A 57671-nucleotide genomic window follows, 5' to 3' on the forward strand; every position below is an offset into this window, starting at 1 on the left:
ACGGAGGCGGCGACGCCGAACAGATTAGATTGATGTGTGTTGTAGGAGCGGCTTCAGCCGCGAACAGATTTAAAAGCACAAGCCTTTTCACAACAGAGCGCTGCGCTGCACAGGGGACACGGAGGCGGCTGCGCCGAACAGATTTAAAAGCCACAAGCTTTTTCACCACAGAGCGCTGCGCTACACAGAGGACACGGAGGCGGCTGCGCCAAACAGATTAGAACAATATTTGTTGTAGGAGCGGCTTTAGCCGAGAACAGACTTAAAATTACAAATATTCTCACAACTGGGCCCCCAACGGAGTTGCCACAACGGAGTTGCCCCAACGGGTTAACCGTGGTCAAGTGGGTTTTATCTTTATCCTGATTTTTGCATATTAATAAGAGGCGAGTATGTCATCACCAATAGTCACATTATTACGCGAGCACTTTGATGACCCTCAACTCCATAAGCAGGCGACATTGCAGCGTTTGTGGAGTGATTATGGTGAAATAGCACGTTATTACAGTCCGAGACTGGCCAAGTCTATAATAGTGAAACACGTTGCTCCACCTGCCAACGTGCATCATCCGCGTGGTTGGCACAGCGATATAGGTCATCAGCGTAAGGTGCAGTCTTATCAAAAGGAGGCGGCTTTCTATCAGTTGTTTGCCGCTCTTTGTGACGCGCAGTGTTACGTGCCCCAATTTATTGCGTTAATAAAAAACAGGGAACATGGCGAACAACAGACCCTTGTCATGGAAGATCTCGGCTCCATTGGTTTTACTCAGGTTTATCAATCAGTCAGTGAGTTACAGATTAAGGCTGTGCTCAATTGGTTGGCTCATTTCCATGCTCGGTTTCTAGCTATTGATACATCAGCTTTGTGGCCCATTGGCAGTTATTGGCACCTCGCGACGCGGCAGGCTGAATATAATATTATGCCCACAGGGGGCTTAAAAAAGAATGCCAAGATCATAGCGGATAGGCTCGAAGGTGCGCATTTTAGAACACTGATACATGGCGATGCTAAGTTGGCTAATTTTTGTTTTAGTACCAACGATGATGTAGCGGCAGTAGATTTTCAATATGTGGGCAGGGGAGTGGGCGTTAAAGATGTGATGTATTTTTTGGGAAGCTGTTTGAGTGATAGGCTGTTGTGGGAAAAACACGACGAGTATGTAGATTATTATTTTGAGGTGCTTAAAAACGTGCTGCTTCTGCCGCCTTTAGTCAGAGGGACCGCTCAGCAGACAATTGAACTGGAGCAAGAATGGCGCGCGTTAATACCCTTTGCTTGGGCAGATTTTAATCGATTTTTACAAGGCTGGAGCGCAGAGCACGTTAAAATTAATAACTTCATGCATGCACAAACGGCGCTGATTTTAACCGCATAGAAAAGTCCGCGGATTTTATAATAATAAACTGCAAGTATACTCGATTCATTCACTTATTCAGCGCTTTGCTATATCGTAAGGTGAATTTTTTCAGGACATTTAATCATTTGTCCTAATTCTATTAAAAGGTTGCCTGATGAGCCAAAACGATGCAAAGAAAATTTGGTTGGCAAAAGCCATAAATATTATTAGTGCTGACTTCAATCGCTCGTCTGATACCCATCTGATTAAAGTAGACTTACCTTGTTTTTCTGGTGTGTCACTTTATTTGAAAGATGAATCCACTCATCCAACGGGTAGTCTTAAACATCGTCTTGCCCGTTCATTGTTTTTGTATGGTTTATGTAATGGCCTAATCAAACAAGATAGTCCTATCATCGAATCCTCTTCAGGCAGTACTGCTATTTCTGAAGCTTATTTTGCGCGCTTATTAGGCTTGCGTTTTATCGCGGTAGTGCCTAAAAGCACCGCGGCAGAAAAAATCAAACAAATTGAGTTTTATGGCGGTGAGTGTTTTAAAGTCGAACCCAGCGAAATTTATGCAAAAGCTCAGCAATTGGCAGATGAGTTAAATGGCCATTATATGGATCAATTTACTTATGCCGAGCGGGCAACCGACTGGCGTGGAAACAATAATATAGCGGAAAGTATTTTTGCTCAGATGCAAATGGAACCTCACAGTATACCGTCATGGATTGTGGTAAGCGCGGGAACCGGCGGCACATCGGCCACTATTGGACGCTATTTACGGTATAACCCCGCTCTCCATTTAAACACCCGACTGGCCGTGGTTGATCCTGATAATTCGGTATTTTTTGACTACTTTCAGCAGCGTGATTGCAAACTCACTAGTAATAAAGGCTCGCGTATTGAGGGCATTGGTCGTCCGAGGGTTGAACCCTCTTTTTTACCTGATGTTGTCGATCATATGATCCAGGTACCTGATGCAGCCTCTATTGCGACTATGCGCTGGCTAGAAGGGATATTAGGACGTAAATGTGGTGGTTCTACTGGTACCAATGTTTATGGTGCACTGACTTTAATTGCACAGATGATTGAGGATAAACAACAAGGCAGTGTGGTCAGCATGATTTGTGATTCTGGCGAGCGCTATCTAAATAGTTACTACAATGATGATTGGCTTAAACAGCATAACCTTGATCTTGCACCTTATACCCATCAGCTTGAAGTATTTATGCAAACAGGTCGTATGGCTCTGCAATAAATCAAAGAGGCTAGAGTCATTAATATTTTTAGCGGTGATTTTAACCCTAGTGGATTGTGATTGTTTAGTCGCTAGAACTCTGCCATCTAGGTTAAATTTCGATTTAAATGACATATAGTGAAGTTAATAGTGTTGCTCGAGGCATTAAGGGTGTAAGCTACGCCTCAATAGTTTCTGGGTGTTCGGATTGGTGAGTTCGACCATCATTAAAATTAAATTTCACCAAATAATACGAGTAAAAATAAATGAGTAAAGGTACAGTTAAGTGGTTCAACGCAGATAAAGGTTTTGGCTTTATTACTCCTGAAGACGGTGGAAAGGATCTTTTCGTTCACCATTCTGAAATTCAAGCAGGCGGCCAGTTCGCATCTTTGAATGACGGCCAAGCGGTAGAATTTGAAGTTGGCCAGGGTCAAAAAGGCCCTTGTGCTAATAAAGTAGTTGCAATCTAATCTGAGTTTCAACGTGCCTTAGGGCTGTTGAAGCAGACAATCTAAACAATAGGCTTAGTTTATTGAATAGATTGTTGAGATAATAAAAGGTGTTGAGACCATCAAGTTACTCACGTTAAGTGAATAGTTTGACAGGTTCAGCGCCTTTTTTGTTTTCCGCCATAAGATAATATTTAAGCGTGATAGAAGACGCTATAATATTAAGCAGTGACTAACATTTTGCTATAAGGGAGATAAGTGGTTTAATCATCTCATGATTGTAAAAATGGAGTTAGCACTCATGCACCCTGATATTCAATCTAAGTTTGCTACTTATCCTGAGCATGTTAGACCTGCAATGCTTTATCTCAGGAGCCTAATGTTTAGTGTGGCTGAAGAGCATCAACTGGGAAAGGTTGTAGAAACCCTTAGTTGGGGTGAACCGAGTTATCGGGTAAAACTAGGCAGTGCAGTGCGAATGGACTGGAAGCCTAAAGATCCCAATCACTATTTTATGTTCTTTCATTGTCAAACTAAGCTAGTGGATACTTTTCGTGAATTATATAGTGATTCATTAGCCTTTCAAGGCAATCGCGCCATTGTATTAGCACTCAATAGAGAGTTGCCGGACGATATTATCCGTCATTGTCTTGAAATGGCATTTACTTATAAGAATCGTAAATATTTACCCTTACTCGGAATGTAGCACTGGCGTGCGTTTCCGATTTAGTTAGATGCAAAAGGTATCAATATCTTTGGGCTACAAAAGCTCACTTCAGCATCAACAGCATTTATACTAATGGTGATGTTTTTCAGTTTACTGTTTCGTGATGGCGCTGATAACTGCATGAAGCCTGATGTGGAAAGTGTGGGATACCCGAATGTGAAGCGATGGACGCTAATACTTTCCCTTCATTAATAAATAGTTTTAGCTCTTTATCAATAATAGATTTTATCTCAATAAGTTCTGGTCGAATGATTAGATGCAAATTAATCACACTAGTTGGTTGTGGACTTTGATAAATTGTAAAATTGCAGTATGAAGATTCTGAAAAAATCGCCGCAGCGTTATAGTTATTCATGACTAAATAGTCACAGCGTTTGTTTGTTAGCATTGTTGCCATTGTAGCTTGGTCGCTGGCATCCACACGCTCCAATTGATGCGCATCAAAATAGCCTTGTAATCCCGAGTATTTATAAGTGTGGTGAGTACAAATTCGTTTATTGATAAGTTTATCTAAAGAAAAATTTGCCTCGAAGGGCATTAAACCATAAAGATAAGTGGCATGTTCAATAATGGGTATGCTGGTTAGTACATTAGACGGCTCATTCAGCCATTTAGGGTTAGCTAAATAAATATCGGCCTTGCCCTCCATTAAAAATTGTTCGCTACGAACTTGATTTGAATCGATAAATGTAGGGATAAACAGGCCTTTTTGCTGTAGTTCCTGAAAAGAATCAACCACTAAACCTGAATATTGTTGAGTCTTAGCATCAAAAAATAAATAGGGTAGAGAGCCTGGTGAGTTGACAGTAATGATAATATTTTTGGCATTAGAGGTCTGTGCATAGCTTATGCAAGAAATCAACGCGCTTAATACCAGCCCAATTTTTAGTAAACGCCTGCTTAACACTCTTCCTGTAACCTATGGTCATTGTATTGTTCTAACATTATATAAGCATAGAGATTAGCTACAATCATTGATTTTCATTTTGCGGTAACATGTCTATATTCTCACTTTTTAAAGTTTGCAAATGAACATTGAATATAGTGTTTTACCCGATCCACAAATAAGCTGTGCAAACTGCGAGGCATGCTGTTGTCGACTCGAAGTGAGATTACTCACTGATACCGGGGTTCCTCATCGATACATTGGTGAAAACGCTCACCAAATTGAAGTCATGAAACGATTAGATGATGGCTGGTGTGCTGCCTTAGATCGTAATACTTTGATGTGTTCAATTTACGCTAATAGACCATTAGTTTGCCGAGAGTTTGAGATGGGCTCATACGAGTGTAAGGTTGAACGTGAAGACATCTTGGGAATTAAAGCATAAAAAAATACTATTATAATCTGTTAACGAGCTGATATTTTATACTTTCAATTTTGCTTTAATTAAAATATTGCGCGGTGTTATGTCTTTTGAACAAAAAGTGTTAACACTAACCTCATAGCCTTTTTCTTCTAATAGCAGAGCACGATCGAGTGCTAGCCACACCTCTAAAGGCCGTCTAAATAAAAAGCGCACTAGATCTAATGCTGAAACTTGTTTAAAGCGTTTGTGCCCTTGTTGTAAATAGTATGGCCAATCAATGTTAGCCGGCAGATTAATATCTTTTAGCTTTGCACAGTGGCGACAAAAATCACTGAAATCAGCTTTAGCCCAACTGGTAGGTAAAGAGGGGATAGCCAAAAAATCTTCTTGCCCCCGTATTTCTCTTTGCAAGCAATCAAAGCCTAAGCGCATTATTTGCAGCTGTTTTCGTTGGCGTTGCAGTGTTGCCCCTGCGGTTACCGTTTCCATTACAGCAGTATGCAACTCAGCTTTATTCAGTTTTAGGTCCAAGCTACGTCCTAGGCTCGATAACGGCTGGTAGTCGTTTTTTTGGCGCTTGTGATAACAACAGGGGGCTAATTGCAATTGTTGAACTTTGACATCGACACTGAGTTGCAACAAACGTTCGTGTAATTCACCACATGCATGTAGGGCAACCACCTGCTGAGAATGCCGTAAATATGGCGGCGCAGCGGGACTCAGTACGTCAATACAGTGTGAATGCAAGGGAATATGGTGTTTTTTAGCCCGTATATTGGCTTGTTCGACTAAGTGATCGTCCCATTCCAAGGCAATTACATTGCTTTGGTGTAGTTGCTGTAGGTAAAAACCCAAATAAGATTTTCCTGCGCACCATTCGAGTATATCAGTGGGTGTAGGAGTGAAGCTGCGTGCAAAAGCGTGAACCTGTTGCCACTTTCTCCCTGGCATACCGGCATAAAAATGAGGGGATACCTCGGGTAATATAGATACTGCAGCATCCTCGAGTTGGCATAGGCCACTGAGTGCCTCAGCCACAGGAAATTCCACGGCTAAAAACTGACTCAATGAATCGGAACATGCGGCGAGCTGGTCTATTTCTTCGAGTGATAATGCATAGAAACGGTCGACTAAAAGGGGATGTTGCTCCATCCACGGTAGCTGTTTTTGATGAAAGGCAACCGGACGCCAATAGTGTTGGCTTTGGTTTAATAGCTCACTGAGTTGGCTAAATAAACGAGCGAGTTGACTTGCCATTGCTTATTGTTCACTCTTGGCTTTTCGCCCACGAAAGGCTGAAAAGAAGCTGGCAAGTACCACACAAAATACCGAAATATAAAGCGATAACGAAATAGTGTGTAATAAAGCCGGATATTGTTGTTCAGTGATATGGGCATCGCCCAGGAAGATATGCACCAATAAGTTAACCAAACTCATACCCACAAGGTTACCAATGGTGCGCGCTAAATTCATGCTAGCAGAGGCTACGCCAAGCTCGCGGCTATTAACCGCCCCCATTATGGCATTGTTGTTAGGCGTCGAGAATAAGCCAAATCCAACACCTATCAGTAGTAATGAAGCTCCAATGTAGCTGGCTGTCGTCTCTATGCCGATTTGACTCAGAATAATAAAGCCCAAGGCGACGATGGCACAGCCTACGGATGCAATAATACGGGGTTGTACTCGATCAGATAAACGCCCTGCCAACGGTGCCATAATTGCCATTGATAAGGCTTGTAAAAGAATGATCTGGCCAGCATGAGCAGGGCTAAAGCCTTTAACATATTGCAGATATAGACTGAGTAAAAAAGTCAGCGGATAGACACTCGCATACATTAATAAAGATGTTGTGAGCGACATTGAAAAAACCCTGCTTTCAAGAAACATTTGCACGCGGATCAAGGGTTCTGTGTGACGACTTTGTTGGAATACAAAGAGGACCATGCTGGCAAGTGCGATGGCGAGTAATACAAAACCCAGCAAACTGGGTAGCAAACTTAAGCCAAATACTAAGGCACTGGTAGAAATGGCAAATATGATCGTGCCTCGCCAATCAAATTTAGAATGGCGTTCTGATTTCCATTCCCCTTTCAGGCCCAGTTTGATCAAGGTGATAAGCGCGATGACTAATGGTATTTGAAATAAAAATACCGCACGCCAGCCCCATATTTCTGTTAACCACCCCCCAATAGCGGGTGCCACCGTCAAACCTACATAAACACAGGTAGCGGCCAAACCCAAGGCAAAGCCTCGTTTATTAGCGGGTGTCACCGAGCTTAAAATAGCCACTCCAGTGCCAAATATCATGGCAGATGCAGCACCTTGTACAAAACGCCAAAACAACACCCACTCTATTACATCGGCCCACGCACACATCAAAGATGAAAGTGCATTTAACATAAGACCATAGGTATAAATGCGTTTACGACCATAGTTATCAGCCAGTTTACCAAAGGGCAACATCAGCGCCACGCTACTCAGCAAAAAAATGGTCGGCAACCACCCCACCAATTTAGCATTAGCTTGCAGATCAGCGGCGAGATTAGGAATGGCAATGTTCACTGAGGCCATACCTAAGGGACCGATAAAAGAACCGATACATACAACGATTAGCGCGATAGTCGTAGCGGGGAGTTTTTTGAATAAAATAACACTGACCTAAGTAACTCGAATCGGACGACTAATGATACCTAAGCTGGCGTGGTGATACACATTTAATATTCATAGATTAAACGCAAGTAGTAAAAGCCACCACTCAGTCCTTGCGGAGAGGTCGCAGGGTATTGAGCGCCTGCAATGTCAGCATAAGGATTGGTATCTGCGCGATTATCAAAAATATTTTTAGCACCGACGGCTAGGCGCAAGTTGTAGTAAAGATAATAACTCACATCAACATCTAAGGTTATTTCGGAACCGGCTACAATGTCATACCCAGCAGCAGCATTGAGATGGTCCTCATAGTAACCCGCGTAATAGTTCAACCTTAAATTACTGCTGAATCGGTTAAATGTTTGTTCAAGACTTAAGTTGGCCCGCTGACTAGGTAGGTTGTCTTCCAACATTCTAATGCGCTGAGGACTTAAATTGCTGGACTGAATTATTTCACCGTTTGCAGCCGTAAAAGGGTAAGTATTAACGTGATCTATTTGGGTATCTGTCCAATTATAAGTAAACACAATACGACTTCGTGTACTGAGTATGCTTGTATCGTAATGCATCACTAGGTCTATGCCTTGGGTCGTACTATCAAAATCGTTGGTAAAAAACTTTGCACTACCGTAATTACTTGCCTCTATTACGCCCTTAGCTAATAAGGTATTAATATCGTCAAGGCTTAAAAATAGAGGTGAAGTGGTACTAATTCTGTCGCTTAAACTGATGTTAAAATAGTCTAGGGTAATGAACAGCTTATCTGTGGGTTGACTGACCAAACCTAAACTCATATTAACCGACTTTTCGGGTTTTAAAGGCAGGGCGCCAAGTTGAATAGAAATGGGGTGAGTAGGTGGCAAAGTAGATTGGTCTTCTAAGCCTCTTGGCGAAAATGCCGTCGTCACATTCACCACGTTACTTTGACCCACAGTAGGCGCCTTAAAGCCGCTACTCAAAGACGCTCTGACTTTTACCTTATCGTGGATGGGCGTGAGTAGTGAGATCTTGCCATCTAAAGTACTACCAAAATCGGTAAAGTCCTCATAACGAATCGCTAAACCTAACAGTGTGTGCTGATATTTAAGTTCAGCGTCGTTATAAATAGCCCAGTTGCTGCGTTGCCAGCTTCCGGCAGATTGAGGATTATATCCGGGGAAGCCGTTAGATCCTGCACTGAACCCCTGAGATAAACCAGAGATAGGATCATAAGCAAACTCACCTATAATATAAGAGGCTTCGTCGCCGGCTTGTTGTCGATATGTTTCCCGTCGCCACTCTATGCCAGAAGCTAAATTCAAGGTGACATCTTGACCAAACTCGAATGGCTTGAACAAATCAATATTGACGGTACGCTCATATTGCGCGGCTAATCCGGGCGAGAAATGCGTAGGCGAATAAATAGCAAGAGAGGGATTAACAGTCTGGCTGATGCGGTAATCAATTTCTGAATAGCCCAATCCCAGACTCATATCGTAGGACCAATTGCCTAATGTTTGGCCCCTAAGACCGGTAACCATGGCTCCATCTCGCACAATGCCGCCGAATTGAGGTGTGAAACCACCAGGATATAGTTCATTGAAAGCAAAACAGTTTTGTCCCAATGATGTTGAGTTATCGGCAATCAGCAAATAATTAGGATCATCCAGAACATTATCGTCCAGCAAATCAACACTGGGACACTGTATACCTTGACCAAGGCCATCTAAGTCGGCGACGAGGAGTTGATGTTTGCCATTGCTATCAGACTCGCCTTCGTATACCCCTCTGCGAGTTTGCGGGTTACGAAAATAAAAACCGCCTTCTATGCTCCGCTGAGATAAGTTTGAAAAGAGATACAGTTCTTTTTCATCTAGTCGATAGCCTAAATTTGCGGCTAACTTTATATCGTAGTGTAGGGTGGGAATACCCCACTGTTGGGCCGGTTCGCTCACTGCACTATTACCAGCATGAATAAGAGTCGCTGCGTCTGCTCTTTGTACACTGTTATCTGTGGCTTCTTGTTGCTTATATTCAGCGCTTACATGGGCAAAGCCTTGTTGATTCAAAGAAAAGCCTGCATCACCTAGTACTTGGAAAAGTTCACCATCACCTTGGCCATAGGAACCAACCCGAGCTTCTACTTTGCCACCTTTATCACTATCGTTTAACTCAAAATTAATCACCCCCGCAATCGCATCTGAACCGTATTGCGCCGCTGCGCCGTCACGCAGAATTTCAACCTGTTTGACTGAAGAGGCTGGAATAGTCGATAAATCGACGCCCTGTGCTCCATCTGATAAGGCGCCGCCTAAAAAGGTGATAGCGGCTGAACGATGCCTGCGTTTACCATTGATAAGCACAAGTGTGTGATCAGAGGCCATACCGCGTAAATTAGAGGGGCGCACTAAGGTTGAAGCATCATTGATAGGTTGGTCATTGACATTAAAAGAAGGAATGAGGGCTGCAAGCATAGAATTAATGTCAGTTGCTCCTTGTCGAGTAAATTTTTCAACACTCAATATATCTAGAGGAACGGGCGAGTCGATAACGGATCGAGGTGATGAGCGACTACCCAAAATAGCAATTTTTTCAATTTCATTTTGCACAACAAAATCGGCTTCTTTACTATCATCGGCTATCTCTTTAACTTGGGCACTAACGAAGCGAATGGGTTTAACACTAAAGCTACCGTCGTCTTCTCTAACTGGATATAGCCCGGTACCTTCGAGTAATTTAACGATACCAAGTGTAATACTATACTGGCCCTGTAGGGCATTGGTGGTTTCTTGTTCTGCTAACTCTATGGGGAACAATAAGGTGGTATCAGTCTGCATTGCAAACAAAGTAAGTGCCTTGTCAGCTGGTTGAGACGCGATATTAAACTGGTATAAGCCTTCTGCAGATACATAAGATGACAATAATAGAAATGTATAAAAAACAAGGCGCATATTCACACAGGAATGAATTTAAGTTCGAAATTTCCAGCAGTTTAGCACGCTTAGGTAAATTTGGAATATCTAACAAGAGCGAGCAACTCGCTCTTGTTATTGCGTTCTGATTGAAGAAATTGTTAGATGGCTGAGAACAATAAAATCGTATTCTCGTCGACCTTTTTGTAGCGGATATTAAAGTTATTACTTAAGGCAGCTAGTAGTCCATCAAGATCACCTGCTTTGAAATAGCCGGCTACCCGTTGCTCTTTTAGTTTTTCATCTTCGAAATCAAAATGTACCGCTACATAGCGACTTATTTCTGTTAAGGCATTTATTAGGGGTTCTCCATCAAACACCACAACACCTTGGCGCCACGCCAGTTCATTTTGTATTTGCTCTATACTTAGGGTAGCCGATTGGGCAGAGTCCTGTGCAACTAAGGCTTTTTGCCCTGCTGTTAATAAGGTTCCACCCTGTTTAGCATCAAGTGGATTTTGTCCGACTGGCTGCTCAATGGTTTGATTTTCCTGCATGTTTTGAAGTAGTACTTTGCCTTCTGTTACTAGCAATTCAAAATGCTCATCATCTATAAGTTGCACATTAAATGCCGTGCCTACCGCGGTTACTGTATTACCCGCTGCGGATACAATAAATGGCCGCTCTTTATCATGGGCTACTTCAAATAAGGCTTCGCCTCGCAGGAGATTAATCTGCCTAGTGCGACTCGAGAAATTAACCCTGAGTTCTGAATTCGTATTTAGATAAACCACTGAACCGTCTTGCAATGTGACAGGCTTTTGTTCTCCTACACTCGTAACGAGTTGGCTTATCATTATATCGTTGTCGTCAACTTGATTGGGGTTGAACATTAACCAACTCATCACTGAAAACAGCATAAAAGCCACACTAGCGGCCAAAGCTAAGTGCACAGAACGTTTATTTTTTTGTGTTACTGTGGCTAATTTATTGAGTGGCATCAGCCCCTTAAGTTCATTTAGGGCACTCATATCATCCCAGGTCTGTGCCAAGTCAAATAATATTTGTCGATGGGACTCACTATTGTTTGCCCACAATGCTAATTGTTGCGTTTCATCTGGGCTTAAACCCCGGTCGATACGGCTGATCCATACACTCGCTTGTTGCTGAATCGATTCTTTGCTGTTAAACACTCTAATATTTGTCATTTATTTGTTCGCTGACCTTGAGGCATCTTTCGTGGTGTTGCTGTGCCGGTTTGTGGTTTGGCTGAGTTATTGAGTGATTGCAAATATTGTGAGCATTGCAGAAGCCCTTTAGCCACGTGTTTTTCAACCGTACTTTCACTAAGTACACAATGTTGGGCGATATCTTTTTGGCTCATGCCGTAGACTTTTTTCATTAAAAATACACGTTTTACCTCGGGCGATAATCTATCAGTTGCACGATAAAAATCCAGAAACCGCTGTTTACTTTCTATCTGTTTTTCGAGACTTTGGCTGGTTAAACTAGGTGGTAATGTTTCAATTTCGTCTAATGATTGATTATGCTTTTCACTAGCTCTAGACACATGGTTAAGTGCCAAATTTCGTGCTGTTTTAAACATATAAGTGCGCTCGAAAGTAATTTCGTGTTGCAGCTCTGCCTCATAACTTTTGATAAACGTTTCTTGCACGATATCTTCAATATCATCACGGTTAACAATACGGCCAATCACTCTCTCAAGCTGACTTCGGCATTTTAAATAAGTTGCCTCAAGGGTGGAGGGTTTTCTATCCATTTATTCCACTCCTTAACGGTGTAGTCGAGGGCAAAAATGCCTGTAAATACCTCTGGTAAGGCGCCCAATCTTTTTTGACGGAAGACAGAATGGGTGATCTTGCTTCTATATTACTTAAGGTAGTGATAGGGCTCTGCACCTGTTTATCGCTGAGGCAAACATTATCCCAGTCAATGCCACAAAAGGCCAGTAAGCTTTGCATTGTTTGCTCAGGGGCCTTGACCAGTTGTTCATAACTAACATCCATCACAAATCCGGGAATAACACTGTGCCAATGGCTCATCAAATCAAGGTAGTAAGTCTGATATTGTTTGAACTCAGCTAAAGAACAAAAATAAGGTTCACTCAACTCAAAATAATTACGAAATATTGAAAAGGCCACTGCGGCTGGCTCACGCTTGAGATGAATGACTTTAGCCTTGGGAAATAACTTATGTATCAGACCAATAGATTGAAAGTTTGCGGGTAATTTATCAGTTACAAAAGGCTTGTTGCGGCCATGAGGGCGCAGCGCGTGTAAATAAATTAGTGCTGCCTGGTCGAGCTGCTCTGTTGTTAAGTTCTGCATCGAATGAGGATAATGATAGCCGGTTTGTGTAAATAGATACTGGTCTACATCACGGCTTAAATAAGGTAACTCGCCACCTGCACTAATATGAGAATGTCTGGCTAACATTTGCTCTAACAAGGTTGAACCTGAGCGCGGTAATCCAAGGATAAAAATAGGTGTGATTTCTTCAGCCACATCTGCTCTTTGCTGGATAAGTAGGGGGCGTGTACTAACCGCCTTGGTCTGCGCATAAAAAGTGTGCATTTGGCTAGTCGCAAAATCACAGTTTTGCCGTTGCAGATCATTGGCCTGACTAAAATGTTGCCAAGCACTCTGATAATCTTGTGAGTCGTGATAAACATTACCCAAGGCATAATGTAATACGGTTTGTTCGGTATTATCTGCAATCCGCTTATCAAGTCGTTGCTGCAGGATTTCGACATCTTGCACGGTATAACGTTTACAGCGCACCAATTCGAATAAGACATGGGACAACATTGGTCCAGAATCTAAGCTGAATATTGCACGCAGGGTTTGCTCTGCTTGGGTAAACTCTCCCAGCATAAGGTGTTGTTGAGCAAGTTGATAATGCACTTGAGCCGATTGTGGAAAAGTAGTCTGTGCATAATTGAGTACCGTCAAGGCATCTTGTTCAGAGCACACTGCATTGAATGCCGTGGCCAATTTTAGTAAGGGGGTAGTCGATTCAGGTAGTAAGTGACAAGCCTGGTTAAGCAGCGAGATGGCTTTATCGAATTGATTCAAAATTAAAGCGATATTGCCCAAACCTAAATAAGCAGCTCCTCTGGTAATATTATTGTTTAACAGCTCCTTATACATAGCTTCGGCCGCGAAAAATTGACCTTGCTGAATGAAGTTATCTGCTTGTTGTAAGGGTGACAACATATCTAACCTGAGAAAAGAGTGTGGTGCGATAAAACAAAATAGCCTTGTCGTAATGACAAGGCTATTGATTATGATTAAGCAGACTTAGAAATTATAAGTGGCTTTAACATAGTAAAATCCGCCATTAAAACCAAAGGGCGAGGTTTCATAATAAACACCACCCCAGTTATTATTGGGGATACCTTGTGATGCAGGAATATTGATGCGAGTTGCCTCTTGATCAAAAATATTCTGCGCACCAGCGGACAGTGTTATGGCGTCATTAACAAAGTAATTGGCCTCAAAGTCCACGGTCACGGCTGAATCAGCAGTAATGGCAGTCGCATCATAATCAACGTGCACACCTTGATATTCGCCGTAATAATTAACTCGGGTAAAAAATGAGAAATCATCATAAGACTGAGCCCAAGTCAACGTTGCACGGTGATTGGGTAAGTCTTCCTCTAAGCGTTTAACTTTAAACTCGCCGGTGATATCAGTGAACTTAGTGACTTCAGTTTCGTTCCAATTATAAGCCAAGCTGAATTTTGAACTACCAGCAAACAAGTCGGTAGAATAGTTAGCGACTACGTCAACACCCTGGGTGGTGGTATCAAAGTCATTAGTGAAGAAACTAACTTGTTGCAAGCTATCAACGTTAGGTACGCCCTCGGCTCGGAGTATATCTTTGTCGTTTTGGGTTAAGTCTTTTTTATCTGACTGACTGATGCGGTCTGATACTTCAATGTGGTAATAATCGATGGTTAAGAAAAAGTCATCATAGGTATAGATACCGCCAAAAGTGTAACTCTTTGATTCTTCAGGTCGCAAGGGTTTCGCTAATAACTGCTTCGCAATAGGGTTAGTTGGCGGTAATAAAGCCGAGTCAACCAACACTCCACTAGATAGGTTAGTTTGCACGTTACTAACATTGGCTTGGCCAACAGTCGGGGCGCGGAAACCGGTGCTTAATGAACTACGTAAGGAAATATCCTCAGTAACATGCCATTGCGCCGATAACTTATAGTTGGTGGTGGAGTCGAAGCTATCATAGTCTTCAAAGCGTAAGGCTGCACCAACCAAGAAATCTTCAGTAACAGGGGCTTCTAAATCGATGTAAGCGGCATAGTTACGACGAGTGTAAACACCGCCATCAGCAGGTTTAAAGCCAGGGAATCCATTAGAGCCAATACCAAAACCTTGAGAGGTTAACGGGCCGGCAGTAAAAGAAGCTTCATCGCCTACAACAACTTCAAAGGACTCTTCATGCCATTCCAAACCGCCTGCAACGTTTAGGGCGTCATACATGCCCATATCAACTGACTTGACTAAGTCAAAGTTAAAGTTTTTCTCTAACTGAATGTATCTGCCCGGCTGAAAATCACGAGGAGTATCCGCTCCTAGTGATGCATTGATGGTACTAAATATCGCAAATGTAGATTCACTGCGGCCCACAGTTCCACTAACATCGTAGAAAACACCATCGGCAAAACCACCTTTAAACTCGCCTTTGGTACCAATAACTAAGGATGTATCGGTGATATTGCCACCAAAATTAGGTGTGAAGCCCTCTGGGATCAGCTCGTTAAAGGCAAAACAATTTGCATTGTTCTGTACACCATCAATATAGTTTTGTTGAGTGGTGACGTTATCAGTAGTAATGGGGATGACTGGGCACGGAATACCATCACCAAGGCCTAATCCATCATTCTGTTGACCTACTGGCCCTGGCGTTAAGTCGCCGACTAGGAGAGTCGCACCGCCATCCAACGAATAAACTGTGCCACGTGTATGGGGGTTTCTGTAATAAAAACCGCCTCTTACATCACGTTCAGAATAGTTACCGAACATATAAAATTCTTTGTCATCGCCTAAATCCAAACCAACATTACCGAAAATAGAGATATCATCGTTGATTTCAGGTGAACCCCAGATTTGAGCTGGGTTAGCAACGTTTAAGCCAGCAGCACCAAAAGCCTCTGCATCAGGGCGTTGCACACTGCGGCTGGTGGCATCAGCATTTTTATACTGAAAACTTAAGTTAGCAAAGCCGTCTTTAGTTAACGGTAGGCCAATATTGCCTGAAATTTCGGTGGTGGCACCATCGCCTTCATAATATTCACCATGGCGAGCCGTTAATGAGCCACCTTCTGCATTATCTTTTAAAACAAAGTTCATTACCCCAGCTATGGCATCAGAGCCATATTGTGCTGCTGCGCCGTCACGTAATACTTCGACCTGTTTTAGTGCAATGCTTGGAATAACTGAAATATCTGGACCTTGAGCACCATCGTTAATACCACCACCTAAAAAGGCAATAACTGATGAGCGATGTCTTCTTTTGCCATTTAATAAAATTAATGTGCTGTCGGCCGATAAACCACGTAAGTTGGCTGGCCGAACTAATGATGCTGCATCACTAATAGGGTTAGCATGTACGTTTAATGAAGGTACAGTGCCTTTAAGAATCTCTAACATATCAGTGTTACCTGACTTAGATAATTCCTCTGCTCCAATAATATCAATGGGCACAGGGGAATCAGCAATAGAGCGAGGGGCTGCTCGTGAACCTACGACTGCTATTTTTTCGACATTAGCTTCGTCTTTTTGGCTTTGTTGCGCATTTACTGAACCAACTACAGTGGCACTGAGCGCGGCAGACGTTGCAATAATAAAGCGAATATTTTTCGCTAATGTGGATATTTTAGTTTTCATATGTGCATCCGGATTTTTTATGTTTTTTTATTCAAACTAGTTGCGAGCAATAAACCAATTTTCAACTGTCGATTTACCGTGCAAATAGGCGATTTTGTGTGTTGCCTGTAACTAAAAATTAATTTAGTATGGCTATGTATACAACTCTAAGTGTATGAAAACAATGGTTTTTATAAAAATAAAAAATATATTTATTTTGATAGAGGATTTGTGTTTTAGACTTGTCTATATAGGGTCGTATTGATTTGATTTTGGCACAATTTAGTTCTGTTTACTGCGTGGTGAAAAGCGTTTTGCTTTAATCAGCAAGCTGTTTTCGCGGAGAATATAACTATTTGCTATGGAGTTAGTATTAGCTCTGATTTAATCAAAGCGTGACTCGCTAAAATTATGCGTTTAAAAAATACACTGAAAATCCCCATACCATTCTAGGCTTATCGCAGGCTTGAATAAGTTAATGCTAATACAAGCTGGGTACTATGGTAGTATCATCAAAAGAAAAGCGATCACCTAGCCGCATTGTTCTTCAAATATTATCAACTCCCAGTCCCAGAGAATAACTATGGCGTTAAAACCAACGATTTATAAATTTAAAATCGCTTTAGCAGATTTGAATCATGATCACTTTGATAATCTTAATTTGACCCTTGCCCAGCATCCTTCTGAAACAATGGAGCGCATGATAGTGCGCTTGCTAGCATTTTGTTTACATGCCCATGATGATCAAGAGCAGCTTATGGCTTTTACCAAGGGCTTGAGTGCGGCAGATGAACCTGATATCTGGTTAAAAGGTCTGGACGACCAATTGCATTGTTGGATTGATGTTGGGGAGCCTGCTTTTGAACGTTTAAAAAAAGCCAGCCGCCTAGCAAAGCGAACCCTAGTTTACAGCTTTAATTCTAAATCAGATGTGTGGTGGAAACAAAGCCAACCCTTATTGCAAAACTTAAAAATGGAAATTAGACGTTTTTATTGGCCAGAAATACAGCAGGTGAGTGCGCAAGTTGCACGTACTGTTGATTGGACGATTACCTTAAGCGGTGAATCTATCTATGTTGCAACACAAGATGCCCAGTTCGAAATTAATTGGCTAATATTGCAGTAGTCTAATTAGGACCTAGTTTTTATACTGCTCTGATTAGTTGAAAATTAAGGTAAAGAATTTGCTGTTGGACTAAATAATCGGCAAAATGCGCAGCTATTTTATGTATGGGATATTTTGAGTTATATGAAAGCTAAATTTGATGCAATCAGACCATTCGATGATACTGATTTGCCTCGAGTCCTTACTCAGTTATGCAATAATGATGAGTTTATTCGTACCCTAGTGGCATTTAAATTTGCGGCTTGGCCAAAGCGTTTAAGGCCTCTACTGGGATATATAACGCGTCGATTTATTCTTTCAAAAAGCAAAAAAATTTCCAGCTTACGGGGTTTTCAACGATTAGTTGAACCCTATGTGCAAAAAATGATTGACACCACAACCAGTGGACTGACTGTGAGTGGTTTAGATCAATTAGATCTCACCCAGACTTGCTTGTTTGTGAGTAACCATCGCGATATCGCTTTAGATCCGGCTTTTGTTAATTGGGTCTTGCATATTAATAAGCAGGATACTGTGCGGATAGCGGTAGGCGACAATCTGCTGAAAAAAGAATGGGTAGCCGATTTAATTCGCTTAAATAAGTGTTTTATTGTGCGTCGTTCTGCCCCCGATAGACGAGAAAAATTAGCGGCGGCTAAATTACTCAGCGAATACATTTATTACACCCTAAATGTTGATCAACAGCATATTTGGATAGCCCAGCGTGAAGGGCGTGCCAAGGATGGTAACGATAGTACCAATCCTGCCATCATCTCAATGTTGACGATTAATAAACCCAAAGACGTTGAATTTTCGGATTATCTGCGCCAACTACGTATCGTACCCGTCTCTATTTCCTATGAATTTGATCCCTGTGATATGAGCAAAGCTAAGGAGTTACATCAACTTGACTTACTTGGCACTTATGACAAACCAGACAATGAGGATATGCGCAGTATTGTAAATGGTATAACAGGGCAAAAGGGGCGCGTACATGTGCACTTTGGCAAGGTACTCGCAGCGGGTTTTGAAAGTCCCAAACAAGTAGCAGAGCATTTAGACAGTGAAATTCTGGCCGGTTATCGGTGTTTTTCTACCGGCCAAGCCGCGTTGTCTCTACTTCAGCAGCAAGGGACAGAAGCTTCTATTTCATCGGTGTCAGCAAACACTGAGTTGGACCAAGCCCTACAATATCTGCAAACACGTTTATCAAGCCTCAATGCTGCAGAGCAAGAGAAAATGTTATTGATGTACGCAAACCCCTTCCAAAAAAAGTTAAGCAAGCCACACTAGACAGGTAATTAATATTGCCCTATGTATAAAGGTGATTAAAAAAAATACAAAAAAGTAGCAATTAATGGTGTAATTTTTTTTTAAAATACTTATATACTTGCACTATTGTGAATTTTTGGGTTGAAAAACATGGACTGCCAACCAAGCCCGCAATTTGAGCGCAAATATCTATTTGCATTGGGGCTAATGTTCACTTTGCTGCTTCCCAATGCCTTTGCAACTTCGTCAACAATACCTCAAGAAATCACCGCATTACTTAATCAACAAAAAACCGAGCAAGCCTTTAGTTTGGCTGCTGAGAATCAAGCCAACCTTGAAGGGGAGCCTGATTTTGACCTTGCTTTTGGTATAGCAGCAAAAGCAACAAATAATTGTAATTTGGCTGTTTATGCCTTGGAGCGGGTAGTGCAAATACTCCCGCAAAAGGTCGTTGCAAGATATGCACTTGCTGGATGTTATTTTGAATTGGGTAACTTTGCTGCTGCCAAGATTGAATTCAATCAGCTGGCACAACAAAATTTGTCAGCTGAAATGCAAAGTATTGTAGAACAACACCTTAACGTTATCGAACGGAGTCAAGAGCGAAATACTGCTGGGTGGCATAATGCAATTGAACTTGTTGTTGGCCAAGATTCAAATCCTAACAATGGTGTTGAAAACGAGTTTATTGATGTGCCCTTATTAGGACAGGTAAAACTATTTGAACAAAGTCAGGCACACAGTAGCAGTTTTTATGATCTCAATGGCCAGTTTAGTTACATCGCTCCGCTTGACCAAAGATCTGCTTGGTTTTCTTCACTAGGAGTTAGTCATAGTGAATATTCCCACGAGTTGGCGCAATCTAGGTCAAATTTGAATGCGGTGCTGGGATATACCACTAAAATGGTGGGTAAGGATATTAGTGCACGTTTGTTTTATCGTCCGCTGTGGTTAGATCAAGAAGCCTTTTTAGATTATTACGGTGTGGTAGCTGAAGTGGGGCAGGGAGTGCTAAACCAGTCAGCAGTGGGAGCTGAATTAACTTTGGCCCGCTTAGATTATAGCGACTTGGATGAACTGAGTAGAAATCAACATTGGTTGAACTTGTGGTTTGAAACCCCAACTTTTTCCGGAGTAAGCCGTCTGTCAATTAAACTAGGCGACGAGCAAAGTCAGGATAAAGCGGTTGATTTTAATTCGAGGCGCTTATTAGGTGCTAGCTACAGTTTTGCTCAGCAACTTGATGTTAGTTGGTATTACAAAATTTCCTTGGATTATCTTAAAGCAGAGCATGAGCAAACTCATCCCCTGTTTTTGCTCACCCGAGAAGATAAATATGTGCAGTTGGTGTTTGATTTACAATATCAATGGCAGGCAAATTGGTTGTTAACTGCCCAAGCGAGTGTGGTAAATAACCACAGTAACTTAAGTTTATACGATTACAAAAGGAGCAATGTATGGCTTGGTGCTCGTTATCAGTTTTAGCTAAGTGCAAAATAACGTTATTTTTCTTTTGCAGTATCTTGTACTTAAGCTTAAGTAGTGCTCTTTTCGCACAAGAGCAAGAAGTTGCGACTGCGGGCAAGGCCATCATGGCGCAAGGCGAGGTCGAAGCCAGCAGTTCTGAACAAGCACGCGTTCTGGTAAGACGTTCGCCGGTATATGCACAAGATTTGGTTTCCACAGGTCAGCAGAGCGCGACTCAATTGCGTATGATCGATGGTGGCCTGCTGTCAATGCAGGCATCTAGTGAGTTGTCCATAAGCGATTATCAGTTCGACACGCAAACTCAGCAGGGCAATATTAATATGTCTCTGTTAAAAGGAGGTTTAAAAACAATTACCGGTGCTCTGCAGCAAAAACCAGATAATTACCAACTGTTGACTCCAGTTGCCAGTATAGGGGTGCGAGGCACCCATTATGAAGCCGAATTAATTGACGGTGATTTATATTTAGCAGGTTGGAAAGGCATTATTGATATTGCGGTTACAGCAGGGACCTTGGGACAACAATTTTCTTTAGGGCCCAACATGGCTTATAAATTTGCCATTGTTAGAGCCGATGGCAGTGTTGAGTTTTTATTGCAAACCCCTCTCGCATTTTCGCAGGGCTACAGTCGTGATTTATACCAGCAGTCGAGTGAACAATTTGCTGATATTGAATATGCATTATTACCCCAGGTCACAGAGAGGGCAATGGACACCATTTATCTGGCTAAATTAAACAGTCAAAAATATATTAACAATGAGCGTGTCAGTGCTTCTTGGTTACCAAGTGAAGTTAGCAGGCAAGGGACTGTTATTTTTGATCAAGTCGACCAACTCTCCGTTGCAAGTAGTCTTGGGGCTATAAGCGATTTTAGCATGTCGATGTCGATTAATTTTGATAGTGCAAGTATACCCACAGGTAACTTGGCTTTTTCTGATCAAGGTGGTGAATGGTTTGCTGCTTTTAACGGCATTATTAATCAGCAAGTATTGGACCTGTCAGTTAATTTCGCCTCTCACAACAATAATTTGGCTACGGGTATAGTTGAGGGTTTGTTAATTGATCAATCCAGAGGCGTGCTAGGTAATATTTCATTACGGGAGCTTGCTGGCAACGGCGTTGAGGCCTCTGGTTCATTTTTATTGCGTCAGGCTAAGCCATAAGGAAGGGATATGAAAACTTTGCTACACAAGTTGGCCTTGAGTATTTTAGCCCTGAATATCCTTGCTTGTGGCGGTGGTGACGAGCAAACAAGCAGCAAGTCTCCTTCCAACTTAGCAAGGTCAACTAGTGACAGTGTTGGTCAATTTTTGCTACCAGTTAATGATGAAGTAATTAGCGGTAACTTACTGCTTAACATTAGCGTAAGCGATCTGGATGGTTTGAAGTCGGTTTACCTTGCTTTTGGTCAGGACGTTGCTCGCCATGTTTTGTGTACTTCCCAAGATAGTTGCTCGGGTACTGCGCATCGAGAGTTATACAGTGGAATATACCCTGGTGCTTATGGGATTAACCCCGGTCCCTTGGTACTTTCTTTGTGGGTTGTCGATCAAACTGATACTGAACAGTTAGTGGATAATGTGACAGTGAACTGGCAACCTCAACAAATAACGGGATTGCAATATACTCGCAGCGCCGATGGTGCCAGCATTGAATTAAATTGGAACAACAATCCGCAATTATTGCGTTACAACCTCTACCTTGCTGCACAAAGTGGGGTTAACCAACAGAATTACACTGAATTGAGCGAGGGACAGGCAAAATTAGCCTTAGCAGCAAACTCTGGATCATTCGATAGCCTGCTGGCTAGTCAAACTTATTATGTTTTGCTCACGGGCATAGATGGCAGTGGTGAAAGTGTTTTTGTGCAAGAGTTGACTATTATTCCTAACAGTAATACCCCCAATAATTCTCCCCAAGCTCAGAATGATTCGGAAACGATGTTAGAAGATACACAAGCGAGTTTTACTCCTCTGGACAATGATTCTGACCCAGATGGAGATACGTTATTTTTGCAGTCTGCTGTTGCTAATTCTGGGCAGGCGACTGTGCAAGGGCAAACAGTTAATTATCAACCGTTGACTGATTTTAATGGTCAAGTTGTTATAGATTACGTGATACGAGATCCTGCTGGTTTGACTGATACTGCACAAATTATTATACAAGTAGAACCAGTAAACGATCCTCCGCTTGTGACGGATGAATTTGAATCTACACTGATGAATACTCCGATTAATATTGATGTATTAGCCAATGATACCGATCCTGACGGAGATAATCTGTTGGTGTCTAGCGCCATTGCACAAAATGGAACAGTGGATATCCAGAACGATCAGAGCTTAACCTACAGCCCAGACAATAATTATGCAGGCCAAGATCAGATTGATTATGAAGTTACGGATAGTAATGGTGGTAATTCTAGTGGCATCGTTATAGTTAATGTTTCTAGCGTTAATTTGGCACCCGAAGCTAATGATGATAGCTATGCCATCTATCAAAATACGCAAAATTTCTTTGACAAAAGCAGTGGTTTATCGATTAACGACAGTGATCCAAATGGTGATGCTATTACCGTTTCAACGCAACCATTTTCAGGACCCAGTAGTGGCACCCTTACACTTAATGCAGACGGCAGTTTTGTGTATACACCATTAAATAACTTTGTTGGGCTAGCAACGTTTACTTATGAAATATCAGATCCCTTTGGTGAAACTTCGACAGCCCTTGTAAGTATTGATGTACAAGCAGTACCCGCTGACCTAATGGGAGATTCACTAAATATAACTGGAGAATTTTTATACATTGGTTTAGGTGAAACTGCACCCGGCAATGGCATTGGCTCTGGTCTATATCGGATTGGCGATTGCTTACAAATAATCGACACACAATGTTCAATGTTTGGAGATTATGTCGAGAGTGGCGCCAGTGGCAATCAACCGGGACAAGGAGGAACTTATACATTTGTTTTGACTTATTCTGGTGTGGGGGATTCACCTGTTGTTGCACGCTCCGTTAGTGCAAACAGTAATTCTCTGACTTTTACCAATGTTGGTGATGCACTGTTTGAATTAAATCTATTTCCAAACAGCGGTGGTGTCATCAATTCCTCTTTCCCAACACCAGGATTTGCAAGCTTAAATAACTTTGGTGCATTTATTACAAATCCTCAGGTCTGTCAGGGTTTAGCAGCAAATCAGACCTGTGATATTGCTAATGTAGGTTTGACTGTAGGTGCGACAGATACCGCACCGCTGGACAGATTAAATTTTACTGTTTCAGGTTTCGCCACTGTCGACCTAAACGGCGAACCAGTTGCTTTAGATGATCAGTATCAAGTGAATAGCGGCCAGACGTTAACCGTAAATGCACCAGGCGTATTGAGTAATGACAATGACTCAGATATCCCCACTGTTGGTGACGTTTTAAATACACGACTACAAGTGGCAACTACTCTGTCTCAACCTATTGCCTTAGCGGTAAATGAGTATCGACAGCTCATTTACGTTTATTCTGGTTTTGATAACAGTATTTCCATACTTAATCGTGCCGCTCAGGTAATAGGCTCGCTCGATTGGCCAGGTGAGGGGGCAAATGACGCTGATATGGACGTGGCTCCTGAAGCATTCACCTTGGCAAATGTGGCAGTGCCCCAAGGCAGTTTATTAGTATTTAATGGCGAAACCGCAGAAACTGAAATCTATGCACTTGACCCTGATACTAATACTGTAATTGCGCAGTTAAATACTCAATTTGGCGTGAGTCATGTGGTTGGAGGAGCGTATAATCCTCGAACTAAGACGATTTTCTTATTGCAGGATAATGTTCCAAGTTTAGGCGAAAGGAATCGAGTGGCTGAGATCGATCCTGACACGGGGCAGATATTGTCGAGTTTTTTGTTAAGTGAAGCAACTGATCAATTTAGCGTTAGTTTTGGCGATTTAGATGTTAATAATGTGACAGGTAACTTGTACTTGGTTAGCAGTATTGCAAATGATATTGCAGAGTTTAAAACCAATGGCCAATTAGTCAGGCGTATTGCGCTGCCTGCAGGTGCGAATAGCACAAGTGGTATGGCTTTAAATAATGATGGTGACCGCCTCTGGTTTGTTAATAATTCCGCTTCATCGCCAGTGCTTGAGGCCGAATTTGTTAATAAAGGACAATTGCCTGGTATGATTGCTAACTTGGTAAGCGATGTGCAACATGGCACACTGACCTTAAATCTAGATGGCAGTTTTGTTTACGTACCAAACAATGGCTATATGGGGCAAGACCAATTTATTTACCAAGTCAGTGATCAAGCAGGAAAAATTGCTCAAGCGACTGTTATTTTAACGGTGCAATAGTCATTATCAGGGGCAGTGCTTGTTGCACAAACGTTTAACAAAAATAGCTAAAAATCCAATACGTTTCAGTCTGCCCCTACTGCTTGTTATGGCTGTGTTGCTATTTCAATTTTTAGCGGTGTCAGTATTTCAACTTCCTCGAGAACGCTTAGATGGCTTGATTTATGATATAAAAATCAAACATCTGCCGCCTTGGTCTGAAAGTGTCACTAATATACAAATCGTCGATATTGACGAATACAGCTTAGCCACCGTCGGCCGCATGCCTTGGCCTCGTGATATTTTTGCTCAATTAACGCAAAAGTTGACAGAGTTGGGTGCGATAGTCATTACTTATGATGTGCTATTTTCAGAACCACAAATCAATCCAGCAATTTCGATCTTGAGCCAGCTAGAACATTTAACTACCCTGAAAAAAGAACAACGTGAAGCCTTGATTACCCAGTTTGACTATGACCAACAATTTGCCAGTATTATGGCGACCAATGAAGTGGTTCTGTCAGTGCTTTTGCACCAAGATAATGACACTCAAACGAAGATGCCTTTGCGAGTAGGAGCCATAACTAACCTTGGTCTTACCCAAAATCAAAGCGGTTTAATAGTCGATATTCCTCAGTACACTGGTTACGCGGGGGTTTTACAACCATTTGCTGACGTGATAGCGGGTCAGGGGTTTTTGAATTCCTTTGAAGACGCTGATGGCTTTGTAAGACGTGTGGCCTTGTTAGCCCAATTGGATGGTCAGCTTTACCCCTCACTGGCCTTGGAAACCTTTAGGGTATACAGTTTAATTGATAAGGTCGATCCAGTTTGGCAAACACATCAAAACAAGGCCTATTTACGTGGCTTAAATATTGGTAATACTTGGGTTGCCACTGACAATGAGGGAAAGATTTTTGTACCTTACCGAGGTAAACCTCGCACGTATTCATATACATCGGCAGCAGATATTATTCGAGGTGAAATACGGGACAAGCGCTTCGAACAAGCGGTTGTGTTTGTGGGGACTTCAGCCACTGGCCTTGCCGACTTAAGAGCTACACCTGTTGCATTAGGATTTCCGGGGGTTGAAATTCAGGCTACCGTGTTTGATGCTCTTATTGCTCCACAGATAATTCCTTATCGACCTGATTGGTGGGCGGAAGCGATGTTGTTGCAACTGCTGCTTGTAGGTTTATTATGTATAGTATTTTTAAGCCAGCGTAGTCCCTTATTAACCGGTTTATTTAGTGTTTTAATTACCACTAGTATTATCAGTATTAATCTTATTTTGTGGTATCAGTTTTATATATATTTACCGCTGTTTAGTGTCTTATTATTGATACTGATGTTGACTGTTTTCTATATTAGTCGTGGTTTTTTCCAAGAGAACAAGAAACGTCGTCAGGTTAAAGCCATTTTTGATCAATATGTACCTCCCGCCCATATTGACCGAATATTACTTGATCCCGCATCTGTTACGCTAGATGGAGAAAAGAAAGAACTCTCTGTCATGTTCAGCGATATAAGAGGTTTCACTTCTATTTCAGAAACAATGACAGCTGGTGAACTTAAACAATGGCTAAATCAATTCTTTTCGCCCATTACCCGCAGTATATTGCAAGCTGATGGCACCATAGATAAATACGTCGGTGATATGGTAATGGCGTTTTGGGGGGCACCTCTAGACGAGCCTCAGCATGCTAATAAGGCGGTGAAAGCAGCTTTTAGTATGTTGCAGCAATTGGATGAATTGAATCGTTTATTCAAACAACAAAATAAACCTGAAGCGCAAATAGGCATAGGTATTAATAGCGGTGAGATGAATGTCGGTGATATGGGTTCAGACTTTCGCCGTAGCTATACTGTAATAGGTGACGCTGTGAATCTGGGGTCACGATTAGAAGGATTAACTAAATTTTATGGGGTAGATATCTTAGTCAGTGAGAGCACGCGATTACAGGCGCAAGATTTTAGCTATTTGTTGATTGATAAGGTTAAGGTGAAAGGTAAAGCGGAACCTGTGACCATATACGCGCCCCTAGCAGCCAGTCTATCAAAGGAAACTCAAAACGCTTGTGAACAATTTAATCGTATTTTAACTTACTATTTTGCCAGACAGTTCAATGAGGCATTGGCTGAGCTAGGTAAACTGAACCCCGCCTTTAATAATCAGCATTTAGTCGAGTTATATAAAAAACGATTCGAGTATTTTTTACAACACCCGCCGTCCGATAATTGGGACGGCAGTTTCATCCACACAAGCAAATAATCCACAAGTTAATTGAGGGTGAATCCGGGTATTTTAGTTAAATCTATTTCATCCATTTGTTCTGGTTTAAGAAATTTTTGTGCGTATTGTTCATATACTTTTTCTTTAATAAACACATCAAATAGATCGGGATCGATATGGTTGTCTTTTTTCATAAACCCCATGATTTTTAAACACTCACTAATTTTTTTAGCGTCTTTATATGGGCGATCTGCAGCCGTCAGCGCTTCAAAAATATCGGCAATAGCCATTATTCGGGCAGGGACTGACATTTCCTCACGTTTTAGTTTTTTGGGATAACCGGTACCGTCCATTTTTTCATGGTGACCACCGGCAAATTCAGGCACACGTTTAAGATGTTTCGGGAATGGCAGGGTATCTAACATTTCAACGGTAATATCCATATGTCGATTGATAATGGTACGTTCTTCTGGATTTAAGGTACCTCGAGCGGTGCGCAAATTGTATATTTCGTTGTCACTTAAAAGTGCTATTTTGTTACCTTGTAAGGTAACCGTATAGGACTGCGCAATCTGGCTTAAATATTCTTGATCTTCAGGCTTCATAAATTCGCCACCAGTATTGGCGTTGACGACAAATTGTAGATCGCTATCTAATCGAGCGAGCTTTGAGTCAAGTTCTGTTTGCAGTGCTTGTTTTAATTCAACATCTTGCTCTGCTAGTAGCTTTTTCATATAAGATAATTCTGTTTCGCGCTTAGCTAATTCAAATCTTGTTTCAACTAAGGAAATTCGGTCAAATACTGTTTCGAGCTTTTTAGACTTATCCATGACATATTCTGGAGTAGCAACCTTGCCACAGTCATGGATCCAGCCAGCTAAATTCAACTCATGACGGTCGGCATCATTCATTTTAAATTCTGCCATCGGACCCTGATCATGGCGATGTACAGCTTCAGCTATCATCATAGTTAACTCTGGCACGCGACGACAATGCCCCCCTGTATAAGGTGACTTTTCATCAATGGCTTTTGCAATTAAACGGGTAAATGCCTGAAATAACTCCTCCATATTATCGATCAATTGTCGGTTAGTTAAGGCGACCGATGCCAGAGATGCCAGCGCTTCAACAGTGCGTGATAAGTCTTTACTAAAGGGAATAATTGCTTTGCTATTATCAGCCCGTGCGTTAACTAGTTGAAGCACACCACTGAGATCTCCCTCATGGTTTTTCATGGGGATCGTTAAAATAGATTGAGTATGATAATTGTATTGTTGGTCAACGGTTTTTGAACGAATTTGATGCAGTTCACTGGCCTTGGACACATCATCAATGTTGATAACCTGACCCGTTGCCGCTGCCTGCGCAACAATGGCGCCCATATTGGTTTCGCCATCAATATAGATAGGGATCGGTTTTAAGCTCGTGATGCTGTTTGATGAGCCGCCCAAATGGAGTTTTAAGGTATCATTAAACAGAGTATCAAAAACCAGCTCATTTTTTTCATTGACCGAATAAATGGTACCTCCATCAGCATTGGCCAACTTTTTAGCTGACAGTAAGATAGATTCCAATAATTTGCTGGTATTCTTCTCACCAGACAACGCGACACTAACGTTAAGAAACTCATTTAAAATATGGCTTACGTGCATCCTACTGTCCTCGCTAATTTATCCTCCTTATTTATCGCTTCTTAACCTCAAAAATTCAATAGTAAAGACAATTTAAAACCATCAAAAACTGAAAAACGCCTCTCAAGGCGCTTTTAACTACTTTTAATTTGCTTAAGACTCGTGCAATGTTTTACATTGAGCAAAGACACTTAGCCACGGTTGATGCTTCAGCATCTCTCGCCATACCTAAGCGACGCGGTCTTTTTTCAATTCGTTAAATTGACGATTAAGATCGTACTTTTCATCGGTGACAATTCTTTCTAGCGTCTCAACCCGTTCCTTTAGAGTGACTAATTGCTGTTGCAACTCAGTATTCTTAAGGTCGTCCTTTTTATTGGTTTTTTTACTACGAGTGCCGTTAACCAACTCTACAATGGCCCAACAAACGATTGCCACTATTGCGATTGCAGTCATATTCATTTCCCTTCCTCTTTTGCTTGTCTCTATGATTAAAAAGTTTATGCTTATGTCTTATTCAAAGCAAATAATTGACCAAAATTTTATTATTGATATATTTCAATAGCTTAACCTTTTATGTTGGTGTTTTCCGAAATTTAATTTGGTCAATATCACCAACTAACTAATCAAATACACCACATTTTAGATTGTAATAAAACGATGACGACAAAAAATGACGAACAAGATGCTTATTGGATGGCTCATGCACTATCGTTAGCCGATAAAGCACAAGCCTTAGGCGAAGTCCCAGTGGGTGCAGTGCTGGTTTTGAACGAGAAAATTATTGCTGAAGGTTGGAACCAATCAATTACCTTACATGATCCCTCGGCTCACGCTGAAATGATGGCTATTCGTCAAGCGGGTCAAATATTAAAAAATTATCGTATGCTTGGAGCGACGCTGTATGTCACCTTGGAACCTTGTCCTATGTGCGCCGGACTATTGGTGCACAGTCGAATTTCGAGATTAGTCTATGGGGCTGCTGATTACAAAACAGGCGCGGCAGGTAGCGTAATGAACTTAGTGCTTAATCCACAGTTAAATCATCAAATTGAGGTGCTAGGCGGGGTGCTTGGGGCAACTTGTGCTGAAAAGATATCGGATTTTTTTAGATTACGCCGGGCACAGAAGAAAGCGATAAAGCTGAATGTTGATTAACAGGCTTCAGCCAGATCGCTGTTGAATTCACAAATTTGAAATTGTTGACGGCGAATCGTTACCTTTTGATGCAAACGTTTCAGTAATTGCCGTCTGCGACTGGTGTTGGTAAGTCGAGTTCTACTCACCATGTTGTGACGTTTTTTCATTTATTCTCCTTATTAGTTTTTTATAACGGTATTTAATTATTTATATATAGACACTTATACTTAAAAAAGTTCAATTACGACTTTACAAGCACAATATTGCTGGAATATGACACTATCTAGAAGATTGAAATAATTCAACTATTTTCCATTTAGTGAGATAGAAAAGGCGGTAAGTGTTCACCAAGGAGATAAATTACAGTGATGTCGGCTTATTTCTAGCGTGTACATAATGCAGTATTAATATGCAGACTGCAGGTCTGTCAATTTCAAATATCTTGTATTGCTTAGTCGCTTAATTGGCTGACTGTTTAAATACAATAAATACCAAGCTCAGCGGGGGATTACTCGATGGAATTTGTTAAGGACGGGTCTTCTTGTTCGTTGCCAGTAGCTAAATTAGCTTCTACTGCTATATCTGGCTGCTGTTCATCTAACCACACTAAACTATCGTAATAACGACGAATATTATCAACATAAATGACCGCTTCATTGCCCCGAGCATAACCATAATTTGTTGTTTTATAATATATTTTCTGTCTAAGTTGCAGTAGGCGAATCTTAACATCTATCCATAAATCTGGATTCGCTCCTTGGCGGTCAGTTAATACTCTTGCATCCTCCAAGTGACCTAATCCTATGTTATAGGCGGCTAAAGCAAACCACAGTCTGTCAGGGTATTCAATGCGATCGGGAATGCGTTGGTTCAAATTAGACAAATATGTCGCACCACCTTTGATGCTTTGTTCAGGATCAAGTCTGGATTCAATTCCTAAGTCTTTTGCAGTATCCAAGGTTAACATCATCATGCCACGAACGCCGGTTACGGATACAGCATCGGGTTGCCAATGACTTTCTTGGTAGCTCATAGCTGCAATAAGTCGCCAATCCAGATCGTTTGCATAAGCTTGAAACCAAGGACGATAGGTCGGTAATGTTTGTTTGGCAGCCTTGATAAATTCTACGGTATCGACGTAATTAAATTGGCGCAAGTGTCCAAAGTATTTATCTTCTAATGTGGCCAAAACACCGTTGCTTTGAATGATACCCTTATATTCTATGAGGGCTGCGAGCAATGAATCATCCTGTTCTTTATTCACTGCCCAAGCAATATCCTGCTCGGGGCTAACCGAAAACCCAATAGAAAGTTCGGGATAACGACGGCGCATCAAAGCCAATATATTAGAATCAGCAATGGTGTAATCCAATTCTTCACTCAGTACCATTTCGAGTAGTTCTTCGACATCTTTATCATCGGTTTCTTGCCACGTTAGTTGTTCATTGAGTTGTTGATAAGCCCTGAGTGATTCGCTGTGACTGCTGCCCGACACCACCAAAAGGTTGCCATTTAAAGTACTAATATCGCGAGGCCAAATTTTACCTTGTTTAAACACCAATTTTTCACTTACCCGCTGATAACCCGGGCCAAATTTAAATTTTCTGGCTCTTTCAGGACTGACACTAATGCCCGCGGCAATAAGGTCTAAGTGTTGGTTTTGCAGCTGTGGAAACAATTCGTTGAGGGTGTAGTAGGGAAAAACTTCTAATTTGACACCGAGATATTGGGCAAAGCCATCGGCTAATTCGTATTCAAAGCCAACCGGGCCGGTTGCTCCATTATAATAAGTGGTTAAACCATAGGTTGTGCCTACCTTTAAAACACCAGAATCAAGTACGTCATTCAGACTATTTGATTGTCTGTCGTCCTTACACGCGCACAACATCAACAGCAGAAACCCAATATTACAAAATCGAACTAGAATAGCCGTTTCTCCGACATCTTTGAAAGAATACCTATTGTGTACAAAATATTGCTTTTCATCCAGCTTTAGTTTTTATCGGATTTTTAGCCGAGAAAAGACTGCTTTATAGTCATCAAGCGCTTATCAATTGATGCGAATTACCCTATAATCCGCGCCTTAAAAAATTCCTTCTCACCTGATTGAACAATCTTATTGATTGTCAATCTTGCTAAATGGTAATGACCTTATGTTAGTGCTTCGTGGAACACCTGCTCTGTCTGATTTTCGTATTGATAAACTTGTAAGCCAATTTGCTTCTGCCCGTTTACCAATAAAGCAGCTCTACGCTGAATTTGTTCATTTTGTGCATCTTGAAGCAGGCAGCGATGCTTTAACCGAACAAGAACACAATGTACTTGAACAACTTTTGACTTATGGGCCTAAAATTCAACAACATGAACCCCAAGGCAGCTTATATTTGGTGACTCCCCGCCCAGGTACAATATCTCCTTGGTCTTCCAAAGCTAGTGATATTGCTCATAATTGTGGCTTAACAAAGGTTAATCGTATTGAACGAGGACTTGCTTATTATGTGGACGCTGAAGGTCTTAACGTTACGCAAGTAGCAGAGCTCAAGTCATTTATCCATGACCGTATGACAGAGTCAGTATTTAGTGAAATTGCACAAGCTAGCGTGTTATTTAAGCAGGAACAACCGCAAGTCTTATCATCGGTGGATATACTGATTGGTGGTAAACAAGCCTTAGTTGAGGCAAACAGTAACTTGGGGTTGGCCTTAGCTGACGACGAGATTGATTATCTTGTTGAAAATTTTGTGGCCTTAGGTCGTAACCCTAATGACATCGAATTATATATGTTTGCCCAAGCAAACTCTGAGCACTGTCGTCACAAAATATTTAATGCAGACTGGACAATTGATGGTGAAGTGCAGCCTAAATCATTGTTCAAAATGATTAAAAATACTTACGAGCAATGCGGCGCTAACGTTCACTCTGCCTACAAAGACAATGCGGCTGTGATGGAAGGTAATTTTGCAGGGCGCTTTTTCCCAGAAGCTAGCTCAAACGAATATCGTTATCACCATGAAGATATCGATATTCTGATGAAGGTTGAAACTCATAATCACCCTACGGCTATTTCACCTTTTTCAGGTGCTGCGACTGGCTCTGGTGGTGAAATTCGTGATGAAGGAGCAACGGGCCGCGGCTCTAAACCAAAAGCGGGTTTAATTGGTTTTTCCGTGTCTAACCTTAATATTCCGGGTTTTGCTCAACCTTGGGAGACCCATTATGGCAAACCCGAACGTATCGTCAGTGCTTTTGACATCATGATGGATGGCCCCTTAGGTGGTGCCGCTTTCAATAATGAGTTTGGTCGTCCAAGTATTTTGGGATATTTCCGAACATACGAACAAAAAGTGACTAGCTTTAATGGTGAAGAGGTCCGAGGTTATCATAAACCCATTATGTTGGCTGGTGGTTTAGGCAATATTCGTAAACAGCATATTCAAAAAGGTGAAATCACCGTCGGTGCTAAATTGATTGCACTGGGCGGACCGGCTATGAACATCGGTTTAGGTGGTGGAGCCGCTTCTTCAATGGCTTCCGGTCAGTCCACTGAAGATCTTGATTTTGCTTCTGTACAGCGCGGCAATCCTGAAATGGAACGTCGTTGTCAGGAAGTTATCGACAAATGTTGGCAGTTAGGAGAAAACAACCCCATTCAATTTATTCATGATGTTGGGGCTGGCGGATTGTCGAACGCCTTTCCTGAATTGATCAATGATGGGGGCCGCGGAGGCATATTCGACTTGCGTAAAGTGCACAATGATGAAGCGGGTATGACACCCATGGAGCTATGGTGTAATGAATCACAAGAGCGTTATGTGATGTCGGTCGCACCAGAAAATTTAGCACTGTTTGCGCAAATATGTGAGCGTGAACGTGCTCCTTTTGCGGTCGTCGGTGAAGCGACTGAGCAAGCACATTTGACCGTAACTGATCCCCATTTTGACAACAATCCTATCGATCTACCGCTAAATGTACTGTTGGGTAAAACCCCCAAGATGCATCGGGACGTAGTCACCACTAAGGCGGAGTCGACAAGCCTTAATACTAAATCTATGGTGCTTGCTGAAGCGGCTGAGCGGATTTTGAATTTACCCACCGTGGCTGAAAAAACCTTTTTAATCAGTATTGGTGATCGCTCGGTCACGGGCATGGTATGTCGAGACCAAATGGTAGGTCCTTGGCAAGTGCCGGTGGCTGATGTAGGTGTGACAGCCAGTGCTTTTGATACCTATCAAGGTGAAGCTATGTCGATGGGCGAACGCACACCCATTGCCTTACTTAATCCTGCCGCGTCTGCAAGAATGGCTGTGGGTGAGGCTTTAACCAATATTGCTGCCGCTGACATCGGTGATTTTAAACGTATTAATTTATCTGCAAATTGGATGGCAGCAGCAGGCCACCCCGGTGAAGATGCGGGGCTATATGCAGCGGTTAAGGCTATTGGTGAAGAGTTATGTCCCGCCTTGGACTTAACTATTCCTGTGGGCAAAGACTCCATGTCAATGAAGACCACATGGCAAGACAAGGGCGAAGCAAAAGCTGTTACATCACCCTTGTCTTTAGTGATCACCGCCTTTGGTGCCGTGCAAGATGTGCGTAAAACCCTGACTCCGCAATTAAATACCCAAGTTGACGATTCCGAGTTATTGCTAATCGATTTAGGCCAAGGTCAAAATCGTTTAGGGGCCTCTTGTTTGGCCCAAGTTTACCAACAACTAGGTGATGTTGCCCCTGATGTTGATTCAGCCGCATTACTGAAAGGTTTTTTCTTAGGTATTCAGCAACTGGTACATGAGAAAAAATTACTAGCCTACCATGACCGCTCAGATGGCGGATTGTTTGCCACTTTAGTGGAAATGGCCTTTGCGGGTCGGACCGGGATCGATATCGAATTAGACAGTTTGGTAGGTGAGCCATTGGCCAGTTTATTCAATGAAGAATTAGGCGCAGTTATTCAAGTAAGCCCAGCAGACAAGGCTCGTGTTATGAGTGTATTGGCAGAGCAGGGACTTGGCTCCTTAGTGCATAGCGTTGGTCGTTTAAATAGCACTGACCAAATTGTTATTCGTCACAATAGTCAGGTGATTTTAGCCAATAGCCGGGTGCATTATCGTCAAATCTGGGCGCAAACGACCTTGCACATGCAGCAATTACGTGACAATCCCCAGTGTGCCCAAGAAGAACATCAAGCAAAAGCGGATGCAAAGGATCCAGGTTTGCATGCCAAATTAAGCTTTAATGTTAACGAAGATGTGGCTGCCCCTTATATTGCTAAGGGTGTTGCGCCGAAAATTGCCATATTGCGTGAACAAGGCGTTAATTCACATGTTGAGATGGCTGCTGCATTTGACCGTGCCGGCTTTAAGGCTGTAGATGTGCATATGAGCGACCTTTTGACCAATCAACAATCCCTAGCTAACTTTCAAGGTTTAGTGGCCTGTGGCGGTTTTTCTTACGGTGACGTATTGGGCGCAGGAGAAGGATGGGCAAAATCTATTTTGTTTAATGAGCAAGTACGAGAGCAATTTGCCGCTTTTTTCTTGCGTCCTGATTCATTCTCTTTAGGGGTATGTAATGGCTGCCAAATGATGTCGAATTTGAAATCACTCATACCCGGCGCAGAATTATGGCCGCATTTTGTGACTAATCAGTCTGAACGTTTTGAAGCGCGAGTGGCAATGGTAGAAATTCAGAAAAATAACTCCATTTTCTTTGATGGCATGCAGGGCTCAAGAATGCCTATCGCCGTGTCACATGGTGAGGGACGAGCTGAGTTCAAGACTAACGCAGATTTATTGGCGGCCCAAAATAACCATGCGATCGCCTTACAGTATGTTGATAATTATGGGCAGGTTACTCAGCGTTACCCAGCCAATCCCAATGGCTCACCCTTTGGGATTGCCGGTTTAACTAGCAGTGACGGCCGTGCAACGATTATGATGCCGCATCCCGAGCGAGTTTTTAGAACCGTCGCTAACTCTTGGCACCCACAAGATTGGCAAGAAGATGGTGCATGGATGCGTATGTTTAGAAATGCCCGTGTTTATCTGGGCTAGTTAATACTGCAATTTTGCAGTTTAAAACGAATAAACCCCATCTAGATTAATGATATATGGTTTAGATGGGTAATTAAAATGGGCAAGTTGAAACAAAAAAGCATAAAAAAAATTATTTTTTACTTGATTAAATTAAAACCCTTGTAAATCAGTGAAATACCCTCTAATATTTCGGTCGCTATTGACAGGGAATGTGTTATCTGTTTGTTAAATTAATGTAAATGGAAGTTTGTGTCTGACGAGGTATTACATCAGTAGCGTGTAATACAAATATAATAATAAGAGACGGATATGAATCGTTCAAATAAAGGCTTTGGTTTAGCTGGGGTCTTTGCCACTGTAGTAGTTCTCATTGTTGCCGCAATTTTCAGTGCATCTGCTAATTCTGATCAAACCCAAGTTTCGCAAACTCAAGAGCAAAATCGTTAAGTAACTAGCATTTTAGATGGGGTGTGATAATGCAACAATTATCACACAACTAACAAATACTCTTAATTAACGCTTCTTCAAAGAGGACTATCGCTTACGGTATTGTTCTCGATTATCTGCTTTTTGCTCATCATTTTTCTTCAATAAAACATAAGTTGCACCGTTGCCACCGTGATGAGCCATCGCGGTATGAAAGGCAATGACCTGGGGCATCTCTGTTAGCCATTGATTAACATAACTTTTTAACATTGCAGGCAAAGGTTTGTTGTGTAAACCAATGCCATGTTTAATCAACAAGGTTCTGCTACCGCTTTTGTAAGCGTCAATAATGCGCTTAAATATTCCACTACGTGCTTGTTCAAATTTTTGATTCTGTAAATTAATAACCCCTTCAATATTGTATTTGCCCATTCTGAGGTTTTTAAACACGCCTTGCTGTACCCCTGATTTTTTAAAAGACAGATGATCGTAGGGATCAATGGGCTGTAAACATTCAACACTCAAATGATTGTTAGCTAACTGCATACTCAGTTCAATGTCTAGACGTCGTTGTTGCTTAGCTAAATTATCTTTTGCAGGCGGAACAAATTCAACGGTATTTTGGGCCAATGGCACGACATCACTAAATTGTGCATAAAAATCAATGTCATCGTTATCTTCATATTGTGACATGTTAAAAATCTCTTTATCGATTGACTCAGTAATGATTATTGTTTCAGCATCCTTGTATAAGGTTAGCCGAGAAAAATTCAAGCTAATACTGAAATTTGCAATTAGTATGCATTTGTTTGTTTAGATGTTGATACGAATGTGACAGAATTTATGGTTCAGTATTTTTATCAGGAATAACAATGACAACAAAATTGATAGTCAGTACTTTGATTTGCTGCTCTTTTTTAATGGGGTGTTCGCCCAGTGTTAAGAACGAACAAACAGAGCAAGCGAAACCAAGTGAAACGTTAGCGAATGAAATTCAAGTAGGTAAAGACTACCACTCATTTGCTAACCCAGATGAAGTAAAAGTGACTCATTTGCTTTTAGATTTAAACGTCGATTTCGAGCAAAAGATATTGAGTGGTAGTGTAGAGCTCGATTATAAAAAAATTGATCTCTCAGCCAAAACGTTAGTACTTGATACTCGCGATTTGACCATTTTAAATGTCACGGCAAATGGCAAAGACATTCCCTATGTACTGTCATCACAAGACTCATTTTTAGGAGCTGCACTGACAATTGAACTGCCTCTAGAGGGCAACACAGTAAAGGTTGAGTACCATACTTCACCGCAAGCCTCGGGTGTACAATGGTTAACGCCAGCGCAAACTGCCGGTAAAAAGCAGCCTTTTTTGTTTACGCAATCACAAGCTATTCATGCACGAAGCTTTATTCCACTGCAAGATTCACCTCAAGTACGAGTAACCTATGAGGCCAAGATCCATACCCCTAAAGCACTATTGGCTGTTATGAGTGCCGCAAACGATCCAAATACCCCAAGAGACGGTGAGTATGAGTTCTCCATGCCGCAACCGATTCCTTCCTACTTGATAGCTCTAGCTGTCGGGGATTTGCATTTCAAGGCCATGGGAGAGCGCACAGGAGTCTATTCGGAAGCGTCTATCTTAGATGCCGCAGCAGCGGAATTTGAAGATACAGAGTCTATGTTAATTGCCACTGAAGAAACCTTCGGCCCATATAGTTGGGATCGATATGATCTGCTCATTTTACCGCCGTCTTTTCCCTTCGGAGGTATGGAAAACCCCAGACTTTCGTTTATTACTCCCACGGTTATAGCGGGTGATAAAAGCTTAGTCTCTTTGATTGCCCATGAACTCGCGCATTCTTGGTCAGGCAATACAGTCACTAATGCTACCTGGCGTGATCTTTGGTTAAACGAAGGTTTTACCACCTATTTAACTTATCGCATTATGGAAATGGTCTACGGTGAAAAACGGTTTGCTATGGAAGCGGTATTAGGCAGACAAGATTTGCAAGCAGATATCGATACCCTACCGGCCGATGATCAAATCTTAGCTATCGATTTACGTGGCCGTGATCCTGACGATGTTTTCAGCAATATTCCCTATGAAAAAGGAGCCTTGTTTCTACGTGAGCTAGAGCAAAAAGTCGGTAGAGCCGAGTTTGATAAATTTTTACTTGCATACTTCAAGCACTTCAATTTTCAAAGTATTACCACTGATCAGTTTGTAGACTACTTAGAGCTTAACTTAGTTAAACCACACAGTGATGTGCTGTCTATGGCTAGAATTAATGAGTGGATACACGCGCCCGGGGTACCTGCAGGAGCACCAGAACCGCAATCAGATGCATTTACCGTAGTTGATCAAGCACGCAACGATTGGTTAGAGGGTAAGATTAGCGCCAAAGACATTCTGGTGACTGAATGGGCCACGCATCAATGGTTATATTTCCTGAACAACATGCCAGAAAAACTAACTCAAGAACAACTTACTGAACTTGATGCAGCCTTCTCTTTAACCCAGAGTCACAACAATGAAATCGCCCATAGTTGGTTGTTGATGGGCGTTAAAAACTGGTACGAGCCTGCGTTCCCGCGTTTACATGACTACTTAGTGTCTATTGGCCGTAACAAGTTAGTGAAACCTCTGTATAAGGCCTTATCAGAAACGCCTGAGGGTAAAAAGATGGCACAAAAAGCCTTTGCCGAAGCAAAAGATGCTTACCACCCACTAACGGTGAAAGCCAATGAAGGCTTTGTAGAATAAGTACTCATATTGGATATGTAGATAAGCAAAGCCTGACAGTAATGTCAGGCTTTTTACTTTTTAGACCAGCAAAAAATTATTGTTTAGTCGATGACAATAACGAAATACTAAAAGATTTTAGCCTTTGAGCTAGCGCCTTGCTCCAACCGCAGATTTATACCAAGCCAAGTTCACCTTAACCAATCCTTTAGCCTGTTTTGATTTTGTTAACAGGGATGTTATTAGGCGACAGTAAAGCGAATTATCTTCGAAGCACAATTCGTTTGGTTAGGCAAAAAAGTAAATAAAAATTACCCCTTTGCAAATGGCTCAATATATGGAAATATTGCACAGTTAAATTTTAGGCGGGTTAAATTCAACACTGTTTCATTAGCAATTGAAACAGAGCGTTACTGCATGAAATTAACCAGTCACTTAGGTTAATCAGCTCAATTATTGAGCTAAGGGTTACATTACTTTTGCTGGGTTAATAATGTCAGCAATCAAAAGGACTTCGTTTTATGGCAGTAAATCAGCTGAATTTAACTTTTCGATTTTTCTTGGTATTTTTAATCAATATATTGCTCACATCGCTAGTGTCGGCGACGCCTAAACTTGCTGATTTTACCGACTATGCTCAATTACCCACTATTGCCAATATGACGATTTCTCCCAGTGGAGAAAGGCTTGCTTATCGTAAAACTACCGACGATCAGGACCTGATTGTTATTTATTCTGTTGCACAGCACAAATTAGTGTCAGCGATAACACTGACCGAGACTAACCGACCGAGAAAACTGTATTTTATTAATGAAAATGAGCTGATTTTAGTTGTCTCTAATTTTGAGCGACTGGCTGGTTATGTTAACCAAACGACTGTTAGCAATGCTTATGTATTTAACATTGAGAAAAATCAACTTCGCGCATTGTTAACCAGAGGTGACAGAGTTTTTCCCGGGCAATCTTCTTTAGGCTCTATTATTGGGCTTACGCCAGATAGCAAAAATATTTTAATGAGTGCTTTTGCCGGAAGTGCCTTGAGTATTCACGACAAGGAAAAGCCCAAATATGCCTTATTCAATGTTCGTATTGCGTCACCGAGAATACCGCAATTTTCTGAATTTGGACTAGCTGAAACCATTGACTATTTTATTGATAGTCAGGGCAATGCCTTAGTTGAAGAGCGCTATAACAATACTAATAATGAACATACGATAGTGGCTAAAATAGGCGATGAATGGAAAACCATTTATCAAAAAGAAGTCGCCGTTAGAGACATAAATGTCGTTGGACTCAGTCCTGATTATCAGTTTCTGGTTTTTTTAGATGAAGACCCTCAAACCGGCCGCGTATCCTATTTCAATATGGCCCTAAAGGACGGTTCGATCAGCGTCTCTGAGTTTAATCGTGAGGATGCTGATATTGATGTTGTGATAACGGATATAAATCGAGTGGTGTATGGCGTGCGGTACGCTGGATTTAATCCAAGTTATCAGTTTTTTGACCCGCAAAAAACGGCTAGGGTTAAGGCTATTTTAGCTCGATTTCCTGATAACTCTGTATGGTTAAGCAGTTGGAGTCCTGATTGGAAGTATTTGGTCGTCTATGTTGAGGGCCCAAATGCACCAGGCGATTACTTTTATTTTCCACTTGATGATTCACCCTCTTTTATCGCCAGTGCCAGACCGCAAATTGCCATAGAGAACATTCATGCCATAGCTGAACTATCGATAAAAGCGCGTGATGGTCTGGTTATTCCTACTTTATTAACCATTCCGAATCAGTCTTTGCAGCATATGAAAAATTTACCGGCTGTAATGCTGCCACACGGAGGTCCTGAATCCTATGATCATATTGGCTTTAACTGGTTAGCGCAGGCGATAGCAAACGAAGGATATCTTGTTATACAGCCTCAATTCCGCGGTTCTATTGGTTTTGGCTTAAAACATCGACAAGCAGGATTTGGCGAGTGGGGTAAAAAAATGCAAGACGATCTCAATGACAGTTTGGCGTATTTAGTTGATAAACATATTGTTGACCCGCAAAGGATATGTATTGTAGGCGCCAGTTACGGGGGGTATGCGGCCCTTGCCGCCGGCGCTTTTAGTGGCGATATTTATCAATGTGTGGTGTCAGTAAACGGGGTCGCCGATATTAATCGCATGTTAAGTTCAGGTGCTTACAATTATGGCAGCAAGCATTGGGTCGTTTCATATTGGCAAATGTTAGTGGCAAAAGGGCAGGCGAGCAAAGCGAGTATGTCCGCTATATCGCCTGCAAATCATGCCACTAACTTTATTGCCCCCACCTTACTGATCCATGCTGAGAATGATCAGGTGGTAAAAATCAGTCAGTCTGAGCAGATGTTAGATGCATTACAAAGCGCTAAAAAAGACGTAAAGTTCGTCGAGTTAAAAAATGAAAATCACAACCTGTCGACGGCGACTGGACGTGCAAAAACATTAGAGGAAATTGTCACTTTCTTGCATGCACAGCTTTCTCAGGAAAAAAACTAGCTAGTTAAACTAAAGAGGCGCTTATTAATATCCAATGGTGTCAGCCGGCTTTTAGCGGAATATCATCGAGCCACTGTCGTATTTTAGTTCCAAAACAAGCTGCCCCTTACTGGTAAAAAAATAAGCGTTGACACTGGCTAACATCCCGGCAAAAAGCTGTTCCTGTGAGCCTTCACAGAACATACGTGTCGATGCTATGTTACTAAACTCGATTTGCTTATTTGTCACACTGTAGTCACCCTGCATCGAATTACAGTCAGTGCTCATTGTAACGTTGCCATTTTTTTCGAATTTGAGGCTAAATACCTTGGGTAAAGCAGGCCTGTGACTTGAATCATTATTATATTCAGTTTTTTCCCAATACCAGGTTTTCATGCCTAAGGTCATGATTGATGGGTCGGCCTCTCCTTCAAAATCTTGCTCAACATTAATGAGTTGCTTAGCCTTAGGATCATAAATCAGCAATTTCTCTTTCGGTATGGTGGGCAAGTTTGAGTAAGGCTCACTCAGCAAACGGTCCAAAAACTTCACAGTGATACGGTTATCTTCAATACGAATATCTTGGGGTTGAATACGGTCTCCCAATAAAAAAACTGCAGTGCCCTGATAATTATTGCCTTCACGGATCGCCACGGCCAGATAATAATATGTGCCACTGCCCCCGGTATTTTGAGTCAAGATTAAAACGGCATCTTGTTGACCGTCGGCATTTACATCAGCGATCTCCGCAGAACCCCATACTTGGCTTATAATTTTGCTCTTGGGATCGGACATCGCACTTTGCTCAGCATGGCCATTGATCAGCACGATTTTACGCAGCTCAATGCTAAAACTAGTATTCATTGGGCTCACGCCATGCTCTGAACTTTTGGCTTCATTGTTTACGCCATAATGACAAGATTGCATCAACAAGAGCAAAAGCAGTAAGCCAAGAAAGTTCAGTTGAAAATATCTTGAAGTCAGACAAAAATCTCTTATCTTCATTAGATTAACCCCGTGTCACATGGACTTTTTATTTCATAGTATTTCAAAACTCTGCCACGCTATGGTTCGCAGCTCGCAGCTCGCAGCTCAAATTTTGTGACTCATTTCTATTAAGCGACTAAAAGTACGGCGAAATTCAAATATCAATGCACCGTCTAAATAGAGCTCACTGAGTGGTACCTCTGTACTGATATATACCTTAACACCTTGGTCATATAACTCATCTATCAAGCTGATAAAACGCCGCGCAGCATCGTCGGTAGAGGAATAAATAACGGTTCTCTCGCCAGTGCTGGTAGCGTGGTTATCACCAATTCCATCTTCGGTACCTCGGGCTTTGATCCAGTTGCGCACCTTACCACCAAGGCGCGGAACGTCACTGATCATCACCGTACTAAATCGACTGGCAATTTCAATGTAGTCCAGTTGTGAGCGGGGGCCATCACATAAGGCATAAAAGTCGAACCAAGCTAAGGCATTTGGGGTATCGAGCTGTGCAGCGCGTATTAAGGCCAGAGGGCGGTGACAAATTGTCAATTCAGTGTCACAAAGTATCGAGCTTGCGCCCGCGCTAAGCTCGGCAAATATTTGCTTAAAGTTTAAAACAGTGTTTAAGCCAATATTGGTTGAGGTATTGAGTTGAGCTAGGTTGTCACTCAAACCATGCAAGCGATGATCCTGTTCACCGTCTAAATGCAGCACTTGAGTATGGGTTTGCAGTAAAGCAATGCAGGGTAAAAATTTATGTCGCGCTAAGCCGTTTTCATATAATCGTTGAATCGGAATATTGGAGGTAGCGACTAACACCACCCCGTTTTTAAATAGTGCATCGAACAAACCCGCTAAGATCATGGCATCCGCAATATCAGCGACAAAAAACTCATCGAAACAAATAATATAAGATTCACTGGCGAGTTTATTAGCGATGGTGATTAAGGGATCTTGTTGGCCTTGATAATGTTTGAGTTCTTGATGAACACGAGCCATAAAGCGATGGAAATGTAATCTAAGCTTTCCCTTGGTGGGTAAACAGCCATAAAACAAATCCATCAAGTAGGTTTTACCGCGGCCCACATCACCCCATAAATATAAACCTTGAGTCGTGCTGCGGGGCTGTATCTGAGAAGATAAGACCAGCTGATGATAAAGCTTATCAAGGGCTTCAATCGCTTGTTGCTGTGCCTTATCAGGCACTAATGTTTGACCTACTTTGGCTAGATAAGTCGACAGTGGGGAAGTATTACTTAATGCGGGGTAGGGGCTTGATACATGGCTTGAAGAGTCCGGCATTATTTTTAACTTAACAGCGATATTTTATACATGGGTGAGGCGCGCTTAAACTAAACAAAAACGGCATAATAATCCTACTGTACGATATATTACTCGCACAGTAAGAAAGTATTAGGCAATGTGTTAACTATCTTGAAAATTTTTGATCTTAGCTAAAATACCGACACTATCCATGCCTAGTTCAGCATACATTTCTTGCTGGGTGCCTTGCATAATAAATTCATCGGGCAGACCTACTGGCAATACCTTGCATTGATGTTTGATACTCATAACAAACTCCGCGACTGCACCACCTGCGCCGCCCATAATCGCCCCATCTTCAAGGGTAACAAACAAGCTGTGATCGGCGGCCAATTGTTCGATGATGGCTGTATCTAGGGGCTTCACAAAACGCATGTCGATTACGGTTGCATTGATCTGTTCAGCGGCGGCTTGGGCAAATGGCAATAATACGCCAAAATTTAGTATGGCTATCTTTTCGCCGCTTCTGATAGTGCGGCTCTTGCCGATGGGCAATGATTCCATTACTACACTCGGTTCAACGCCGGTGGCTGAGCCTCTAGGATAACGCACGGCAACCGGTTGATTGAGTTTATAGCCGGTATATAACATTTGGCGGCATTCATTTTCGTCTGCTGGCGCCATAATCACCATGTTGGGGATACAACGTAAAAACGGAATATCAAAAGCACCTTGGTGGGTTGGTCCGTCTGCACCCACTAATCCAGCGCGGTCTATTGCAAATAAAACCGGCAGATTTTGTAAGGCTACATCATGGATAAGTTGGTCGTAGGCGCGTTGTAAAAAAGTGGAGTAGATAGCGACGACAGGCTTAAGCCCTTCTTTGGCTAAACCTGCAGCAAAGGTGACGGCATGTTGCTCGGCGATAGCTACATCAAAATATTGGCTAGGAAATTTTTGTGAAAACTTGACCATACCAGAGCCTTCACGCATTGCAGGGGTAACCGCCATAAGTTTAGGATCTTGCGCTGCCATGTCACATAGCCAATTACCAAAAATAGCTGAAAATGTGGGGTTACTCGGTGGTGCTTTAGGCAATCCCGCTGCGTTGGGGTTAAATTTGGGTACAGCGTGGAATTTTATTGGATCGAGTTCAGCTAATTCGAAACCTTTGCCTTTTTTGGTAACCACGTGCAAAATTTGTGGGCCCTTAATTGATCGCATATTGCGTAGGGTTTCCACCACGCCCTTTACATCGTGTCCGTCAATAGGTCCAATATAATTAAATCCAAGCTCTTCAAATATGGTGCCGGGTACGACCATGCCTTTAATATGCTCTTCCGCACGGCTCGCGAATTCTTTAATCGGCGGCACAGAACTCAGAAGTTTTTTACCTCCGTCACGAATCGAATTGAACAAGCTACCCGTTAACAAACGAGCTAAATGACTATTTAATGCCCCGACATTTTCTGAAATCGACATTTCATTGTCATTCAGTATCACAAGCAAGTCTTTATCGATATCACCACCATGGTTAAGTGCTTCAAAAGCCATACCGGCTGTCATAGCACCATCACCGATGACCGCAACTATTTTGCGACCTTTGTTTTCTTTTTCAGCGGCAACAGCCATACCAAGCGCTGCACTGATGGAGGTAGATGAGTGACCTACGGCAAAGGTATCGTATTCGCTCTCTGGCGGCCAAGGAAATGGATGTAAACCGCCTTTTTGCCGAATGGTGGGCATACGATCTCGTCTACCTGTCAATATTTTATGCGGATACGCTTGATGACCCACATCCCAAAGGAGACGATCGAAAGGGGTATTATAGACATAATGTAAGGCGACAGTAAGTTCGACTGTACCTAGACCAGAGGCGAAATGGCCACTGCTTTGACTAACACAAGTGAGCAAATACTGCCGCAATTCGGCAGCCAATTGAAGCAACTTTTCTTGTGGCAAAGCGCGAAGCTCATCAGGTGTATTGGCTTGGGCCAATATCGGGTAGTTTGCAAGATCTAGGGTCATGTATGGCTAGTCAACTATCTGGTTATTATTTTTCATGCAAATAAGTGCATGTCTGGTTTTTCTATCAGTATTTACGCTGAATGATGAAATCGGTAAAAGATTCCAACATGGCTGTATTGTAGGGTAAAGCGTGCAAAGCTTGAAGCGCTTGTTGATGTAATTCACTGAGATAAGTTTGTGCTTGCCCTAGTCCGAGCAACGCAGGATATGTGCTTTTATTCAGTGCTTGGTCTGAACCCTGCGGTTTTCCTAGCGTTACTGAGTCACTAATGACGTCTAAGATGTCATCTTGTACTTGGAAAGCTAAGCCAATTATTGCGGAATATTGCGCTAGTATTTGGCGAATTTGGGGAGTGGTATCCTCAGCTAAGCTGACAGCCATAGCAACACAAGCATTAATTAAGGCGCCAGTCTTTTTACTATGTAAGGCTTCTAGTTGACTTTGATCAATCAGGTGATTGGTGGCCGCTAAGTCCATAGCTTGACCTCCACACATGCCCAAATAACCTGCCGACTGACTTAATATTTTGACTAATTCGATGCGTTTATTTTGTAAAGATGGACTTAATTCACAGTCACACAAAATTTCAAATGCTAGGGTTTGCAAGGCGTCCCCAGCTAAAATGGCGGTAGCTTCATCAAATTTTATATGACAAGTTGGGTGGCCGCGGCGCAACTCATCGTCATCCATGGCAGGCAAATCATCATGGACTAAAGAATAGGCGTGTATTGCTTCGATAGCACTCGCTGGACCGATTAAATCTTGTTTGGCAATACCCAACATTTCACCGGTAGCAAAGACTAAAAACGGTCGCATGCGTTTACCACCAATTAATAATGTGTAACGCATAGCTTGTTTTAATGTTTCAGCATGATTAGGCAAACCGTCGATCAATTGCACCAAATAGTGGTCGACTGTTTCTCGCACATCCTGTTGATATTCGCTGAGTATCATTCTTTGTCGGATAGTGGACTATCAAAGTCAAGTAAACTGGCTTGGCCATGTTGATTCATCAAAATTTGCACTTTTTGTTCAGCATCTTTCAATTTTTGTTGGCTAAGTCGTGCTAATTGAATACCACGTTCAAAATTTTGCAAGGCTTCTTCGAGAGGCAATTCACCTTGTTCCATCTTACTGACAATGGTTTCAAGCTCTTGCATCGATTGTTCAAAGGATAAGGTTTCAGTTTTTTTACGCGTGCTCATAATATCTTCAATTAAGTTGGCCTAAGTGCCAAGTTGAGCGCACCATACCTGAGCTCAAAAAAGGCGTCAAACACTTTTCCCCTAGGTACAGGGCCTAAAAGCGCTAGATTTATTACCACTTTGACATAATGCTAAAATTGCAGCTATAGAATATTCAAAGTAGGTCGATAAAATACTGAAATATGGTAGAAATTTTATCTTGGTAGTTTGTGTCTATAGTTGCAACAATTCATTGCAAACTAGGCTTTTAATACGGCACACTGAGGTTAATGGTTCTTTTGAATACAGTAATATCAGTAATAGGTGGGAGTAGATAGTGGATTTAGCAACTCTAATCGGCATGCTAGGATCGATCGGCTTTGTCATTATGGCGATGATACAAGGCGGCGATATCGCTATGTTTGTTAACGTGCCATCAATATTAATTGTATTTTGTGGCAGTCTTTTTGTGGTGTTATCGCAATATACACTGGGGCAATTTTTTGGCGCGGGTAAAATTGCTGGCAAAGCCTTTATGTTTAAAATTGACACCCCAGAATCACAAATAGAAAAAATTGTTGAAATGGCTGATGCGGCCCGAAAAGGTGGCTTTTTGGCCTTAGAGGAAGCTGAAATTGCTAACCCGTTTATGCAAAAAGGGGTAGACATGCTGGTTGATGGTCATGATGTTGATGTAGTCAGAGCCACCCTATCGAAAGATATTAGTATGACATCTGAACGCCATGAGTTTGGTAAAACTATTTTTAAAGGCCTAGGCGATGTAGCACCAGCAATGGGCATGATCGGTACACTGGTTGGGTTGGTGGCGATGTTGTCTAACATGGATGATCCGAAATCAATCGGCCCAGCCATGGCCGTTGCCCTGTTAACTACGTTATACGGTGCCATGTTAGCCAACTTAATTTGTATTCCTATCGCAATAAAATTAGGCAACCGTGCGGACGAAGAAAAGTTAAATCAGAGTCTAGTCTTAGATGGCATCATCGGTATTGCTGATGGCCAAAATCCACGGGTTATTGAAGGTATTCTTAAAAGCTATTTAGCCGCCAGCAAACGCGGTAAAGCCGCGGATACTGAATAGTCATGTCTGACGAACAAGAATGTCCAAAGTGTCCACCAGAAGGTCTTCCTGCGTGGATGGGCACATTTGCTGACTTGATGTCGTTGTTGATGTGCTTTTTTGTACTGCTATTGTCATTTTCTGAAATGGATGTACTTAAGTTCAAACAAATTGCCGGTTCGATGAAGTTTGCCTTTGGTGTACAAAACAAAATAGAAGTGAAAGATATTCCTAAGGGTACCAGTGTTATTGCTATGGAGTTTCGTCCAGGACGGCCTGATCCTACGCCAATTGATACCATTCAACAGCAAACCATTGAAATGACCCAACAGATGTTAGAATTTCAGGCGGGTAACGAAGACTCTGCGGGTGGTAGGCAAAAACAACGTGGTGAGCAACGTGGCGGTTCAGCCCAGCAAACTGCAACAGAGCAAAGTGCCTCAGCAAGCAGTCAAAGCTCACAAAGCCAAGAAACCAGTCAAGAACAAGTTAACGAGCGCTTGAAAAAAGTCACTCAGCAGCTAGAAAAAGAAATCATTGATGGGGCGATTGAGATGGAGTCTTTAGGGCAGCAAATAACGATCCGCATTCGTGAGAATGGTTCATTTTCGGCAGGCTCAGCCTTTTTACAGCCGCAGTTTAAGCCAATTCTGCGCAAAATAGGTGCTATTTTAGCTGATATGCCAGGGGATATTGAAATTTCGGGTCACAGTGACAGCCAACAAATATCCAACGAACTCTATCGTTCAAATTGGGATTTGTCATCACAAAGAGCGGTAGCGGTTGCTGAAGAAATGCGCCGCGCACCTGGTTTTGATGAAAGTCGTATGTCGGTAGTCGGAAAGGCAGATACATCGCCTCTAGTAGATGCAAGCGACCCACAAGCACGCAGTCGCAATCGACGTGTAGAAATAGCCATTAACCAAGGCAAAGCAAAAATATCTGAGCCTATATCAGTATTGCCTTAATCAGACAAGAAATGCCATCAAGCTAGACCCTATACCAAATGCTAGGGTCTTTAATCCCTCTCAGTCTGTCGTTTGACAACCACGTATAGGGGCTGTTTTGTCAAAAAAGATAGATATTTCCGCGACGGTAACCCCAAACTTGCTCATGTAAGAGCGGTTCATAACCCGATTTTCGTCTAATTTATACATCCAATCGTCGACAGCCAAGTCGTACTCGGTACCATCGACGGGAACGCGTAAGGTATATTTCCAATTAAACGCAGTACCGGTTTCACTTCCAGAAGCCTGACCAATAACATCACTAGCACTACCGCTGATCAGACCGTCATTGCCTTTTGTTAACTCCCAAACTCGTATTTGCTGCTCACCATCGTTGTAATAAAAGGTTTCATGTAGTTGGCCTTTGTTACCTTCCCACTTACCTACAATATCAACACAAAAACGGCGGCTTAGCTTTTGGGTGTAATCTTGCACTATGCCCCACGCAGTCACCTTACCATCAAAATATTGGCTGAGGTTGAAGGCAGGGCCAGTATCTTTATAGTCATCTAGTGAGCTGCTACAACTGGTCAAAAGTAATAAACTGGAGGCTATGGCGATACATTTAAGCTTCATTTTTTCTCTCCAATAAGTTGCTTTTGTAAATCAGGATAACTGGATTTTTCATCTAACCAAATACGTAAAAAGCTACTGCCAAATTCACTGTCTTTAATCGCTCCAATAGATTGCTGATTAAAGTAAAAATCACTGTCTCCCGACTTATTAACCAAAATCAGTAATTCATCACCTTTTTTAATGTTAGGCCACATCGTAGAAAGTTGTTTAATCCACGGCGCACTGATTTGCGAATTGACCCCGAGTTTTTGCCACTCTTCTTCCGTTCTTTCGACTAAATCTTTGGCTTTAATGTTGCGTAAATAGTGCACTTTGAGCGCCTGAGGGAAAACGTCTTGTTGATAGACGCCGTCCAAGGTGTAAAGCTCTGACTTATAGACGTCCCAAAACAAAATTTCGAGCTTGGCTTCGCCCACTTTTTTAAAATCTATTAAAGGATCAGCCATGGTATTAAGGCTCCAAGTCAGGAGTAAGGGCAGGCAATACCTCAGTAGTTTTTTTTGTAACATCGATTTTGCCACCTTATAAAATATTGCAAAATTATCGTGTCGGAATAGCCACGTATGCAGGTTTACTAATGACTAGTTGCACCGTGCTGATAGTACGTTCTAAAAAGCCGCCCTCACAATAACTAAAATAATAACGCCACATTTTCATAAAACGCTCGTCATACCCTTCGCTGGCTAATACGTCTTTGTTTTCTAACAATCGATGATGCCAATCTTGTAATGTTTTCGCGTAGTCCAAACCAATATCATGGAGATCCCGGATCATCAGATCGGTATAACGTTTTAAATGCTGGTTGATCAACAGTTGCGAAGGTAAGTAGCCACCAGGGAATATATGTTTTTGAATGAAATCTACATTTTTGCTATAACTTTCCAAGCGCTGGTCGTTGATGGTAATGGCCTGCAACAGCATTACCCCCTGCTTTTTAAGCAAACTTGAACATTTTTTGAAGAAAGTCGGTAAAAATTCTTTACCCACCGCTTCAATCATTTCAATAGAAACTAACTTGTCGTATTGTCCCTCTAAGAGGCGGTAATCTTTTTTCAGTAGGGTGACTTTATCTTGTAAGCCCTCTTTTATAATCCATTCACTTGCATAAGCGTGCTGTTCTTCAGATATAGTGGTCGTGGTAACTTTACAACCGTAATGTTTGGCAGCAAATACCGCAAGACCGCCCCAACCAGTACCTATTTCGAGTAAATGGTCTGATTCGGTTAATTGTAGCTTATCGCAAATGACCTTTAACTTATTGTGCTGAGCTTGTTCCAACGATGCGTCTGCTTGAGGGTAAATAGCCGACGAATACATCATGGTATGGTCTAAAAAGCGTGTATATAACTTGTTGCCCAGATCATAGTGAGCAGCAATGTTTTTCTTGGAACCAGTATGTGAGTTTTTATTAGCAAAGTGGCGTATTTTTCTTATAGGGAGTGCAAGCCATTCCATTTTGGCTTCCCATGCGTCGAGCATATCTAAATTACGAGCAAATATGCGAATAACGTTTGTCAGGTTTGGGGTTATCCAAAGTCCTTCCGTATAAGTTTCGCCCGATGCAACACTGCCACCGAATAACAATCGTTTGTATGTAGACAAGTCGATAATATTTATTTCAGCATGCAAGTCACTGTTTCTCTCACCGAAGCTGTCAATTAATACACCACTTTCTTTTATTACTAACTGGCCCTGGGGCAAACTAGCAAAGATTTTAAGCATAATATTGCGGCAAAGTTTGTCTGACCAAGTGAGTGTGCTCGGTGCATTAAGGGTTTGTTCTCCATTTACCATAACTACTGTTTACCTTGTGCTGGGTGCGAATAAATCGGCATGCCTTTGATAAATAATTTTAGCGCCTGCCAATATATTCCCACTACTGTTTTTATTGTCATAAAAGGAATCTTTCTTACTACGCGTTTTAGGTTCTGAGAGTTCAGTTCTTGACGCGATAAATTAAGATTAGCTACAAAATGTTTAGATTCTTGATGACATGCTAGGCTCAATTTTAGGTTTTGTGCTGGTTGTTCGATCTTCCACTTATATTGCATATCAATGGGATTAAATGGGGATACATGAAACACTTTCTGGCTGTCTTGTTGGTCTGCTAAATCGACCAAGTAGCAGTGTGTTTCATTCCACGGTGTGTTGCTTACTTCTGCCAATAAATAGCTGTAGTGACCAAGCGTATCTTGCAAATAATAGAAGTTGACCGGACTAAAATACAGGCCGAAGGTTCGTAGGGGACTGAGTAAAAATACTTTTCCCAAAACAGGTTTACCCGCAAGTTCAGACATTTTTTCCAAAACGCTATCCTGCAGTAAACTCGCAGGATCCCCCAAAAAATCACTACGCCTGAATTGAACAGGCGCAAACTTATGCATAGAAAACCAACAAAGCTTTGCTGCAGTTTCATTGAGTTTACTAAGATCTAACCAAAATAAATTGATACGATAACTAAAACGATGTTTTTTTGGCAGAAATCGCGCATGCATGACTTCACCACTGTATATCGCATCTTCGGTCAAAGACTTTCTCCAAAATCTGCACACACGTCTAAAGCGCTGCGTACGCCATCTTCATGAAAACCGTTATACCAATAAGCCCCACAAAAATGTAAACCGTGTTGCCCTGAAATAGCCTTGCGACGAGCTTGGGCTGAAATTGCCTCTTGGTCGAACTGTGGGTGGCTATAAACGTATTGGCCCAATATCTTACTCTTATCTATGCCAGTAGTATTATTTAGTGTGACACAAAATGTAGTAGATGATTGCAATCGTTGTAGGATATTCATGTTGTAACTCAACACTGCTGGCGCAGAAATTTCTCCGCTTGCGCCAGTTAATGAGTAGTTCCAACTTGCCCAAGCCAATTTACGCTTAGGCAATACACTGGTGTCAGTGTGCAGAACCACGTCATTTGTTGCATAACGAATACTGCCGAGTATCTCTTGCTGCAAGGCGCTGGGCTGAGCCAAAAGTGCTAAGGCTTGATCGCTGTGACAGGCAAAGATTACTTCATCAAAATGTTGTTCAGCTTGATTTACTGTCACTACAAAACCGGATTCACTCGCTCTGACTGATTGCACAGGGCTATTCAGATGTATTTGACCTTCATAGCCTTTAGTCAGCGGGGCTATGTAACTTCGTGACCCACCGATTATCGAATACCACTGCGGTCGGTCAGTAATATTCAATAAACCGTGATTATTAAAAAATTTAAGGAAAAACTGAAACGGAAAGGCTTTAATATCTTCCAGACTTGTAGACCAGATGGCAGCGCACATTGGCAATATATAGTTGAAAGCAAAATCATCGCTGAGTTTGTGCTGTTGAATAAACTCGAATAAGGTTAATTCACCAAAGTCAGTTGTTTTGATCGCATCACTTTTGCACAATTTATTAAACCGCAAAATATCTCTGACAATTCGCCAAAATCTAGGTCTTAATATATTTCTTCTTTGCGCAAATAAACTATTCAAAGTATTGCCATTATATTCTAGATTTTGTGCGAGGTTTTTGACGCTAAAACTCATTTCAGTTGCTTGCGATTTAACGCCTATTTTATCCATTAATTTAATGAAGTTAGGGTAAGTCCAATCGTTAAAAACAATGAAGCCTGTATCAATAGCGTGTGTTTCGCCATTAACCTCTACATCTTTAGTCGCGGTGTGGCCGCCGATATAATTGTTGGCTTCAAACACGCTGACACGATGTTTTTGATGCAAAAGGTGGGCGCAGGTTAGCCCCGATATACCTGAACCGATGATTGCAATTTTTTTGTCCATTAACCAAGTTCCTTCATTATTTTTCTTGTTCTTGCATTTTTTTGCACAAACCTACCTGCCAACTGTCTGGCAGCATGTTGAGAGAGCGTAAAATTAGACTGAACAACGTTGGGAAATAAATGCTACGTTTTCTTTTTTCTATGCCACGCAGCAAACTCTTTGCTGCTTGCTCGCTACTAATTTTCATTGGCATGTCGAAATCATTTTGTTGAGTCAGCGGGGTTTCAACAAAACCGGGTGACACACTTTGAAATGTGACGTCTCGACTTGCAAGATCAACCTCCAGACTTTTAGAGAAATAGTGTAACGCAGCCTTACTTGCGCCATAGGCTTGGCTACGTGTAAAAGGCAGTAATCTTGCCAAACTGTCAACTAATACAACTTGATTTCCAGCTTTAAGCTTGGGCAGGATAGCTTCAATACAATGCACAATACCAAAAAAGTTGGCGCTGAAAACCCGTTGAAATAAGGCCGACTCAAACGCTTTTACATTCACGTATTCACACACTCCTGCATTAAACACATAAATATCGGCTGTTACGCTTGCAAGGGCTTGTTTAGTTTGCTCAAGGTCAGTGACATCAAAAGTGAGCGTGGTGATTTTTTCGTGTGTGGCGAGCTCATCAAGCTTCTGCTGATTTCTTCCACAAGCAATCACCTGATAACCACTGTCAGCAGCATGCTTCGCTAGCATTTGACCAATGCCCGAACTCGCTCCAGTTATTAATATCGTTTTCATAATAATTGACTACTATTCCCAATCAAAATCAGTGAGGCTGTCTCCAGCCGAAATACGGTTTAATATACCTTTGAACAGATAATAGAGATCATATCGCGCAAACAGTGTTAAATACTAATAACGATCCATAATCATAACGCCAGCGTATCGATAGGCATTATTAAACGACTGAAACTTATTTTTACATGAATCTTACCATCCCACTGTTTCCATTGTCAGCCCACCTGTTGCCCGGCGGACGTTTGGCCCTGCGCATATTTGAACCACGCTATGTGCGGATGGTAAAAGAAGCCTGTGCCAACAACACGGGTTTTGGTATTTGCATGTTAGATGCCAAAGGGTCAACAGAACTGAATCAACATATATTCCCAATCGGAACTTACGCCAAGGTTATAGATTTTGATTTACTACCTGACGGAATGTTAGGAATTACGGTGGAAGGTGAACGATGCTTTAATGTTTTAAGTGTCTCCACTGAAAAGGATGAACTGCGCATAGGTGAATGTGAATGGGTGTCTGAATGGACTTTGCCAGAACACGAAAAATTATTAAGCCCTATCAATGAACGTCTAATTGAAGTATTTGAAAAGTATCAAGAGTTAAGAAACTTGTACGACAAACCGCATTTTGATGATCCTATTTGGGTTATTTATCGGTGGTTAGAATTACTGCCAGTGCATGCTGAGCAAAAGCAGCAATTGTTGCAAAATAAAGATTGTGTCAAAGCAATTAGTTTTCTGACACAATTGGTGGAGTGATCTTTTTTTATTTACCCACAGTATAATATTGAAACATTAACCTGCAGGTAACTTATGTTAGTCGGAATACCTTTGGAATCTAGGCCCTCTCACTCTGTAAAACCCATAGAATGTGCTGAAGAAATGTCAGCTTGTTTAAGTGCGGTGGCAAAAACACGCTGTGAGCGTTCTTTTGCTAATGTCTTTAATTATTTCGCACCGCGACTTTTGTCTTATTCACTCAAGCAAATGGGGAATGAGGCTTTAGCCATGGAACTTGTTCAAGACACCATGGCAAATGTGTGGCAAAAAGCGCATCTGTTTGACGCCTCGAAAGGGTCTCCGTCGACTTGGATTTTTACGATTGCCCGAAATATTCGTTTCGACCTATTGCGTAAATTACGCAACCGCAAAGAAGATATTTGTGCTGACGACTTATGGCCAATTCTGTGTGAGCAAACGGCAGACGTAAATGAAGTATCTCACGACCACCAAGTAACTATGGATGAAATTGGTGTTTTATTCGAGTCTTTGCCAGACAAGCAAAGAACAGTAATTGAAGCCATCTATATTGAGGGGAAATCTCAACAAGAGGTTGCTGATGAAATGGATATCCCCTTAGGAACAGTTAAGTCTAGAACACGACTTGCATTACAAAGACTAAAAGAGATGATTGATAACAATGATTAAGCACCATCCTAACGCACAACAATTAAATGCTTTTGTATCCGGTACTTGCGAGCCTACTGTTGCTCTTATGGTCTCTGCGCATGTTGATATGTGTTTAGATTGCCAAGCAAAGTGTATGAAATTGCAACAGGTTCAAACTATAGAAGCATTGAGCTCTCCTGTTGCTACACCTTCCCTTGATAGGATGTTTAGCCAGATTACGCAATTACCCCAGCAAAAGACGACTATACCTAGAGCAGCATCTGTTCCTGCTACTTTTGACATAGAATTAGAAGGGAAACGCTTTGTATTACCTCGAACGTTAAAGCGTTATGCCAAAAATACAGGGAACTGGTCACGCTTAGTAGGCAAATTATGGCAGGCCCCTGTCGACTTAGGCTATATGGGTAAGGCTAACTTCATCTATATGGAAAAGGGCGGTAAAGTCCCAGAACATACACACAAAGGTACAGAGATGACTTTGGTTATCGATGGCCAGTACGGTGATGGGGTGGCAAATTACGATTGTGGAGACTTTACTTTACTTGATGGTCAACATAATCATTTGCCTCACTCAGAAGCAGATGAAGGTTGTTTAGTGTTTACTATTGTCGATAAGCCCTTGTATTTTACTTCGGGCATAGCACGTTTATTAAACCCATTTAGCCATTTATTTTTCTAGTCTAAATTACATATAAAAAAAACGCGCTTCTTAAGCGCGTTTTTTTATAGTCGATAAAATATAATTATCTTTTACTTAGCCAATGAAGCTGCTATTTGGATAGTTTAATTTTAAGGTTTTCATCGCATTATTTTTTAATTCTTCAAGCTTCAGCTGATCATAACATTCAACCATAATTTCTAAGGCTTCTTGCACGTGAGAAGTGTCAGAATAGTACTCAAGTACATAACGACCACGGTTTGCAGCGGCAACAAATGCCTCGCGACGCATATAGAAGCGCGCGATCGAAATTTCATATTTAGCTAATCGGTTTTTAATATGTAGCATACGTTTTTGCGCGTCTGCCGCATATTTACTCTCTGGATATTTCTCGATTAAGCGTCTGAAATCTTCAAAAGCTTGGCGTGATTTGCTCGGATCCCGGTCTGAGCGATCTATTCCTACCAATTCTTGGAACAGATTTTTATCCGCTTCCATATTAGTAAGACCACGCATGTAAATTGCGTAATCAACATCGGAGTGATTTGGATTTAGGCGGGTAAAACGATCAATAGTGGCGATCGCTTCGGGCACCTTACCTGATTTGTAATAACTATAAATTAGGTCAAGTTGAATTTGATGAGAAAACGGACCAAAAGGGTATTTGGAGTCCAATGCACTCAAGGTTGTCGTAGCTGCATTAAAATTGCCCAATTTCATCTTTTCTTTAGCATCTTGATAAAGCGCTTGTTCGCTTCGATTACCAATGACGAGGTCTTGATCATCCGGAGATGAGGAACATCCAGCCATTAAAGCAAGCACGCTCCCCAGTATTAATGTATTTATTCGTGAACTATTGGTCATATTTTCTCTAATTACTCTTATTTATATAGGTGATACTTGATATGCCATTCATTGAGTATCAAAAATCCGTTAGAATAGATGTTTATCGATAATAGTTGCGCATTCTACCCCAGCACTTTGGGCTATGCACATATAAATCGTAATGTAACCTTATTGGATCCCTATTGTATGTCTACCCACAGTGAAAAAATTCATTTGCAAACCAGTGTACCGCAAAATTTATTCGGCAAACGCTTAGATCAAGCTTTGGCCGAAATGTTCCCTGATTATTCACGTTCTCGCTTAAAAGAATGGATTTTAAGTGATTGTGTCAAAGTAAATGAGCAAATTGCTAATATTCCACGTGAAAAATTGGTTGGTGAAGAGCTCGTTGAAATCAATGCCCTGATAGAAATGCAAGTTCAGCACGAAGGACAAGATATTCAGCTGAATATCGTTTATGAAGATGATGACATACTGGTTATCAATAAACCGGCAAATTTAGTTGTGCACCCTGGTGCGGGCAATGCCAATGGTACAGTACTTAATGCACTGATAAATCATGCACCACAAATAGCGAATGTACCTCGTGCGGGCATTGTGCATCGTTTAGACAAAGATACAACCGGATTGATGGTGGTGGCCAAAACCATCATCGCTCAAACCCAACTAGTTGAGCAATTGCAAGCC

Annotated in this window: 47 protein-coding genes (1 of these 47 running past the window's edge); 22 read left to right on the plus strand and 25 right to left on the minus strand. The window is 41.7% G+C overall.

Annotation, left to right across the window (positions count from 1 at the left end; translation table 11 throughout):
• Window positions 1–392: 392 nt before the first annotated feature.
• From ABKW31_RS18665 to ABKW31_RS18680, 4 genes are all read left to right on the plus strand, one after another.
• The gene (locus ABKW31_RS18665) at window positions 393–1376 is read left to right on the plus strand and encodes a phosphotransferase (RefSeq protein ID WP_348618102.1); all 984 of its coding nucleotides are present in this window, start codon (window positions 393–395) and stop codon (window positions 1374–1376) included.
• A 136-nt stretch (window positions 1377–1512) separates the two neighbouring features.
• Window positions 1513–2601: a PLP-dependent cysteine synthase family protein gene (locus tag ABKW31_RS18670; protein WP_348618103.1), complete on the plus strand. Its 1089-nt coding sequence runs from the start codon at window positions 1513–1515 to the stop codon at window positions 2599–2601.
• A gap of 245 nt (window positions 2602–2846) precedes the next feature.
• Entirely contained in the window at window positions 2847–3053 is a 207-nt protein-coding gene (locus tag ABKW31_RS18675) for a cold-shock protein (protein WP_007104897.1), read from the plus strand.
• A gap of 280 nt (window positions 3054–3333) precedes the next feature.
• On the plus strand, window positions 3334–3738 hold the full coding sequence (locus tag ABKW31_RS18680; RefSeq protein WP_348618104.1) for a DUF1801 domain-containing protein: 405 nt from the start codon (window positions 3334–3336) through the stop codon (window positions 3736–3738).
• A gap of 106 nt (window positions 3739–3844) precedes the next feature.
• Here ABKW31_RS18680 and ABKW31_RS18685 read toward each other — a convergent pair whose 3' ends face one another.
• Window positions 3845–4666: a hypothetical protein gene (locus ABKW31_RS18685; RefSeq protein ID WP_348618105.1), complete on the minus strand. Its 822-nt coding sequence runs from the start codon at window positions 4664–4666 to the stop codon at window positions 3845–3847.
• A 121-nt stretch (window positions 4667–4787) separates the two neighbouring features.
• Between ABKW31_RS18685 and ABKW31_RS18690 the strand changes: the two genes are divergently transcribed.
• Window positions 4788–5090, plus strand: a complete 303-nt coding sequence (locus ABKW31_RS18690; protein ID WP_348618106.1) for a YkgJ family cysteine cluster protein — start codon at window positions 4788–4790, stop codon at window positions 5088–5090.
• Window positions 5091–5126: 36 nt separating this feature from the next.
• Here ABKW31_RS18690 and ABKW31_RS18695 read toward each other — a convergent pair whose 3' ends face one another.
• The 7 genes from ABKW31_RS18695 to ABKW31_RS18725 all read right to left on the minus strand — a co-directional run bounded on the left by ABKW31_RS18695 (window position 5127) and on the right by ABKW31_RS18725 (window position 16539).
• Window positions 5127–6326: a methyltransferase gene (locus ABKW31_RS18695; protein WP_348618107.1), complete on the minus strand. Its 1200-nt coding sequence runs from the start codon at window positions 6324–6326 to the stop codon at window positions 5127–5129.
• Between the two features lie 3 nt (window positions 6327–6329).
• Entirely contained in the window at window positions 6330–7688 is a 1359-nt protein-coding gene (locus ABKW31_RS18700; protein ID WP_348618151.1) for an MFS transporter, read from the minus strand.
• Window positions 7689–7783: 95 nt separating this feature from the next.
• A complete protein-coding gene (locus ABKW31_RS18705) occupies window positions 7784–10648 on the minus strand; it encodes a TonB-dependent receptor (RefSeq protein WP_348618108.1) in 2865 nt (954 codons plus the stop codon).
• Between the two features lie 122 nt (window positions 10649–10770).
• Complete coding sequence (locus ABKW31_RS18710; protein ID WP_348618109.1) at window positions 10771–11817, minus strand: FecR domain-containing protein; 1047 nt, start codon at window positions 11815–11817, stop codon at window positions 10771–10773.
• Window positions 11814–12389, minus strand: coding sequence for an RNA polymerase sigma factor (locus ABKW31_RS18715; protein ID WP_348618110.1), 576 nt, complete (start codon window positions 12387–12389; stop codon window positions 11814–11816). The genes ABKW31_RS18710 and ABKW31_RS18715 overlap by 4 nt, the downstream gene beginning before the upstream one ends.
• Window positions 12382–13845, minus strand: coding sequence for a sulfotransferase (locus ABKW31_RS18720; RefSeq protein WP_348618111.1), 1464 nt, complete (start codon window positions 13843–13845; stop codon window positions 12382–12384). The genes ABKW31_RS18715 and ABKW31_RS18720 overlap by 8 nt, the downstream gene beginning before the upstream one ends.
• Before the next feature lie 84 nt (window positions 13846–13929).
• Entirely contained in the window at window positions 13930–16539 is a 2610-nt protein-coding gene (locus tag ABKW31_RS18725) for a TonB-dependent receptor (RefSeq protein ID WP_348618112.1), read from the minus strand.
• A 562-nt stretch (window positions 16540–17101) separates the two neighbouring features.
• Here ABKW31_RS18725 and ABKW31_RS18730 point away from each other — a divergent pair.
• The 6 genes from ABKW31_RS18730 to ABKW31_RS18755 all read left to right on the plus strand — a co-directional run bounded on the left by ABKW31_RS18730 (window position 17102) and on the right by ABKW31_RS18755 (window position 26980).
• Window positions 17102–17644 carry a YaeQ family protein gene (locus ABKW31_RS18730; protein WP_348618113.1) on the plus strand — a complete coding sequence of 181 codons (543 nt, stop codon included), beginning with the start codon at window positions 17102–17104 and terminating at the stop codon, window positions 17642–17644.
• 123 nt (window positions 17645–17767) lie between these two features.
• Window positions 17768–18916: a 1-acyl-sn-glycerol-3-phosphate acyltransferase gene (locus tag ABKW31_RS18735; RefSeq protein ID WP_348618114.1), complete on the plus strand. Its 1149-nt coding sequence runs from the start codon at window positions 17768–17770 to the stop codon at window positions 18914–18916.
• A 129-nt stretch (window positions 18917–19045) separates the two neighbouring features.
• Window positions 19046–20380: a tetratricopeptide repeat protein gene (locus tag ABKW31_RS18740; protein WP_348618115.1), complete on the plus strand. Its 1335-nt coding sequence runs from the start codon at window positions 19046–19048 to the stop codon at window positions 20378–20380.
• Window positions 20353–21546 (plus strand): FecR family protein, encoded by a 1194-nt coding sequence (locus ABKW31_RS18745; protein WP_348618116.1) that lies wholly within the window; start codon window positions 20353–20355, stop codon window positions 21544–21546. The genes ABKW31_RS18740 and ABKW31_RS18745 overlap by 28 nt, the downstream gene beginning before the upstream one ends.
• A gap of 9 nt (window positions 21547–21555) precedes the next feature.
• Complete coding sequence (locus ABKW31_RS18750; protein WP_348618117.1) at window positions 21556–24729, plus strand: tandem-95 repeat protein; 3174 nt, start codon at window positions 21556–21558, stop codon at window positions 24727–24729.
• 19 nt (window positions 24730–24748) lie between these two features.
• The gene (locus ABKW31_RS18755; protein ID WP_348618118.1) at window positions 24749–26980 is read left to right on the plus strand and encodes an adenylate/guanylate cyclase domain-containing protein; all 2232 of its coding nucleotides are present in this window, start codon (window positions 24749–24751) and stop codon (window positions 26978–26980) included.
• A gap of 8 nt (window positions 26981–26988) precedes the next feature.
• Here ABKW31_RS18755 and ABKW31_RS18760 read toward each other — a convergent pair whose 3' ends face one another.
• Both ABKW31_RS18760 and ABKW31_RS18765 read right to left on the minus strand, forming a co-directional pair.
• Window positions 26989–28593: an HD domain-containing phosphohydrolase gene (locus ABKW31_RS18760; protein ID WP_348618119.1), complete on the minus strand. Its 1605-nt coding sequence runs from the start codon at window positions 28591–28593 to the stop codon at window positions 26989–26991.
• Window positions 28594–28800: 207 nt separating this feature from the next.
• Window positions 28801–29034, minus strand: coding sequence for a hypothetical protein (locus ABKW31_RS18765; protein ID WP_348618120.1), 234 nt, complete (start codon window positions 29032–29034; stop codon window positions 28801–28803).
• 198 nt (window positions 29035–29232) lie between these two features.
• Here ABKW31_RS18765 and tadA point away from each other — a divergent pair, with 198 nt between their 5' ends.
• Window positions 29233–29730 (plus strand): tRNA adenosine(34) deaminase TadA, encoded by a 498-nt coding sequence (tadA, locus tag ABKW31_RS18770; protein ID WP_348618121.1) that lies wholly within the window; start codon window positions 29233–29235, stop codon window positions 29728–29730.
• Here tadA and ABKW31_RS18775 read toward each other — a convergent pair.
• The gene (locus tag ABKW31_RS18775; RefSeq protein ID WP_348618122.1) at window positions 29727–29879 is read right to left on the minus strand and encodes a hypothetical protein; all 153 of its coding nucleotides are present in this window, start codon (window positions 29877–29879) and stop codon (window positions 29727–29729) included. The two genes, tadA and ABKW31_RS18775, sit on opposite strands and share 4 nt — an antisense overlap.
• Window positions 29880–30220: 341 nt before the next feature.
• Window positions 30221–31702, minus strand: coding sequence for a membrane-bound lytic murein transglycosylase MltF (gene mltF, locus ABKW31_RS18780; protein WP_348618152.1), 1482 nt, complete (start codon window positions 31700–31702; stop codon window positions 30221–30223).
• A gap of 163 nt (window positions 31703–31865) precedes the next feature.
• On the opposite strand from mltF, the gene purL reads away from it, so the two are divergent.
• Window positions 31866–35765, plus strand: a complete 3900-nt coding sequence (gene purL, locus ABKW31_RS18785) for a phosphoribosylformylglycinamidine synthase (RefSeq protein WP_348618123.1) — start codon at window positions 31866–31868, stop codon at window positions 35763–35765.
• Window positions 35766–36056: 291 nt separating this feature from the next.
• Window positions 36057–36194, plus strand: coding sequence for a hypothetical protein (locus tag ABKW31_RS18790; RefSeq protein WP_348618124.1), 138 nt, complete (start codon window positions 36057–36059; stop codon window positions 36192–36194).
• A gap of 87 nt (window positions 36195–36281) precedes the next feature.
• On the opposite strand, the gene smrA is transcribed toward ABKW31_RS18790, so the two are convergent.
• Window positions 36282–36866, minus strand: coding sequence for a DNA endonuclease SmrA (smrA, locus tag ABKW31_RS18795; protein ID WP_348618125.1), 585 nt, complete (start codon window positions 36864–36866; stop codon window positions 36282–36284).
• Window positions 36867–37045: 179 nt separating this feature from the next.
• On the opposite strand from smrA, the gene ABKW31_RS18800 reads away from it, so the two are divergent.
• Both ABKW31_RS18800 and ABKW31_RS18805 read left to right on the plus strand, forming a co-directional pair.
• Window positions 37046–38938 carry a M1 family metallopeptidase gene (locus ABKW31_RS18800; RefSeq protein WP_348618126.1) on the plus strand — a complete coding sequence of 631 codons (1893 nt, stop codon included), beginning with the start codon at window positions 37046–37048 and terminating at the stop codon, window positions 38936–38938.
• A 500-nt stretch (window positions 38939–39438) separates the two neighbouring features.
• Complete coding sequence (locus ABKW31_RS18805; RefSeq protein WP_348618127.1) at window positions 39439–41433, plus strand: prolyl oligopeptidase family serine peptidase; 1995 nt, start codon at window positions 39439–39441, stop codon at window positions 41431–41433.
• Between the two features lie 51 nt (window positions 41434–41484).
• Here ABKW31_RS18805 and ABKW31_RS18810 read toward each other — a convergent pair whose 3' ends face one another.
• From ABKW31_RS18810 to xseB, 5 genes are all read right to left on the minus strand, one after another.
• A complete protein-coding gene (locus tag ABKW31_RS18810) occupies window positions 41485–42417 on the minus strand; it encodes an META domain-containing protein (RefSeq protein WP_348618128.1) in 933 nt (310 codons plus the stop codon).
• Window positions 42418–42504: 87 nt separating this feature from the next.
• A complete protein-coding gene (gene zapE / locus ABKW31_RS18815; protein WP_348618129.1) occupies window positions 42505–43707 on the minus strand; it encodes a cell division protein ZapE in 1203 nt (400 codons plus the stop codon).
• Window positions 43708–43830: 123 nt separating this feature from the next.
• On the minus strand, window positions 43831–45696 hold the full coding sequence (gene dxs / locus ABKW31_RS18820; RefSeq protein ID WP_348618130.1) for a 1-deoxy-D-xylulose-5-phosphate synthase: 1866 nt from the start codon (window positions 45694–45696) through the stop codon (window positions 43831–43833).
• A 64-nt stretch (window positions 45697–45760) separates the two neighbouring features.
• Window positions 45761–46651 (minus strand): (2E,6E)-farnesyl diphosphate synthase, encoded by an 891-nt coding sequence (gene ispA / locus ABKW31_RS18825; protein WP_348618131.1) that lies wholly within the window; start codon window positions 46649–46651, stop codon window positions 45761–45763.
• Window positions 46648–46902, minus strand: a complete 255-nt coding sequence (xseB, locus tag ABKW31_RS18830) for an exodeoxyribonuclease VII small subunit (protein WP_348618132.1) — start codon at window positions 46900–46902, stop codon at window positions 46648–46650. The genes ispA and xseB overlap by 4 nt, the downstream gene beginning before the upstream one ends.
• Before the next feature lie 316 nt (window positions 46903–47218).
• Here xseB and pomA point away from each other — a divergent pair, with 316 nt between their 5' ends.
• Together pomA and ABKW31_RS18840 are read left to right on the plus strand one after the other, a co-directional pair.
• Window positions 47219–47983, plus strand: a complete 765-nt coding sequence (gene pomA, locus ABKW31_RS18835; RefSeq protein ID WP_348618133.1) for a flagellar motor protein PomA — start codon at window positions 47219–47221, stop codon at window positions 47981–47983.
• A 2-nt stretch (window positions 47984–47985) separates the two neighbouring features.
• A complete protein-coding gene (locus ABKW31_RS18840; protein ID WP_348618134.1) occupies window positions 47986–48930 on the plus strand; it encodes a flagellar motor protein MotB in 945 nt (314 codons plus the stop codon).
• Between the two features lie 60 nt (window positions 48931–48990).
• On the opposite strand, the gene ABKW31_RS18845 is transcribed toward ABKW31_RS18840, so the two are convergent.
• The 6 genes from ABKW31_RS18845 to ABKW31_RS18870 all read right to left on the minus strand — a co-directional run bounded on the left by ABKW31_RS18845 (window position 48991) and on the right by ABKW31_RS18870 (window position 54071).
• Complete coding sequence (locus tag ABKW31_RS18845) at window positions 48991–49545, minus strand: DUF3833 domain-containing protein (protein ID WP_348618135.1); 555 nt, start codon at window positions 49543–49545, stop codon at window positions 48991–48993.
• Window positions 49542–49991 carry a chalcone isomerase family protein gene (locus ABKW31_RS18850; RefSeq protein ID WP_348618136.1) on the minus strand — a complete coding sequence of 150 codons (450 nt, stop codon included), beginning with the start codon at window positions 49989–49991 and terminating at the stop codon, window positions 49542–49544. The genes ABKW31_RS18845 and ABKW31_RS18850 overlap by 4 nt, the downstream gene beginning before the upstream one ends.
• 94 nt (window positions 49992–50085) lie before the next feature.
• Complete coding sequence (locus ABKW31_RS18855; protein ID WP_348618137.1) at window positions 50086–51339, minus strand: cyclopropane-fatty-acyl-phospholipid synthase family protein; 1254 nt, start codon at window positions 51337–51339, stop codon at window positions 50086–50088.
• 2 nt (window positions 51340–51341) lie between these two features.
• The gene (locus tag ABKW31_RS18860; protein ID WP_348618138.1) at window positions 51342–52073 is read right to left on the minus strand and encodes a DUF1365 domain-containing protein; all 732 of its coding nucleotides are present in this window, start codon (window positions 52071–52073) and stop codon (window positions 51342–51344) included.
• A complete protein-coding gene (locus ABKW31_RS18865) occupies window positions 52070–53332 on the minus strand; it encodes an FAD-dependent oxidoreductase (protein ID WP_348618139.1) in 1263 nt (420 codons plus the stop codon). The genes ABKW31_RS18860 and ABKW31_RS18865 overlap by 4 nt, the downstream gene beginning before the upstream one ends.
• A gap of 16 nt (window positions 53333–53348) precedes the next feature.
• Window positions 53349–54071 (minus strand): SDR family NAD(P)-dependent oxidoreductase, encoded by a 723-nt coding sequence (locus ABKW31_RS18870; protein WP_348618140.1) that lies wholly within the window; start codon window positions 54069–54071, stop codon window positions 53349–53351.
• A gap of 185 nt (window positions 54072–54256) precedes the next feature.
• On the opposite strand from ABKW31_RS18870, the gene ABKW31_RS18875 reads away from it, so the two are divergent.
• From ABKW31_RS18875 to ABKW31_RS18885, 3 genes are read left to right on the plus strand one after another with little or no spacing between them, the layout of a single operon-like run.
• Window positions 54257–54829, plus strand: coding sequence for an LON peptidase substrate-binding domain-containing protein (locus ABKW31_RS18875; RefSeq protein ID WP_348618141.1), 573 nt, complete (start codon window positions 54257–54259; stop codon window positions 54827–54829).
• A 54-nt stretch (window positions 54830–54883) separates the two neighbouring features.
• Window positions 54884–55498, plus strand: coding sequence for a sigma-70 family RNA polymerase sigma factor (locus tag ABKW31_RS18880; protein WP_348618142.1), 615 nt, complete (start codon window positions 54884–54886; stop codon window positions 55496–55498).
• A complete protein-coding gene (locus ABKW31_RS18885) occupies window positions 55491–56159 on the plus strand; it encodes a ChrR family anti-sigma-E factor (protein WP_348618143.1) in 669 nt (222 codons plus the stop codon). The genes ABKW31_RS18880 and ABKW31_RS18885 overlap by 8 nt, the downstream gene beginning before the upstream one ends.
• Before the next feature lie 75 nt (window positions 56160–56234).
• Here the strand turns inward: ABKW31_RS18885 and ABKW31_RS18890 are convergent, their stop codons facing one another.
• On the minus strand, window positions 56235–57002 hold the full coding sequence (locus tag ABKW31_RS18890) for an outer membrane protein assembly factor BamD (protein WP_348618144.1): 768 nt from the start codon (window positions 57000–57002) through the stop codon (window positions 56235–56237).
• Window positions 57003–57170: 168 nt separating this feature from the next.
• Between ABKW31_RS18890 and rluD the strand changes: the two genes are divergently transcribed.
• Window positions 57171–57671: the 5' portion of a 23S rRNA pseudouridine(1911/1915/1917) synthase RluD gene (gene rluD, locus ABKW31_RS18895; protein ID WP_348618145.1), read on the plus strand. The gene runs 483 nt beyond the window's last position; the window shows 501 of its 984 coding nt (coding positions 1–501); its start codon is at window positions 57171–57173; its stop codon lies beyond the right edge, outside the window.

Source organism: Paraglaciecola sp. 25GB23A, from assembly GCF_040012495.1.
GTDB lineage: Bacteria > Pseudomonadota > Gammaproteobacteria > Enterobacterales > Alteromonadaceae > Paraglaciecola.

Excerpts from the sequence above, each read along its gene's own strand:
- ABKW31_RS18850 (WP_348618136.1), bottom strand. The coding sequence starts at position 49,991 with ATGGCTGATCCTTTAATAGATTTTAAAAAAGTGGGCGAAGCCAAGCTC.
- smrA (WP_348618125.1), bottom strand. The coding sequence starts at position 36,866 with ATGTCACAATATGAAGATAACGATGACATTGATTTTTATGCACAATTT.
- ABKW31_RS18675 (WP_007104897.1), top strand. The coding sequence starts at position 2,847 with ATGAGTAAAGGTACAGTTAAGTGGTTCAACGCAGATAAAGGTTTTGGC.
- ABKW31_RS18745 (WP_348618116.1), top strand. The coding sequence starts at position 20,353 with ATGGCTTGGTGCTCGTTATCAGTTTTAGCTAAGTGCAAAATAACGTTA.
- ABKW31_RS18750 (WP_348618117.1), top strand. The coding sequence starts at position 21,556 with ATGAAAACTTTGCTACACAAGTTGGCCTTGAGTATTTTAGCCCTGAAT.
- ABKW31_RS18665 (WP_348618102.1), top strand. The coding sequence starts at position 393 with ATGTCATCACCAATAGTCACATTATTACGCGAGCACTTTGATGACCCT.
- ABKW31_RS18720 (WP_348618111.1), bottom strand. The coding sequence starts at position 13,845 with ATGTTGTCACCCTTACAACAAGCAGATAACTTCATTCAGCAAGGTCAA.
- ABKW31_RS18865 (WP_348618139.1), bottom strand. The coding sequence starts at position 53,332 with ATGGACAAAAAAATTGCAATCATCGGTTCAGGTATATCGGGGCTAACC.
- tadA (WP_348618121.1), top strand. The coding sequence starts at position 29,233 with ATGACGACAAAAAATGACGAACAAGATGCTTATTGGATGGCTCATGCA.
- ABKW31_RS18775 (WP_348618122.1), bottom strand. The coding sequence starts at position 29,879 with ATGAAAAAACGTCACAACATGGTGAGTAGAACTCGACTTACCAACACC.
- ABKW31_RS18715 (WP_348618110.1), bottom strand. The coding sequence starts at position 12,389 with ATGGATAGAAAACCCTCCACCCTTGAGGCAACTTATTTAAAATGCCGA.
- zapE (WP_348618129.1), bottom strand. The coding sequence starts at position 43,707 with ATGCCGGACTCTTCAAGCCATGTATCAAGCCCCTACCCCGCATTAAGT.
- ABKW31_RS18735 (WP_348618114.1), top strand. The coding sequence starts at position 17,768 with ATGAAAGCTAAATTTGATGCAATCAGACCATTCGATGATACTGATTTG.
- ABKW31_RS18765 (WP_348618120.1), bottom strand. The coding sequence starts at position 29,034 with ATGAATATGACTGCAATCGCAATAGTGGCAATCGTTTGTTGGGCCATT.
- ABKW31_RS18740 (WP_348618115.1), top strand. The coding sequence starts at position 19,046 with ATGGACTGCCAACCAAGCCCGCAATTTGAGCGCAAATATCTATTTGCA.
- ABKW31_RS18805 (WP_348618127.1), top strand. The coding sequence starts at position 39,439 with ATGGCAGTAAATCAGCTGAATTTAACTTTTCGATTTTTCTTGGTATTT.
- ABKW31_RS18670 (WP_348618103.1), top strand. The coding sequence starts at position 1,513 with ATGAGCCAAAACGATGCAAAGAAAATTTGGTTGGCAAAAGCCATAAAT.
- ABKW31_RS18800 (WP_348618126.1), top strand. The coding sequence starts at position 37,046 with ATGACAACAAAATTGATAGTCAGTACTTTGATTTGCTGCTCTTTTTTA.
- ABKW31_RS18710 (WP_348618109.1), bottom strand. The coding sequence starts at position 11,817 with ATGACAAATATTAGAGTGTTTAACAGCAAAGAATCGATTCAGCAACAA.
- ispA (WP_348618131.1), bottom strand. The coding sequence starts at position 46,651 with ATGATACTCAGCGAATATCAACAGGATGTGCGAGAAACAGTCGACCAC.
- ABKW31_RS18725 (WP_348618112.1), bottom strand. The coding sequence starts at position 16,539 with ATGAAAACTAAAATATCCACATTAGCGAAAAATATTCGCTTTATTATT.
- ABKW31_RS18840 (WP_348618134.1), top strand. The coding sequence starts at position 47,986 with ATGTCTGACGAACAAGAATGTCCAAAGTGTCCACCAGAAGGTCTTCCT.
- ABKW31_RS18875 (WP_348618141.1), top strand. The coding sequence starts at position 54,257 with ATGAATCTTACCATCCCACTGTTTCCATTGTCAGCCCACCTGTTGCCC.
- dxs (WP_348618130.1), bottom strand. The coding sequence starts at position 45,696 with ATGACCCTAGATCTTGCAAACTACCCGATATTGGCCCAAGCCAATACA.
- xseB (WP_348618132.1), bottom strand. The coding sequence starts at position 46,902 with ATGAGCACGCGTAAAAAAACTGAAACCTTATCCTTTGAACAATCGATG.
- ABKW31_RS18885 (WP_348618143.1), top strand. The coding sequence starts at position 55,491 with ATGATTAAGCACCATCCTAACGCACAACAATTAAATGCTTTTGTATCC.
- ABKW31_RS18890 (WP_348618144.1), bottom strand. The coding sequence starts at position 57,002 with ATGACCAATAGTTCACGAATAAATACATTAATACTGGGGAGCGTGCTT.
- ABKW31_RS18690 (WP_348618106.1), top strand. The coding sequence starts at position 4,788 with ATGAACATTGAATATAGTGTTTTACCCGATCCACAAATAAGCTGTGCA.
- purL (WP_348618123.1), top strand. The coding sequence starts at position 31,866 with ATGTTAGTGCTTCGTGGAACACCTGCTCTGTCTGATTTTCGTATTGAT.
- ABKW31_RS18760 (WP_348618119.1), bottom strand. The coding sequence starts at position 28,593 with ATGCACGTAAGCCATATTTTAAATGAGTTTCTTAACGTTAGTGTCGCG.
- ABKW31_RS18810 (WP_348618128.1), bottom strand. The coding sequence starts at position 42,417 with ATGAAGATAAGAGATTTTTGTCTGACTTCAAGATATTTTCAACTGAAC.
- ABKW31_RS18695 (WP_348618107.1), bottom strand. The coding sequence starts at position 6,326 with ATGGCAAGTCAACTCGCTCGTTTATTTAGCCAACTCAGTGAGCTATTA.
- ABKW31_RS18790 (WP_348618124.1), top strand. The coding sequence starts at position 36,057 with ATGAATCGTTCAAATAAAGGCTTTGGTTTAGCTGGGGTCTTTGCCACT.
- ABKW31_RS18870 (WP_348618140.1), bottom strand. The coding sequence starts at position 54,071 with ATGAAAACGATATTAATAACTGGAGCGAGTTCGGGCATTGGTCAAATG.
- ABKW31_RS18730 (WP_348618113.1), top strand. The coding sequence starts at position 17,102 with ATGGCGTTAAAACCAACGATTTATAAATTTAAAATCGCTTTAGCAGAT.
- ABKW31_RS18845 (WP_348618135.1), bottom strand. The coding sequence starts at position 49,545 with ATGAAGCTTAAATGTATCGCCATAGCCTCCAGTTTATTACTTTTGACC.
- ABKW31_RS18680 (WP_348618104.1), top strand. The coding sequence starts at position 3,334 with ATGCACCCTGATATTCAATCTAAGTTTGCTACTTATCCTGAGCATGTT.
- ABKW31_RS18855 (WP_348618137.1), bottom strand. The coding sequence starts at position 51,339 with ATGGTAAATGGAGAACAAACCCTTAATGCACCGAGCACACTCACTTGG.
- ABKW31_RS18705 (WP_348618108.1), bottom strand. The coding sequence starts at position 10,648 with ATGCGCCTTGTTTTTTATACATTTCTATTATTGTCATCTTATGTATCT.
- ABKW31_RS18880 (WP_348618142.1), top strand. The coding sequence starts at position 54,884 with ATGTTAGTCGGAATACCTTTGGAATCTAGGCCCTCTCACTCTGTAAAA.